The sequence below is a fragment of the Carboxylicivirga fragile genome, from assembly GCF_050589805.1.
GTDB lineage: Bacteria > Bacteroidota > Bacteroidia > Bacteroidales > Marinilabiliaceae > Carboxylicivirga > Carboxylicivirga fragile.
Map to the genome: position 1 here is coordinate 1 of NZ_JBNGOY010000019.1, position 57,671 is coordinate 57,671.

Here is a 57,671-nt window from a genome sequence, read left to right on the forward strand (position 1 = left end):
CTATCGCGGGAAGCGGCGACAAAGGTAAGAACTTTTATCCGTCCTTTCCAAATGTTTTTTCAGCTTTTTTTGAAGTTTATTTTTGAGTGCTAAAACCACCTCAAATCCTTTTCTTCAATCCAAAAAATCATTCCAAAATGTTACTCCTTTTCAGCAGCCCTTGCTGCCTCTGTGCCCCTTAATCAACCATGTATTTCTCTCAAAGCGGGTGCAAAATAACAGACTTATTTTTACACTTCCAAATGTTATGCGAAAGTTTTTTGAAGAAAGTTTTTACGAGGATTTTTAGTGACTGGATACGTGGGGGTTAGAGAAAGAAAAAAAGAGGCTCCAATTGCGAACCTCTTTTTGAATGATATGAATTATCGAATTACAAATTTGCTTTATAATCATCCCAAGCGTCTCCTTCAAAAGCTTTCCACAACTTATCTGTACGGAATTGCCAGCAAACCGACACATGAAACATTTGAGTTTTACCAAAACGTGAGTAATCATTAATTGGAGAATCTCCCTTTTTAAAGTCATTATTCAAAAAATCATCCAAATAATAGCGAAACTTTACGTTAAGACCGTGCGGAAATTGAACACCAGCAAAAACAGAAGGGACAAAACGTTTGGTTCTATTACTAAACCATTCGGTCGTTTTATACTTATCGCCATTTTGCCAATACTTAAACTTATAGTGAAACAATAACTCATATTCGGCTCCACCAAACATATAGAAACTTTTATCAAAGCTTCCTAACTTAAGTGCCAAGGGAATTCCAACCGAATACGATCGATGCTTTTCTTTTTCTATACCCATTGAACTATCCTCAGTAATAAAACCAATATTACGCAGAGCTAATCCGGAATATAAACCAAGTGAGTTGGTAAAATCCATATGAACATATTGCCCCAGGTGTAAAAACAATGTAAAACGAAGGTTACTCGAAACGGTCTCCAACTCTCCTCCATCCAATGGACGCTGCTGAACATCAGCCCATCCAAAAATTAATTCACCACTCGTTACACTATATACATCCGTTTGGGCATTAACAATTATTGATGATGCTAGAATTACAAAACATAGTACTATTAATCTCATAATAATATATTTAGGTTAGTTTAAAAATTGTGTTACTCTATTCTGAAATGCATATTACAAATAAAAAAGGTGTTTCGAAAACGAAACACCCTTCAATATCATTTTTTATTAAAAACCTTACTCTTCACCCTTAGGCTCCTCTGCTTCTACTTCTTCTTCCTCAACAGCATTCGGATCAAACAATCCTTGTTCAATCAATAGGTTATACCAAGTAAGTACCTTCTTGATATCAGACACATAAACGCGCTCTTTATCGTACAAAGGAAGAATTTCAGTAAAATACTTTTTCAATTCGTTTCCTGAACTTTTAGGATTAATAGCTTGACCACCATTCTCCTTTTCATAAATAGCCTTGAACACATCAAATAACTTAACATCCTCATCATCGGTATATATAGATATATCCTCAAGGGCACTAATACGGGAAGTAGCATATGCCGGCATTCTCTTACCATCAATCAAAGATTCTACAATAATTGAGTTTTTGGCTTGTGATACCATCTTAAACAATCCGCGTTGCCCAGAAATAGCTAATAATCCTTTCAACATAAATTTCTATTTAATATTTGCTGCAAAAATAAAACTAATCCGCTTTAGTCAAAATAAATCTTCAATCTTTAATAGGTAATTATTTAATTCCGCGCTCCTTTTTTATGATTTCGTAGGCTTCACCAACCTTTTTGAACTTCTCTTCCGCACTTTTCTTCACATCATCACCCAATTGTGCCACCTTATCGGGGTGATAACGAACAGCCATTCGGCGATAAGCTTTTTTTAATTCAGCATCTGAAGCATTTTCATCAATTTCAAGGATTTTATAAGCTGTGGATAAATCCGATCCTCCAAAAGTTGCTTTTATCGAATCAAAATCGCTTGGAGAAATGCCTAATCCTATTGCTACGTTTTGTATCAGAACCTGTTCAGCTTTTGAGAAATTACCATCGGATAAAGCAATTCCGTACAATAAATGAATTAGTTCTAATTTTGATGGATATTTAAGGTTACGCCTGATTTGCAGTACAACATCATTGATTGGAATATCTTGTTTAAGAATATTGCGCAACATAAGCAAGGCATCTGCTGCTTGCCTTTCACCAAATGTTCCAACCAAACTACGCTTTACGAAATCAAGCTCAGCTTTAACCACTTTTCCATCCGCTTTCATAACTGCAGCCATTAACACCAATAGAGAAGCCAGGAATCCATTTCGATTTTGAGCTGATCGTTGTTGATCGTCTTTATTTATAAAGGATGAATTTTCTTCACTCAGGTGCCCAAACACTAAACCCATAATCCCTCCAATTGGCCCGAGCAACCACCAGCCAAGGCCAGCACCCAATAACGATCCTAAAAAACCCATATTATAAACTTTTAATAATTTTACTTAATTGAACAATCAGCAGTTCATCATTATTGTTGCTGATTACAAAGTCTGCCAAGGTCTTCTTTTTATCATCCGACCACTGATTAGCAATCCTTGCGCGTATATCCATCTCACTACTTTCATCCCTTTTCATAACACGATCAATTCGAACATGTTCAGGCGCGGTTACCAAAATAGTTTTATCAAAATAATGATGGCTATCATTTTCAAATAAAATAGCAGCTTCTTGAATAAGTACATGCGCATCCACAAACTTCGTACACCAAGTTTCGAAATGGTTGCGAACGGCAGGATGTACAATTCTATTTAATTGATTAAGCAGATCAGAATTACCAAAAACCCTCTTAGCTATATACACTCTGTTTAGTTCGGTCTTTTTATAGGCATCTGAGCCTAGCAGCCTTATTATTTTCTCTTTCAATTCTTCATCAGTCCGCATCAAATACTTAGCCTCGTAGTCGGCATAAAAAACAGGTAGCCCCATCACCTCCAGCAATTTCGCAACAGTGGATTTACCACTGCCAATACCACCTGTTAAACCAACTCTAATCATTATTTACAACTTTTTTCAAGCAAGTACTCGATAAATACCGGAGAATAATCCAGATTACTAATACCATCGGGCGTTTTCAGCATTTTTAACTTCAAACGAGTTGGTAATTTATTTAAGTTGTAATCATTAAAGTCGATAACGACTTTAAAATCCTGAGAACCAAAAAGTTTATTTGACAAACCAACCCGATAAGACACTTTTATCTGCGAAGGGAACGACTTAAGATCAAGAGAATCTGGTAAGTTAAGCGATTGAACAGGAACCAATACACTTGTTTCGGTAAATGGTTCTACTGGAATATTTAATACAACGCGTTTAGGTGATATTTCAACCCAATCATACTCTTTTAATGCCACATTTCTTACAATCGTATCTTTGAGATCTTCAAAATCAAGCTGCTTTGAATCGATGAATTGTAAGGTATCTATTATATTCTGTGATCCAGAGATTAATACAGAATCAGGGTTAAGAGAAATGTCACCCGCCAACTGACATTGCTGTTCGAAGCTAATATTGGCCATTAATCTTACAGGCACTTTCTTAGATATTTTCTCTTCAAGCGGAATAAATAAAGTATCCGGACTTATATCTAATAAGGATAAACCATTTGCCAATCGGCCTTCAATGCGCGTCATGTATTGACTGGTACTCAAAACAACCCCCTGAGTTTCGTTCATCGTGATACGTGGCAAGTCAGTTAGGTCAATACTTTCGGTTAAAAATTGATCATTTAATTGATACTTGAGTATTGAAAAACCTCCTCCTTTAACTTTTAAAGTGAGGTCTCTGCGCAAATCAACCTTAATTAATTCGTTTTGGTTGTTATTTGTAAAGCGTACCGGATAATCCAATTCGGTGTTATAATCGTCTTTACTAAGAGCCAGTAGAATCCAGAAACAAGTAGACAAAAACAGGAATACCATAAAGATTAGCGCGTTTTTATCTTCGCGCAATTCATTGATATTCTGCTTTAGAATCTGTATATATTTGGCAAAAAATGCTTTAACTTTTTCCATAAAAAAAGGGTCATTGATACACAAATGTAATCAATGACCCAACTAAATAAAAATTACTTCTTAGCCGGAACATCTGTCATGTCCATAACAATGGCAGATTTATCCATTTTCACTTTAACACCATCGGCAATTTCAACCGAAATAAATTGCTCTTTTACTTCAGCAACTTTTCCATAGATACCACCAGTGGTTATAACTTTATCACCTTTTTTTAATGCCTCGCGGTACTTGCGTAATTCTTTCTGACGCTTCATCTGAGGACGAATCATAAAGAAATAAAATACAACAATCACCAAAATGAATGGTGCAAATGACATTATTGGGTTCGCACCTTCAGCTGCTTGTGGCGGAAGGCTTAAAAATACATTTAATAAACTCATACTATTCTTATTATTATTTCAATATTATCAATTAACATCTGCCCAAATTCGCAATTCTTTAAATCCAACCGAGTCGTTTGTTAAAACAGTTACTTGTTTCACCTGACGGCCTTGCCAGCCCTTTGTATCAAAAATTAATTCGACTACAGCCGAATCTCCCGCCAACACTGGTTGTTCAGGATACTTAACATCTGTGCATCCACAGCCCTTCTTCACATCAAGAATCCGAACCGGCTCAGTTCCTGTATTAACACATGAAAACTGATAACCAACTACATCACCATGTTTAATCGTTCCAAAGTTATGTACTTTCTCAGTAAAACTAAGAAACCCTTTAGTGCCTTTACCTTCATTTTTAGAACTCGAAGAAGAACAGCCAAGTAAAGTAACCAACAGAAAAATTGTTACTAACAGTTTCATTATACTAAACCTACGCTTTTGTTGGCTTTGCAATCACCTTTTCCTCGATCAAGTGCTCAACAACCTTATCCAATACACCATTTATGAATAAACCGCTTTTATTGGTTGAATAAAATTTAGCGATTTCAATGTACTCATTCAACGATACATTAATTGGAATATTCTTAAACTCGGTAATCTCTGTAATAGCAATCTGCATCAACACAATATCCATAAATGCCACCCTTTCAAAATCCCAGTTTTTAGTAAACTTACGGATTAATTCAACATGATCTTTACGGTTCACCAATGTCTTACGCATTAGGTTCTGCACAAAATCTTTATCCTCCTCATCTTTAAACTCCGGAAGTAACTTTTCAGCATCGCCATTTTCTGGATCGAATCCCTTAACAGTTTTCACAACCATCGAAATGATAAATTCAATTTCATCGTTCCAGTAAACACTCTCCTCTTCGAACTTAGTATATAAACCTTCGTAAGGCGCAATTACTTTCTCAATTAGCTTAGCTATGAATTTATTATCCGCCTCGTAGTCGCTGGTTTCTAATGCCATGTAATCGGCGTACATTTGCGATTCGATAACCACCTCAAAAATAGACTTAACCACCTCAGGATGATCTACCCATGGATTTCCATTTTTCTGATTATACGCAATCAGTTCAGTATTATCTGCTAACTGAATCAGAAAGGCATTATCGACAAAACGTGTATTTGGATTTAAATCTTCTTCTGAAGGACGATTCTTTTGCTTTCGAAACTCGATTCGTTTTTCTCCGAACGACTTTAATTCGAGCAATAATAGCATCAACGTATGATATAACTCGTGAGATTTGGTAATGCTATGAAACAACTCTTTCTCGGTTTGCTGAATGGACGACTCACCCTTTTGGTAATGTGCATAAGCCATTTGCATAACCTTTACCCTTAACAATCTTCTGCTTAACATCCTTAAAGAACTTTTTTTACTTTGTATTATGATGCAAAAGTAGCTTTTTTTTTAATTGCATCAAGCTATTTTTATTGGAAGAATGCGATTATTATTAATAAAAGTTAGTATTCAATACCTCCAATCTATCTTTTAGAATTACTTTAACAAAAGAGCCAAGGTTAATAGCATTAATATTTATATGTATAAACAGATTTGTAAATAAAATGTCTGCAAATCAAATCGCTAAACTTACTAAATCGCAGTTAAAATAGGAGATACAGTAATAAACCAAAACTCAAAGTATACTTGATTCACTAAAATAATAGTGTTTAATTATCTTAAAAAACAGAAAAATTTTGTAAAAAAAGATTGGTTAATACCGAAATAATTACCACTTTTGGAGCATACTATTGTTTCCTAAACACAACACAATGGAAGGATTTGAAAAACAAGATGGACAAGTAAAAAACGACAGAGAAGAGATTTTTTCAAAAGCAGTAAGAGCAGGAAAACGAACCTATTTTTTTGATGTTAAGGCAACTCGTAAAAATGATTACTACCTGACAATTACTGAAAGTAAAAAACGTTACGACCAGGATGGTAGGTATCACTTCGAAAAGCACAAGGTATTTTTATACAAAGAAGACTTTGATAAGTTTGTAGATGGCCTGCAGGAAACAGTTGACTTTATTAAGAAGAATCAACCATTTGAAGCCATTCAAGAAAAAGTAGAAGAATTGGTTACAGCTGATGCAATACCAGCCGCGGAATATACCAGTGTTGAATTTGAAGATTTGCACGAATAGGTAATCGCGTTAATAATATTACAAAAGGCTGTTTATCAACAGCCTTTTTTTATGTCATATTTTTCAACCTTATCTTCTATCCTAACTTCTTTAACCTTACTAGACTGTATCTTCAAATTACAGATCAAATTTTCAGCGCCAGCATTATAACAAGCCGCCTGAACCTTTTCCACAACACCCATTACTTCGGAGTAAGAACCTTCAATAACCGTTTCGAAGGGACAAACCCTATATTTCAATCCTGATTGTTCGATTATTTTAATTGCTTCATCCACGATTGGATAAACATGTTCAGCTTTGGTTAAGGGCAAGACCTGGATAGCAACGTTTACCTGACTATTTTTAAAATTCACGTTTAAATATTTTATGGATTTACCTTATCGTCTTTCATTTCTTGTCGCTCTACTTCAATTGCTTTTTCTATTTCATCCAACCTTAACTTTTTAACATTGGACACCATAAATGAGCTATCAAGAAAGTTACCCAGCTCATTACAGTTTTTTACAATCATTGTAAACAAATCCTTTAATCCTGCTTCTAAAGGAATTAAACCAGTTATGGTAGCCAAGTGTCCGTAAAATTCAATACTCTCTAATTCCGCATTATACTTTTTAAAGGCAAACACAAATTCACTTCGCACTAAATTCTCTTGCACTTCACTAAAATAACCACCTTCGCGAGCTCGAACCACAATAAAGTAACGTAATTTATTTCCTTTACCACCTAAACCTGTTGATATAAATAAGGGAGGTACATCGAGCAGCGAACTCTCAATTAACATTTTGCTTTCTTGAAAGGCTAATTTACCCCATTCTTCAAGCGACTCATCAGGCTGTTTATTATACTCCTCAATAGCTCTTAAGGCTTCTACCTTATTAACTGAGGCCAACTGGGTTAGTAATACTCTTTTTTGCTCCAGACCTAATTCATCACTAAATAAAAGACCTTTATCCTTGAGTACAACATTCTTCTTTAAATCCTTCTTCGCGACCTTACTTTCCTTAAAATATTGCATTTGCAATTGTAAGTCAATTTCATCTTCCAAGATTGAAACATTTCCTGAATGACGCTTCACCATCTTCCTCATGTTATCAAATGCATTCAGACTGTTCATAGAAAATCTATATTAATTTCAATAATGTTATAAATAAGTATTAATTTGCCTTTCTTTATTCAAATAGGGAAAAATCCCTATAAATAGCTATTGCAGCAAACCAATAACAAGATTATTTTTGTAAACGTAATTTTTTACAAGACGTTTCAACTTAGGGGCATTTTTTAATGAAATTATCTGAATTAGGCAACGACGCTACGGGCGTAATCGTTAAGGTAAAAGGACATGGCGCCTTTCGAAGACGTATTATTGAGATGGGATTTGTAAAAGGTAAGAAGGTGACGGTTATTAAGAACGCTCCCCTTAAAGACCCCATTGAATACCAAATTTTAGATTATAAAGTTTCCTTGCGTCGAAGTGAGGCGCAACTGGTTGAAGTTGTAACAGAAAAAGAAGCAATACAATCGGGACCCCAAGATTTTTTAGGAACATTCACTGATGACATCCTAAAACAATCAGCTTCAAAAAAGCTTAAAACGATCAACATTGCTCTTGTTGGCAATCCCAACTGTGGTAAAACTACTTTATTTAACTATGCCAGTGGCTCAAAAGAACATGTAGGTAATTATAGTGGCGTTACGGTTGATGCCAAGGCCGCAACTTTTAGCCACAACAATTACCAATTCAACATTATTGATTTACCCGGAACCTATAGTATATCGGCCTATTCGCCCGAGGAAACCTACGTAAGAGAACATATCCTTGAAGAAGCTCCTGATATAGTTGTTAACGTACTGGATAGTTCTAATCTTGAAAGAAACCTCTTTCTGACAACACAGTTGATTGATATGGATATCAAGGTTGTTGTTGCCCTCAACATGTACGATGAACTTGAGAAAAAAGGTAATAAGTTAGCACATAATCAACTTGGCAAAATGTTAGGCATTCCTTTTGTACCTACAATAGGCTCAAAAGGTAAAGGGGTTAACAAGCTATTTGACAAACTTATTGATGTATATGAGGATCGTGACAAAACGCTTCGACACATACATATTAATTATGGTTCCCTGCTAGAAACTGCCATTGATAAAATTGAAGATCACTTATCAAGTAATGGTGATTTGAAAAATCGCATGTCGCCAAGGTACATTGCCATTAAAGCACTTGAAAAAGATGCACAACTAATAGAATTCTTGAAAGACAAAGAGCAATACGCACCTTTGGTCAATGAGATAGATTCACAAATTAAAAAGATAGAGAAACAGAGCCACGAGGATACCGAAACACTAATTACAGACTCCAAATATGGATTTGTTGCTGGTGCACTATTGGAAACATTTAAAGAAAATCCTCGAACAAAAAAACGCAAAACAGAATTCCTCGATAATTTTATAACGCATAAATTCTGGGGCTTCCCTATCTTCATTTTCTTTATGTGGATAATGTTCCTCAGTACTTTTCGATTGGGCGAATACCCTATGAACTGGATTGACGCAGGCGTTGGTTTTCTTTCTGATTTTTTAAACAATGTAATGCCCAATGGTACATTTAAAGATCTGGTAGTAGATGGTGTAATTGGCGGTGTAGGTGGTGTAATTATATTCTTACCCAATATTCTGATTCTTTTCTTCTTCATCTCTTTTATGGAAGATACAGGCTACATGGCTCGTGCTGCCTTCATTATGGATAGAATTATGCATAAGATGGGTTTGCATGGCAAATCATTTATTCCATTGGTGATGGGCTTTGGCTGTAATGTACCCGCTATCATGGCAACCCGAACCATCGAGAACAAGAATAACCGCATACTTACCATGTTGATTAATCCGTTTATGTCGTGCAGTGCGCGATTACCGGTTTATATACTAATCATTGGAGCCGTTTTTCCAAATAATGCAAGTACCATATTATTTGCCATGTATGGCGGGGGTATATTAATTGCTGTTTTGATAGCACGTATTTTTAAACGTTTCCTTTTTAATCATGATGACGTTCCCTTTGTTATGGAACTCCCACCCTATCGTCTTCCTACCTTAAAAAATACCTTGCGCCACATGTGGAACAAAGGTTATCAGTATTTGAAAAAGATGGGTGGAATAATCTTGGTTGCTTCAATCATTATATGGTTCTTAGGTTATTTCCCTCGTAACGTAGAAATAGCTAATACTTACGATCAAAAAATTGAATCATTAGAGAGCAAATATAAAGAACAATCAGAATCCGTTAATGGCAACCCAGAAATACTAGTACAACTGAATAAGAAGGTTGATTCTCTAAGGTATGCTAAAAACAGTGAACTTCGAGAAAAGACATATATTGGCAAACTAGGTAAATCAATTCAGCCCGTAATAGCTCCCTTAGGATTTGATTGGAAAATGGGTGTAAGCTTAATAACCGGCATTGCTGCCAAAGAAATTGTAATAAGCACCATGGCAGTACTTTATCAAACCGAAGACGAAGAGGATGGCAAACAACTAATGACTCGCTTAAGAGAGGAAGAATATGCCAACGGTGATAAAGTTTTTAACCCCATATCTTCATTGGCCTTTCTTGTATTTATTCTAATCTATTTCCCTTGCGTTGCTGTGATAGCAGCTATTAAAAAGGAAAGTGGATCCTGGAAATGGGCTTTATTTACAATTGGCTACACCACCGGCTTAGCTTGGCTAATGGCATTTGCAGTGAACCAGATAGGCCAACTTTTGTTATAATTTTATGATACAGGATATACTTACATACCTAACCGTAGTCTGGGCCTTTTATCAGGTATTTATGTTCTTTTGGCGGCTATTTAAACCAAAGCACATGCAATCGGCCTGTGGTAGTGGTGGATGTACTTCATGCGAAGCAAAAACTGAATTGTTCGAAGACATTGGTAAAGGTAAATTTCCAACTCTGATACAAGACAAAATCAAAGTTCAATAGAACAAAAATGACTACCCTTTTGAGTAGTCATTTTTGCTTAAACAGTCCATATTTTCTATTTCTTTAAAAATTTACCATTGTATTGTTTTGTATCACTAACAATCTGATATAAATACATGCCTTGATCTAAACCCGATAAATCAACGCTATTCCCACTTATCATTTCGGTGAATACAACATTACCACTAAGACTTAGAACCGATAATTTACCATCAATCATCTCATCAAAAACAATATGACTAATAACAGGATTTGGATAAAATGACAAGCTACTAGTTCCAGATTCTATACCAGTACTTCCATTCCACACATCTCCTACCTTATCTCCAAACACATAATCAACAAGTTCGGGCATATCAATAAATGGATTTCTATTTTTCTGCCAATCGTAAATTACATTATTACGATTCATTTCATAATCATCAGGTTTATCATTTACATGCCAAGCCAATAAGTATGTGAGATCTCCCATTTCACCAACTGTTGTATTCTCAGGATTACCGCTCACAACAGCTAAACCATTATAACGACAGGCCATATACATTAAACTACGCGCCACATCACCGTGCCAACTTCCAACATTACCAGAGGGGCCACCGTATTCCTGTCCGTAATCCTTATTACTACGACTAGAGTTCACTGATGAATCAGCTGGACGTAAAGCATGCGCATCAGAATGACCGTGATCAAGATTACTTGCGCTTGTGCTCATGTATATATCCTTTCCATCCGAGGATGTTGGAGTACCATCTTTAAAACCGCCTCGCGACTGAGGATAAACATGTTCTCGATTCCATTTGCCAATAGGTGAACCAGAACTCTGTTGGTCGGCCTTTGCTCTACCGTGCTCAGAATACAACAGCCAAATTTCTTCTTCATTTTCAGGATTAACATCAGCCTCTTTCAAAATATCCCATACATCACCATAGGTTTGTGCACGAACGACTGAAGCATTGGCAACAATATCAGTAATGGCTGCCTTTAAAGCAAGCCCTGACTTTCCATTTAAACTTGAATAATAACCGTCGGTTGCAGTTGAACTAACCAGACCAAAAGTTGGATTAACTGGTGTGCCCCAAGTACCCTGATCATAATCATTATCCCATATTTTAATTAGGTAATTATTGTTGGTTGCCTGATAAGATTCCGTGTCCAGATTGGTGACATCCACCTTCATGTATTCTGTTCCTTCAACCAAATCATCATCAACGAGTGTTATATTCGTAGAAATCGAGGATGTACCTGCAATTATAGTAAGGCTATTTGCACCATTATAATCACCCACTAAAAAATTATCATTTACTAAAGTATAGTTTAAAACAAGGTCAGAATTAACATTTTCAGAAACAGTAAAAACCAAGCTAACTAGTTCATCTTCGCTATATGCTAATTTATCAGAACTAATGGTTAAAGTTGGAAGTAAAGATCCACCACCATCATTTTCAACACCTGGAGTAGGCTCTTTCGCCTCATAAGTACCATTCGCTAATCTCTGTAGGGAATGATTATCCTTATCCCCAGCAGCGGCTTCATCATATTGGATTGTTTCACCTAAACTAATAAGCAGTTCAGTATCATCAGCATCATCGGTTCCATAAACAAGCGCATCAATCAAATTTATTGTGGTAGGTACAGTTCCAATAGGAAAACTTGAAGCATTGTCCTGATAGATAGCAACGGCATCCGGTCCATTTTGCAAAAAACCATTTGATACAATATAATCAGGAGAAGGTGTTATACTGCTTGATCCAATTACAAATAGTCCATTAGCATCAGAAGTATACCCATCTAAATCGTAAGCTTTATAACTTAGGTCTCCGTTCCCATTGTATAAAACCACAACATAGCCATCAAGTACCATATTGGCACTAACTGTTTTTAATTCGATAAACTCTTGGGTATCTGTATTTGGGGTATCGGCATCAACTTCGTTAACAACAACATTTTGAGCCATCGACATGAGGCCGACGAATAGGGAAGTTAAAATTATTAAGTATCTCATTGCTGGTCTTTTAAAAATCAACACAAAATAGACCAATCAGTCGGAAGAGTTAGTTAAGTAGGTGTTAATTTTTGTTAATTTATTTTTAAACATGCACACCACAGTAGACTTTAAAACAAAATATCACAACCACTTAAATCGCCCCAATCACCGAACTGACATAATACTAGAGCGTTAATAAAGATGTATAACGCACACCAGATTATACTGTTAATGACATGTTTTCACCACAAACATTTTACCATAAAAAGACCGCAATCGAATCGATTGCGGTTTTTTATAATACACATGGTAAATTCATTGAGATATAATCACCCACTGATATCTACCCGTTTTTTTTACTCTACACTAACGTGACTAAAATAAAAACCTTTAACAAGTTGATTTGCTCCATTATAAGATCCTTTAGTGGCAATCATAGTCAGAGTATCGCCAACTTTAATCCCCTTATCTGTTATAAGGTTCTTTCTATAGTCACTATATGCACCATAACCTGGGTAACAACCATACGCATATATTTCACCGCTATCATCTTTCAAATAAAGATTACCGTACGTATCACTTGTAATCGACGTAATTTCACCAGTTACCATAAAATAAGTATTCGAATCGTCAGGTTTAGTTAGCACCTCTGCAATGGTAGCTGAAGTTACAGGGATAGAGCTTTCTAATACTGCCCCACCTACTTGCGGATTATCGTTATAAGCAGAACGTGTTCCAACAATTGTAATAATATCGCCGACTTTTAAAGCGTAATCTTGGAAATCTTCAATACCGTAAACAAAAACTTCACCAGAGAAATCCCTCAAGTATAAATTGCCATAGGTATCATTATCAATTTCGGCAATAACACCGGACAAACGATATTGGGTATTTCCGACTTCAGCAGCAAGGAATTCTGCAATACTAGCATCTACAATCGCTCCTGCCTGACTTATTGAGGTTTGCGATGTATATTCTTTTGTTCCATCAGTAGTGCTGAATGTAAGAGTAGTTTCACGGTCTCCACCTTCATTAGCAGCAGCTTTGAAAGTTACAACAGAACTTGTTCCAATGGTTTGGATCGATGAAATTGATAACCAGGACTTTGCATCTTCAGGAATTTCAACAGACAGTCCTTCGCCTTTGCAAGTAACATTAACAATACACTCTCCACCTTCAACAGGAAGTTCTGCAGGTTCAACCGACTCAACTTTTACCAATGATTTTCGGATTTCAATAACCATTACATTCACCATCTGAGGATTTCCTTTGTAAGATGATTTTGGCCCTTCAATCGTTACTTCGTCTCCAACTTCGAGTCCAAGACTCTCAAAATTCTTTGTTCCTCCTTTTGCATCAAGCGTACCATAAATATAGATTGAACCTGTTTCATCCTCCAAGTACCAGTTACCGTAAAGGGTATTCGTAATGTTAGTACAAACACCCGAAACACGGAAAGTTTTTCCATCAGGAGCTTCAAGCACCTCAGATACAGGAGCCTCAGATATCTGCGCAAGCCCTTGCATTACATTAATTCTCTGAGTTACACCTGCACAGTGCAATAGAACTTCCGCAGTGCGACCATCTAAAGCACCTTCGGCAGAAAAGGATATCTCTGTTTCGCCTGCACTACCAGAGGATGATGAGATTGTTAACCATTCAACATCGTCTTTCTCAGTAATTACTTTCTCTGCTGTCCAGCTATCCTGAGCTTTAACAATGATTGGTGTAGCACCTCCGTCTAGAGGAATCGAAACGAACGATGAAGACACCTGAATTTCATCAAGTAATGTCATCTTTTCTTCATCTTCACAGCTTGTCATTAGGGCAAGCATTGCGATGAATATTGGAAATAAATATCTTAGTTTCATAATGATCTATTCCTTTAAATTAGTTGAATATATATTTGATACCAATTAAAGCATACCAGCACTGCCCCAAAGAGTAGCTCGATGTCCAAGTTTTAGTATTAGCATGGATTGAAGAAGGTGTTGAGAATGTAGCCACACCATCAGCATCAACTCCTTCATATTTTAGAATACGTGCCTCCGAACCAATTTCTGGATTCAAATATTTCGCCACACCCCATTCGGAATTGAAAAGGTTCATCACATTTTTTACATCAAAGCTAAGTCTTAGTTTGTGCCCAACGTTTCCTGTTTTAAATGAAAAATCATGTTTGTAGCTAAAATCAACACGATGTACCCAAGGAGAATATACGCTATAGGCTTCAGCATACTTACCTTGTTGATTGCTTAAATAGTCATTATTATGAACATAGTCCATAAAACGTGTTTTATCATCTTCAGAAACAAAGCGGAATTCGTTGTTTGCTACTTCACCGTCTGTTGGGACGTAGATAGCATCGTAGTTGTAGCCATCATTATTAATATCATTTACCGACATGTATGAGTAGTTACGGCCACCTCGCCATCCTTCATAAATAAATCCATAGTGGTTACCACTCTTATCATGTGCTGTAATTGATGCTATAAGACGATCAGGAGTAGTGTATTGTGAATTGTGCAATTTAATATGATTTGGACCTTCTACGGTAGGAACATAAGTAAATGCAGATTCAGCATTAGAACCCGGCATACCGGTAAGATCTTTAGATACAGTATGCGTATAAGCAGCCATCACACTAATCCATTCTGCAGGTTTGGCATTTAAAGTAATATTGGCCGACCAGCCATAACCTTTACTTGTATTTTCTAAAACAAATGCTTTTGTGTTTGTACGGTAGCCATCAGGATAAATAGGACGGTTGTCAACACCGTTAAAACGAGCAAATCCACCTACGTTTGGAATACTCCAGTCGGACAGAGTAACTCCGTTTATTGTTTTATTGTAGATCCCTTCTATTGTTGCTGAAAAAGGGAAAGATGTTGGAAAAGCATAATCAACAGCAATTGAAGTTTTCCATACTTGTGGCATTTTAAATTTTGAATCTACAGCTGATATAGAAGAAGGAACGGTTCCGTCTTCAGGTGAAATAGTAGTGGGGTAACCTAATCCAGCCAATTTATTATATAGTGCTGAAATTGTTGGATTCCCGTTAGCATCTGTAACAAGACCACCAGCAAATTCATCCATCGTAAAACCATTATTAGCAGCATTTTGCTGATTAATCTGTGCCTGGTATTGCACCATACCGCCATTGGTAGGCATATTAGTAAAGAATACAAGTGGTAAATTACCCGCGAAAATACCAGTACCACCACGAACTTTCAAGCTTTTGTCTCCAAATGCATCCCATACAAAGCCAACTCGAGGAGAAAATATAAGGTTTGCATCAGGCCATTTTCCTGTATCAATACTACGGCCATTATAATCTAGATCTTTAATAGCTTGATTAGTTATCAAATCCGCATTGTTAAAAACAAGTGCATCAAGACGAAGTCCATAGGAGAGTTTGAATCTGTCATTAACACTCCAATCATCTTGAGCATATATTCCAAATTTATTACTTCTCACACGTGCTGCAGGATTAGTTTCACCATCGTAGCCATACGTTAAGTTTACAATTTCAGGAGTTCCACCGTTTAAGAATTCATCAAGACTTGTATATCGGTAGTAACCGGTACCGTTACGCATATAGGCATTATCTGCCATCTTATATTCGTAAGCAATACCCCCAAATATTTTATGATTCCCTAAATAATAGGTTACTTCATCTTTAATATTTATTACATCGTTGTGAACACCATTGTTCCAGGTAAATAACTCGTAACCAAAAGAAAGGTAGGCCTGGTCGTCCTTCAAAATATCAATAAATGGAAAAGGATCAGAATCTGTTCCACGAACATCATCAAGTTTTGAGTAGGTTGCCAAAAATTGGTTCGATATGTTATCTGATAATCGACTGTTTAAGTCAAATGAGAATGAATGAACAAGGTTATCCATTGAATACATCGAATTAGCATATGACATTGAAGCTTGCGACATACGTGCCTCAGACATACGAGTTCCTCCATCCATAGAGCTTGCATTAGGAGATCTCCAAGAAGAGTTCTTTGTATAGTTGTAACGTAATGCTAAACGATGTTTATTCGTAATATTCCAGTCAATTCGACCAAGTAGTTTAATGTTGCTTTCATCAGCAGGAAAATTGGTATAAGACCCTGTATTATAACCATATTCGCTACTAACAAAATCAGATACCTTTTGAAGGTCACTTTCTGTTGTTCGTGAAACAAAATTATCTGCATCAGCAACTCCATCGGTTGAAGCTCTCCATCGATTAGCAATGGTTGGTGTCTTAGCTTGTTCAGCATTAAAAAATACAAATAATTTGTTTTTGATAATTGGACCACCGAAAGTTAAACCATAAGTAGTATTACGATCTTTTTCGCGTGCACCTGCTATTTGTTGACCATTAACAGCATCTCCACGCATGTTTTCATTTCTATGAAATATATAAGCACTCCCTTTAAAAGTGTTAGTTCCCGACTTTGTAATAGCGTTTACACCACCACCAATAAAGTTAGTTTGACGCACATCATAAGGAGCAATAACAACTTGCAACTCATCAATTGCTTCAATGGAAATTGGATTACCTCCACCAGGAAGAGCATCGCTCAAACCAAAGTTATTGTTGAAATTAGCACCATCAACTGTAAAGTTAGCTGTACGACCATCTGCACCAGCAAAACTCATACCATCACCTCCATAAGGAGATAGGCGAGTTATATCTGTAACACTGCGACTAACTGACGGCAAGTTAACAATTTGGTCGTTTGAAATATTAGTTACAGCTCCGGTTTTTTCATTAGAAAATTTGGTACGAACTGCTGTTACCAGAATTTCATCTATTGATGTTGACTCATCTGAAAGAACAACATCCATTACATAGTTCTCTGCCAAACTTAGTGTAATATTGTTTTGAGTATAGTCACCATATCCAATAAACGAAACCGTTACTGTATAAGGACCACCTACACGCATACCGTTAAAATTAAATCGTCCCTCAAGGTTGGTTACTGTCCCATAAGTAGTTCCCGAAGGTGTATGTGTAGCAATTACCGTTGCACCTATTATGGTGCCTTCTGCATCAGTAACACGCCCTCCCATACTGGATGTTGTTACCTGTGCATTTGTTTGCAAAATGAAAAATGCCAAAAGCATAATCATAGATGCAAATAACCTAAATACTCTTTTCATGATAGATAGAATTAAATCAGTAAATATATTACAGTTTATAAGTATGTCTTTTTTAATATAAAAGTCTCAATTCGCATGCAAAACTCCGCATTCAGACCGACAGGTCGGTTTTATAAAGATTAAAATTGTGTTAATTTAATTTTAAATACTAAAAAGTTGAAGTGAAGTAATCAACATTTTTTTAATAGTTTTTAACAATTAGCTCTAAAAACGTTAATAAAGCAAAATTTACTTAATCTAATATTTCCCTTGTTTATTAGCTACTCCATCCCAATACATATCAAAAGCCTCATCAAATTCATCTTTAAAACTTTTTAAGGGCTTGGGTAGTGACAAGTAGTAATTAGCCATTGCACGCGTAAAAGCAAAATCAAAAAATGCAATCATATCGGTTTTATAAGCTTTAAGAACACCCATATTAACTTTCTGCATAATATTCTTGCGTGGCCCCTCAAGCGTATCCTCTACTCTACCAAAGTTTACTTTAACGTATGGACTTGATTCAAAAATATTGATATAGTAGAATTTCGAAGGATTTGATATGAACCATTTCACGATCTGACTAAACACACGTTTCGAATCTTCTTTCGGATTATCACTTGGTTTAGAGTCAACACACTTATCTTCTATCTCGAACATTAATTGTTTGTATATATCAATTATCAGCTGATCTTTACTTGATATATGATGATAAAGCGTTCCCTTTGCAATGCCAATTCGCTCAATTAATTCATTAACTGAAGCCGAGAACCCTTTCGCCACAAATAGCTCCATAGCACCTTCGTAAATCTGTATCTTTTTACTCATATATTATGTTCGTAAGTACAAGAATTTAATGCAAATGTACTTATTTTTTATATTTTTTAACATTAAGCACAAAAAAACTCCATTCAAATATGAATGGAGTTCAAGTCTTATCATCAAACAGCTATTAACCTAGCTCTTTCCAGGCCAAGGCGCTAGCGCCAACAATTGCGGCATCGCCAGCATCAAGCTCTGATTTCAGCACCTTAATTTTATTTTTAAATATTGGTAATAAATGATTTTCCATACTTTTAATAGTAGGCTCAAAAATTAAATCTCCAGCGGCCGTTGGACCTCCAAATAGGAAAATTGCCTCAGGACTCAAGTGATGAACCGTATCAGCAATACCTTGACCAAGATACTGACCAGTCAGTTCAAAGACTTCCAAAGCAACTTTATCTCCCTGTTTAGCTGCATCATAAATCATTTTAGAGTTTAAATCTTTAAATGATTTATCAGCCAACAAACTGTCTCCTGCGTTATACTTTGCTAATAACTCAAATGCAGTACGTTTCATACCTGGTGCCGAACAATACGCTTCGAGATGCCCAAGAGCACCACACCCACATAAACGACCACCAGGAATTAATGTAGTATGACCGCACTCTCCAGCGAAACCATCCGCTCCATACACCAAATCGCCATTCACAACAACTCCACTACCTACACCAGTACCTAAGGTATACATCACAAAGTTTTTCATTTCCTTGGCACCACCATAAATCATTTCACCAATGGCAGCTGCATTAGCATCATTTGTGAGAGCAACGGCTTCAATGTCTTCAAAATGTTTCTTAAGCAGATCAACTAAAGGCACAACCCCATTAAAAGACAAATTAGGAGCATACTCAATTGTTCCGTTATAATAATTTCCATTGGGTGCACCAATACCAATACCTAAAACTTCAATGTCTTCATTAATTAACTTAGCATTATCAATTAATTTACGAATAGCACCAGCCAAATCATTAATATAGCGATTAATATCACCATGATCAGGAGTCGAAATAGAATCTTTCGTTAACACATGTCCTAATTCATCTACAACACCGATAGCGGTATTAGTTCCGCCTATATCTACACCAACTGATACTTTTTTCATTTAATTAATTTTTAATTCGTTAATAACTATCTATTCAAAACAATCATGACTCTCTAATAAATTAGAAAGTCATGATTTTATTTTTTTAATATAAAAAGCTTAGCCCTTTTGGTGAACCTTAGAACCAACAAGTGCATAATACAAAATGTACAACTCACCAGCAATAACTAATGTCCAAGTCCATGCCCAATTTCCACCTAAGGCATCGGCCATCATACCTTGCACAAGTGGCAAGATAGCACCACCTAGTACACCAATCATCAAGACACCAGAAGCTTTAGATGTATATTTTCCTAAATCTGCTACAGCTAAAGAGAATATTCCACCCCACATGATAGAATGTAACATACCGATTACAACTAGGAACCAAGGATTACCAGTTACCATTGATATAATTACCAATACAGTTGCACCTCCAGAAGTGACTACTAACTGCGTTTTAGCTGAAATTTTACTTAAAGTACTACCAATTAAACGACCAACTAGCATACCTCCCCAATAAAGCATAGCCATGCGCGAAGCTGCCTCAGCAAAACTACCACCTAACCAGTCGGCATACATATTGATATTTGCTCCAATTGCCACTTCAACACCTACGTAGAAGAAAAGTCCAATCACTCCTAATTTAAGGTGAGAAAAAGACCAAACGCTCTTTTCAAGTTTTTCACCTGCTTCGTTCGTTGTTCCTTCAATATTAGGTAAGGTTAACTTACTTACAATAAATACAACAATAGCGATTGTAACAGCTAGTAAAACAAACGGCAATAACACTTGATTAATGTTTACATCTGCTATGGAAACACCACCAAAAACAATACCTGCAACAAAATATGGAGCAATGGTTGTACCAATTGAGTTGGAAGAACCTCCAATGGTAATTCGCTGAATTGCACTAGTTCCTTTTACATCACAAGCTGTTAAGTAAGGGTTGATTACAACCTGCATTACAGTCGCTGCCGAACCTACAACAAACGATCCCAAAAGAAAAACGAAAAATCCAACAGGAATTCCAGCAATTGCCGCCGCATTCTCCATTGATCCAATCCAAGCCGAACCTGCGCTAATCAATAAACCAAATACCATTAAAATCATGGCACGTATTAAGGTTTTCTTGTAACCATATTTATCAACCCACTTCGTTCCCGTTCCACCCATTACCGGATAAGCCAAAAACCAAGTAAAAGTTACTAAAATAGATAAAGTGTTTTTTATCCCTTGAATACTGTCTGCACCTAAAAAGGCCGACTCTAAAGGCTTTTGAAACTGCTGAAAAACAACCGTTAGAAATCCAACGATGAAAAATAAAAATACCATTGTTAAAAATGGCCCTAAATAACTCTTTTGCTGACTCATAATACTTTTAAATTAATACTTTTAAGTTTAGACTTATAAAATGCCTAATCTCTCAAAATTAGACAATACCTTATTCTTGCTTAATAATGTGTGCTTTTTTTCAATCCGAGCCGAAAATACCAAAATGATTTTAAACTCATCAATAAATAATGAATAAAACTTAAATTTGATAGCAATATAGGCGATTTTCTCTTCAATTAAGTAATTGCAAGGTTTGGAAATGATTAAATGTATTTCTTCTAAATAAGGAGCTAGTCCTACTACTCCGAATTTATTAATGTATTAAAAAAGGTCAACTCATTTGAGCCGACCTTTAAATATCTTAATTATCACAAAGCTTATTCTTCTACATCTATTGTTTTCTCATAGGCCTGATTATATGCATCAATGCCCTTAAATAGGATCTTGTATGGAGGTAGCAAAATTTCATCTAAACTATTTAAATCATAACTAAGGAATCCGTTATAAGTGGCACCCCAATAATCATCGTTATCTTTATGGTGAAATACAAGAGTATGTATCCCTTCTTCCTCGCTTTGCCCATCAGGATCGTAACTAACATTAAAATAATGGGGTTTGTTAGAAGCTCCAAAAGTCATATTCACATTTAAATACCTTCCGGAAATATAGACATCATTAAAGTGAACACCTGCATCGCCCAATGTATCACGATTAAGGTCATCAATCACAATAAGATCCTTAACTGTTATATCTTCAATTTCACTTATTGTAATTGTATAATCATAAGCCAATCCTTCCTCAGCCTTTACCGCATTCTTAAAAACAACCTTTACCCTCGTTCCTACTTCATACTCATAATCACCTGGTATTGAAACAGCTAATAACTTTTGGCCACTATCATTTATAATCAGATAATCATTGTCTAACATGGAAGTTACACCAATATTAATAATGGATTGCTCTGCTTGTTCATAACTAGTGTCCATGCACGACGATAAGGAGGCTATTAAAGCCACAAATACTCCAAAAAACAACTTCTTCATTTTTATAATAGTTTAATAGAAGATGAATATAATTTGGGTTGGTTGCTTTAAACAAATAAAAAAATTAAATTATTTTTTAATTCTCCAAATAGGTAACTTCAAGTTCGTATTTGGTAGAAAAATAACCACTAACTCCGCCGATACTTGATGGCAAAATTATAGTCGCCTTACTTCCTTCTCGCATGTGTTGAATGGCCTCATTTATTCCCAAGGCGACACCTGTTCCCTTCGCTGAATTACCATCATTTATAATATAAGTTGTATACACCGCTGGAGAAGGACTGTAGTAGTTCGAATCTAGTGCAACTTCAACAATTTCGCCACTTGTTTCATCGCGACCAATACTGTATACTTTGTAACGATAGCCAACTTGTTTAAACAAACCAACTGAATCAAGATCTGTAACCTTATTGTGAAATAGCATAAGTCCTGACTCACGTCTATGATCAACAGTATCGAAGGCAGATGCTGACATTACCTGCAAACGCGTCAAATCCCCATCTATCAATTCATTATAATAATCATCTAGCAATTTATTCTCAGCATCTATTTGTTCCTGTGGATTGTATGGATTATAATTATCCTCACAAGCCACTACAGTAAAAGCTAATAATGCTATTAAAAACAAGCTATATCTTAATGAATTACGAATCTTCATACGGTATCTTCCTTCTATTTTTTTTACAAGCATTTTTCATCATTGATGCAATGCTTGCTTGTATTTATTAAGTCAAGTTAAACGACCACAAAGAAAACCATTTTTCCGTAATCTTCAAACCAATTCCTTCTTTACTCACTCTTGTGTTCTGAACGATCAATTTTTATTAATTCAAGTTGATATAGTAAGATCGCTCTACCCGGTATTCTATCTCCATCGCCAGACAGACCATGTGCCATATTTGGTCGTAAAATAAAACTGGCTTCATCCCCCTCACTCATCAATAAAATTCCCTCTTCAATTCCTGTTTCAACACTTCCTTTGCCAACCTCAAAACTCCACATGCCATTCTTTTCAGAAGAATAACAAACAGCACTATCCATCAACATAATCTTGTAATTAAGATGCACCATGTCTTTCTCCCGAGCAGTCTCTCCTACTGAATCTGAATCTATCTTATACCATAATCCCGTTTTACTTTGTTGCATTTCAATGCCAATGGTATCGAGATAATCGCGAATTACTTTATTCTCAAGATCAACTAAATTTCTATTGTGTTCCAACAACATCTCACGGGTAATCACCTTTTTTTGCTTCTGTTTCTTCTGCTTACACGAAAAAGTAAAAGCCAAAGAAATACATGCAACAATCAGAAATACATTTCTAAAAACCATGTTCATCGCAAAACTCTTTTAAGGTTGTTTTAAAACGCTCAATAGTATCGCTTAAGGATAGTTTAGACTCTCCACCCGCAGCATTAAAATGACCACCACCGTTAAAATAAGTTTCGCTAAACCTGTTAGCAGGAAAACCATTACGCGAACGAAATGAGGCTTTTACCAAATTATTCTTTTCAGTAAACATAGCAGAAACCTGAACTCCTTCGATCCATAAAGCCTGATTAACAAACCCTTCCGTATCTCCCGGCTTAAAATTAAAACGTTTTAATTCATCCTGTCCTAATGCAATAAAGGCAGCTTTCTGTTTTGGCAAACGTTCCATTTTAGTGCCCAATGCGTAGCCCAGTAAACGCATACGATCAAAGGAATTGTTATGGAAAATCATGTGATGAATATGCTCCTTATCAATTCCCATACCCAGTAGCTTAGCAACTATTAAGTAGGTATCAGGCCGACTTGAATTATAGTTTAACGATCCGGTATCTGTCATGATACCAGCATAAATACATTCCGCCGCTTCTTTAGTTATTGAAGTTTCAAATCCTGACTCAATTAATACCTGAAAAAGCAGCTCACAAGTAGATGACGCTTCTGGTACACTTATTTGAACCGCTGCCGTTTCATTTTCAGGGTAAGGATGGTGATCAATCATTATTCGTGGCGTCGTGTCTTCTTTAAAAAACGCCTCCATACACTTAATCCTTGATAAGGCATTAAAATCAAGAAATATAACAAGGCCTGCTTCGCTTATTAATTGCTGTGCTTTCTTTACATTTTTATCGTAAATGAGCACATCATTTACACCATGCATCCAATTTAAAAAATCTGGAAACTCGTTGGGAGAAATAACAACAGCCTCCTTACCCATATTTTTTAAAGTATTACACAGTCCCAGTGAAGAACCTAAAGCGTCGCCATCAGGATTATTGTGTGGAACAATTACAAGCTTTTGAGTGTTGTTTACGTAGGATTTGAAAAAATCTATTTGAGATTGGTGTTTGATGTCCATCATTATTTTTAACTTAGAGTTGCAAAGATAAATAAATTGATAGGATAACATTAAACCCTTGAATAATTTAAATATTTACCATTTTACAAATAAATCTACTACAAATGGCAGGAATTAAAACACTTACAATGATTAAGCCAGGCGCCGTTAAAAACAGACACATTGGTGCTATTTTAAATATGATTGAAGAAGCGGGCTTTAGAATATCGGCTATCAAATCCGTTAAACTAACAACAGAAGATGCTGAGGAGTTTTACGCAGAACATAAAGAACGTCCATTCTTCGGCGATTTAGTTGACTTCATGTCATCGGGTCCAATTGTAGCAGCAATCCTATTAAAAGACGATGCTGTTGCTGATTTCAGAAAATTAATTGGCAGTACCGATCCTCAAGAAGCTGAAGAAGGCACAATCAGAAAAACCTTTGCGATTAGTAAATCTAAAAATGCCATCCACGGATCGGACAGTGATGAAAGCGCTGAACGTGAATCAACTTTCTTTTTCAGTAAGAAAGAATGGTTAGAAAAACACCCGTAGCTTAATTAAATACTCATAAAAATATTAAGAGGCTACTTCAATTTTGAAGCAGCCTCTTTTGTATGCATTTAAATTAGCTTTAAACTAGTTATCCAAATCCTTAAGCATTTCCTCAACTGCTTTTTCCAATTGTTCATCACGCCCTGTAATCATTACCTCATAAGTATTTTTCACTTTTACATCTGGCTCCAGTTGTTGATTCTCCAAATAATCTCCATTCATATCTTTGGCACCAACCTGTGGAATCCCAAACACCAATGTATTATCCTGTAAGGTTTCCCACCATACAGCAGTCATTGTACCAGGGACTGGCATTCCAACCAGTTTACCAATTTCCAAAGCATTATATGCGAATGGGAAGGCATGGGCATCAGAGTAATTACCTTCACTAATTAAAACCGATGAAGGTTTGTTCCATTTGGCAATAGGTTCTGATCCAAAAAACTTTCCTCCAGGATAATAATCCACATAGCGCTTACCACTTAAGAAAGTTACCAAATCATCGTGTAGCCATCCTCCGCCATTAAAACGCGTATCAACAATTAAAGCTTCTTTATCGTGATTACGCCCCAGTACCTCAGAATAAAATTCTCTGAAACTACTTGAGTTCATTCCTCTAACATGTACATAACCGATTCTACCATTAGATAAACGTTCGGTCTCTTCTCTGCGTTGTTTGATCCATCGCTCATACAACAATTGATTTGTTTGTCGTAAAGAAATTGGTTTAACAGTTTCAGTCCAGCGCTTTCCATTTGCAGGATTGTGCAAACTAAGTAAGGTAGCTTTACCTGACTTATGATTCATTAATTGAAACAGCTTGGTGTGTGTATCCACATCAACACCATCAATTTCTTCAACAACAACACCAGCTTTAATCGCAGATCCCTCTTTAAGCACTGGACTTTTATCCATTACTTCTGCTATTTTCAAGCCATTTCCAACATAATCGTTATCAAAAAATAAACCTAAATAAGCAGTTTGATCTCCACCAGAAGCCCTATCACGATAACGAGCGCCTGTATGTGAGCCATTCATTTCTCCAAGCAATTCACTTAACATTTCGGCATAATCGAAATTGTTATTAATATGCGGTAAAAATCGCTTATACTCTTTTTTGTAGAAATCCCAGTCAACTCCATGCAAGTCGCGTCGATACCACTTACGACTAACTTGACGCCATACATGCTCAAACATAGCTTCACGCTCAGCTTGCTTATTTAAATATAGTTCAGCACTGTAACTAACTGGTTTTGTTTTATTATCCTTAGTACTAATTTTAGTTATTTTTCCACCAGAGAAAACGAATAAATTATTAAAGGTTGAATCGGCTTGCATAAAACCACCTCGCCCTCCGAGAGAAGCTACTTTTTTGGTTTCCTTCTTCTTAAAATCGTGCAACCAAAGATCATGACCTTTTTCAAATCGTGACAAATAATACAACTTATCTCCTTCGGGCGATAATAAAGCTCCAGCCAAACTAGAAGAGTGAATGGTTAAACGTTCAAATCTGTCTTCAATATTTTTAAGATTAACATCAATTAAAGATTCCTTTTTAGCATCTTCCTTTTCTTCATCATCCTTTTTAGCATTTTTCTCAGCTGCCTCTTTTAACTCCAATTCTTCTTTACTCAGCTTAAACTGATCATAGCTCTTCTGATTTAAGAACATGGCGTACACATCATCGTGCGCTCCCCAACTTCCATGACTACGCAAACCGTGTTTATCGGTAAACCAAATAAGTGCATTACCACCCATCATCCATTGAGGTCGTGAATCACCATAACCACTTTTGGTTAAGTTAATTACTTCACCTGTTCCATCGGAAGACACCAAACCAACTTGGTTTATCACCCAGTGATGCGGACAGTATGATAAAGTAAACCACTTGCCATCAGGTGACCACTGATACCACTGATCGCCATCGCTATACGAGTAATTATACTTTTCATCTACGATTGATCGAACAGCTTTTGTTTCCAGGTTAACCACCTTAAGTGCAACCCGATTCTCTAAAAAAGCAACTTCTTTGCCATCAGGTGAATAATGTGGCTGAAAGGTTTCCGCCTCAATTTCCAAAATAGCTTTTTCTTTTATCACAGTAGAGTTAGCAAAATACAACTCATCTTCATCAACAATACTAGATGAATATAAATTCCAGCTACCATTTCTTTCTGATGCATAAACCAATGAACGACCATCAGGGCTAAAACTAACCGAACGCTCCTGCTCAGGCGTATTGGTTACTCGCTTGGTAGTTCCGTAATCAACCGATGTTACAAAAACCTCGCCTCTTGCAATAAAAGCAATTTCTTTACCATTGGGCGACAAATCCATTTCATTTGCCTCGCGGCTCAATTTCATGTATTGCAAATCATCGCTATTAAAATCAAGTTCAATAGTTATATCTACTTTTTTAGCTTCGCTTCCATCCTGTTGTGTATAGATTTCTCCATTATACCCATAACACATTAAGTCATTATCAGCAATGCTCAAAAACCGAACTGGATGCTTTTCAAAATTCGAAACAGCAGAAACCTCCTCAGGCTTATTCAAATTAAGTTTGCAGACATTAAAGGAGCCAAATTGCTCACTTAGGTAATAAACAGTGTTTTGATCAGCTGCCAAAACAGGCTGACGATCTTCACCTTTGAACTCGCTTAACTGAATATGCTTTTGGCTATTAATATCGTATTTCCACAAATCACGAGTTACCGCAGATGTGTGATGTTTTCGCCATTCATTTTCATAACCTTTTACATCCTGATACACCATAAAACTGCCATCCTTGCTAACTCTTGCTAATTCAGCAGGTGTAGTTAACATTTGCGACACATCCGATGTTTCAATGTCAACTTTATATAATTCGGGAAAACGACCATAGGGGAATTGAGCACTATTAACATCATCTAATATTTGAGCTGAAAATAAAATAGAACTTCCATCAGGTGTAAAACTACTTGGTTCTTCACGGTTAGAATGATAAGTCAATCGACGTGCTTTACCTCCTTCTGAAGGAATAATATACACATCAAAATTACCATGACGATTTGACGCAAATGCAATGTAATCACCATTAGGTGACCATACTGGCTTGTAATCGTAAGCAGCATGTATCGTTAAAGGAATTGCTTCACCACCCTGCGCATTTACCTTGTACAAATCGCCTTTATAAGTAAAAACTATTTCTTGTCCATCAGGCGAGATGGAAGGATAACGCATCCATAAAGGCTGTGCTATACTTTCAAAACTAAGACCACAAATAAGCAGTAATACTGCCAATTTAAAAAACTTCATATTAATTGGGTTTAAATTTAAACTACAATATCTAAGTCAATAAAAAGATGAAACTCTATCTAATTATTCTTTTTGAATGGGGTACAACTTTACAGGAACCAAGTATTAATCAAACGACTACTTGCGTAAAATTGTTCTTAGGAAATGTATAGCACGACTTATTAGGCCTAAATGTAATAAATTTCTAAATAAAATAGTCACAAAAAAAGCTCTGTCCAATTAAGAACAGAGCTTTATTTGTTTTTATGAGAATAGTTTATCCTACTATTTCAATCAATTCAACTTCGAAAATTAAAGTTGCAAATGGAGGAATAACCTGACCAGCTCCACGCTCACCATAACCTAATTCGTAAGGAATATAAAGAATCGCTTTACCACCTTCTTTCATCAATTGCAAACCTTCAGTCCATCCTGGGATAACTCCATTTAAAGGAAACTCAATAGGCTCTCCCCTATCCACAGAACTATCAAATTTAGTTCCATCCATTAAAGTACCTGTATAATGTACTTTTACTGTGTTAGTCGCTACTGGTGAATTACCGGTACCTTCTTCTAATACCTTATATTGTAAACCACTGGCAGTAACTTGTACACCTTCTTTTTTTGAATTTTCAGCTAAAAATTCAATACCTGGCTTTCTTTGCTCGTAAGAAAGAATATTATTGGCTTCTTCCATTGTTAATTGAGCAGTATCCTTTAAAGCTTCACGCAATCCTGCAGCAGCAGCATCTGCATCGATATTTTCAATATTCTTTAATTGACTAGCTATCATTACTCCATAGCTATAACTCAAGCTATCATTTTGTGTTTCTAATTTGGCAGCTTGGTTGCTTGCACCTGGTTGACAAGCTACAACTCCTAATACAATACCTACACCTAAAGCTAATTTTGAAATTAATTTAATCATGTCTTTGTTTAATTTTATTTGGCTCAAAGATATTTAAATTGTTGAATAAACAGTCTTCTACAACGAAGATTACAATCAAAATCAGATGCACAAAAAAAGGTGTCGAAATTACTTCCGACACCTTAGTCTATAAATAAAATCTAATCAATTCTTATAAAAACTCGTAGCGCACAAAGGCTTCAAAGGCTTCATACTCGGCCATTCCAAGTGCATTGTATAAATTAGCTGTTCCACGGTTTCGATCTTCTGCACGTTGCCAGAACTCACGATTATCACCACCTAAAAACATTGCTCCATCCTTCTGAGACTGGTGCTTGAAGATAGCATTACGTTTGCGAACCAACTCGTCCGGGCTAATAGGAACAGCCATCTCGATGTTATTAATTTCCCACTCATGCCATGCTCCACGATACAACCAAACCCAGCAGTCTTTCATCCAGGCTTCTTTCTTAAGCTGATCGATGGCTTTAAAAATAGCATCTAAACACACACGGTGTGTTCCATGCGGATCAGACAAATCGCCTGCTGCATATATTTGATGCGGTTTAACCTCTTTAATTAAATCGGCTATTATTTTAATATCTTCTTTACCAATAGGTTTCTTTTCTACACCACCAGTTTCGTAAAATGGCATATGTAAGAAATGCGCATTTTCATCTTTAACATTGGCATAACGACATCCGGCTTTCGCTTCTCCAACACGTATCAAACCTTTAATTCGTCTGATCTCAGGCAAATCAACCTGATCATGTTTCTTGTTTGCCAAGAACTTACGAATTTTATCGTGCTCTTCTTTCAAGACTTTATTATCGCCACCCAATCCTTGAACATAGTCGCCAATAAAATCGATATAACGCAATACATCATCGTCAGAAACAGCCAGGTTACCAGACACCTGATAAGCCACATGAACCTCATGCCCCTGGTCTACTAAACGTAGCATGGTTCCTCCCATTGAAATTACATCATCATCGGGATGTGGGCTAAATATAATAACACGCTTAGGAAACGGCTCCTTACGTTCAGGGCGATAGGTATCATCTGCATTTGGCTTACCTCCTGGCCAACCGGTTATGGTATGCTGTAACTCATTAAATATCTTGATATTTACCTGATACGATGAACCTTTCTCTGCCAAGATATCACCCATACCGTTATCGTTATAATCACGATCGGTTAGCTTTAAAATTGGCTTATTCACTTTTTGACAAAGCCAAACAACCGCTTTCTTAATCAAACGATCTGTCCACTCTACACTATCAATTAACCAAGGGGTTTTCACTCTAGTTAATTCATTGGAAGCTGCTTCATCTAATATTACTTTACAATTTTCATGATTCTGTAAAAACGATGCTGGCACCTCTTCTATTACATCACCTTCAATTGTTTTCTTAATAATATTGGCTTTTCCTTCACCCCAAGCTAATAAACGCACACGCTTGGCATTAAGAATGGTTTTAACCCCCATTGTAATGGCTTTGCGCGGTACCTTATCTTTACCAAAGAAATCAGAAGCTGCTTCAGTACGTGTTATATCATCCAATGATACAATACGTGTAAGCGAATTACCAGATGCACCCGGTTCGTTCAAACCAATATGCCCTGTACGTCCAATACCTAATATTTGAATGTCAATTCCACCTACCTTTTCAATCTTTTCTTCATAGGCACGACAGAAATCATATATCTTTTCTTGCTCTATAGTACTATCTAAATCATTAATATTTTCTTGAAGTAGATCAATGTGATTGAAAAATGTTTCACGAATATTTCTACTAAAACTTTGTAAAGCTTTAGGCGCGATAGGATAATACTCCATCACATTAAATACCACTACATTTTTGAAACTTAAACCTTCCTCTTTATGAAGGCGAATTAATTCTTCGTATACTTCGCTTGGCGCAGAACCAACAGCTAAACCAAGTACACATTTATTACCTTCTAATTCTTTAATTTTTATTATCGAAGCTATTTCAGAAGCAACAGCTTTAGACCCATCGGTTGACGATCCATAAATTTTTGTAGAAATGTTTTCGTGCTTTGTGATCAGGGCCCTTAAATAAGGATCATTGTGATACCCCTCGTTCTTAAATTTTCCCGCCGGCGAAATCTTCTGATTGAATTTTTCTATCATGACAATTCTAGTTAGTACAATTTTAGTTTTAAGAGAGCTACAAATTTATAATTTATAATGATTAAAAACAGTGAAAAACAAAGATAAAATAACTAAATAGTGTTAAAATATAAGCTTTCGAAAGCTTTCACTTAGCTTTTAATTCAAAACCATGCCTGTTTGTAGCATTATAAATTAACCACTATTAATAACAAGCAGTAACTTCAAAATGTTGATCTAGGTGTTTAATTTGGAATAATTGAATTGTAAATGATGTCCTGAATATTTGTGCGAACATTCATTTCTATGAGCTTCTTGTTATAAGCTCTTGGATGAATTCGGTTGGATAGAAAGATGTATATTAAATCGTATTGAGGATCAATCCAAAGAATGGTTCCCGTAAAACCCGTATGCCCGTATGAAGCAGGAGAAGCTAGGCGTGACACAGGACTAGACTTATCAGGATCATGTTCAGGCTTATCCACCCCTAAACCTCGTCGGTTGGTGTTATTCTGGCGTTTGGTAAAATGCTCAATGGTAGCAGGATTAAAATACTCTACCCCTCCATACTTTCCTTTATTTAAAAAAAGTTGCGACATTTTTGCCAAATCTCCTGCATTGGCAAATAAGCCAGCGTGAGCCGATACTCCGCCCATCATGGCAGCACTTTGATCGTGCACATAGCCGTGTAGCAACTCTTTTCGAAAGCCCAAATCCTTTTCACTGGGAACAATTTCGTTTAAGTCAAAACTACTTAATGGATTATAAACTAAGCTATTTGCACCTATCCTATTAGAATAGTTCGCTTCAAACTTATGATCAAGATTATGCTCCATTAAAGGCTCAATTGCTTTTTCAAGTAGATGATATCCTAAATCGCTGTATAGGTATTCCTTAGTCTCACGAAGTTCAGAAGCATATATATGAGCTAACATTGAATCTTTATAAAGTTCACTCATATACATATTAGTCGATAATTCAACCGTATGCGCAGAATCTGGTTTTCGACTGAATACATCAGGCCTATAGCGCGCATGTCTATTCTGATACAACCAGTTATCAAGCTTTATGTTATAGGTTGATGAATACCTTCTACTAAAAAGAGGTTTGTCCCTTAACGATTCCTTATTAATGGCATTCCGATGAAAAGGAATGTAACTTCTTAAACCGCTTTCATGTAGCAACAACTCTGATATGCTTATATCTTTTTTATCTGTAGTATCAATCTCCGGAATATATGTTTCCAGCCTTTCATCCAGGTTTAGTTTTCCTTGCTCAACCAACTGCATCACAACCGGAAAAGTCACTGCAATTTTGGTTAAGGAAGCAACATCGTACAAATGATTGTTTTCTACGTTTCGTTTATTAGAATAGGTATGAAAGCCATACGATTCCTGATATACAATACTTCCAGAGCGAGCAATTAATAATTGAGCTCCAGGAGTAGCCTTCTCTTTTATAGCTTCTCTTATTAATTCATTAATTTTCGAAATTGAGTCTTGGGGAATACCTGCATATTCAGGAAAGCTAAAACCGATGCGCGTTTTTTGAGTGCTGTGTCTTTTGAACCCTTGCTCCAGCAATTCCTTTCCATTAAGTCCAACTCCATTAACACTTAATCCACCATATAAGGCTTGAGCCATCAAATCCCAAGTATGATACATACCTTGCTCTGCAATAAGAACGACATCAAACATTTGCATCAAGGAGGAATTAAAGAATGAGGCTGACTGTGCACTTACCAAAAGTACTTTATAACATTTTTTAGGTACTTGGTTTAATCGTATTTCCTCTGTTATGCTAATTAAACTATCTGGCGAATCGCACAACATTATCAGCAAACTATCTGCAGATGTTATGTCACCGACCAATCGTGTTTTTGGTTTGTAAAACTTTGCTCTATTCAAAAAAATATCATTTTTCTGAGATCGATAATCGCGTATTACACCATCAACAGCATTAATTTTATCGCCAGGTAAATCATTTGTTTTCGAATACATCGACATCGAATGTTGATACACTTTATAACGCAATATCAATTGCTCCGAAATCAATTCTTTATCTGTTGACTTAATATGATGACGATTAAGCTGTCCTATCTTAGAATTACGTCTTTCAAGCGCTTCATCTAACAACGATTCTTCTATGAGTTTATCCTTAAAAGCACGAACTAATTGTTTATGATCCAATTCAAAGTCATCGGAATAGAAGAGAATATCCTGCTTCAATAACTCTTCGAAAGAAACACCTAGTTCAACTTTTTCAATTCCAAGAACATGTTCAAAATCAAAATCGGGCGCGGGAAAAATTGTTTTCGGACCGGTAATCTCATAATTTAATTCATGTTTAGAAGACAAAATTGATAATAAATCATCCGGAAATGTGTGCAGCTTAAATTTCGAATTATTTAAAAGTGTATCCTGGTATAAATACATGGTAGTTATCTTTTCTTCATCAGAAATAACTACACCATTGGCATTGTTCGTAACACTGTATTTTAAAGCAGCGTCAACAAAAGATGTCCTTATAGCACTATTATTAATAGAATTCAACAAGTCAGCAGGTGGAGATGGAATGGTTAAAGAATCAACACCAGCTTCACGGAAATCAATAAGGTATCGTAAATTATTAGTTCCGTTCTTCTCAACTGGCAAGCGCCTGTTTATAATAAACCCTGGTAAAACATACGTATTCGAAACATTCTCTGCTTTTACAACAAATAATTGAGCCAACTTCCACTCCAGACTATCCTCAACAATAACAGTTTCCTGCGAAACCATTCCAAAGCATACAATACAATGAAATACCATTGTTATTATAGCCACCTTCAATCTTCCCATATAATAATATAATCTCCTACTTTTCAACAATACGCACGAAATTATACAATCTATTGCCAGCATCAAAGAACTTTTAATATTATAAAACACAAAGGTATTTATTGAATAATGAAAGAATAAATAGCGTTTTTATAACTTTAATTAGTAGTTTTGTGTTTAAGTATAGTCATGTTTTTAGATTCATTTTTGGATAATTCTAAAACAAACTATATTTTAGAATGATTAAAGTGGGTACTAATCCGATCTTATAATAACATGAGTGGAACTGATTCGTTAAATAATTCACTGGTTCAGAACTGGGAAGACAAAGTAATTTTAGTTGTTGAAGATGTTGATACAAATAAAATATTCTTTGATGCAGCTTTACGTAAAACAAATGCTAAAATTTTATGGGCTAAAGATGGCAAAGAAGCCATTACACTATTTCAGGCCAATAGAATTGATTTAGTATTAATGGATCTTCAGTTACCAATAATGGATGGCTACACTGCCACTCGTGAAATCAAAAAGATTGATGCTGAAATTCCTATTATTGCGCAAACAGCTCACGTGATGTCGGGAGAGCGTGAAAAATGCTTAGAAGCGGGGTGCGATGATTATTTACCCAAACCGATTCGATTACAAATATTGATGGATACATTATCTAAATATCTTAACAAATAAAAAAAAGCTGCCTTAGGGCAGCTTTTTTTATGCTATAATATTTTCACTTCTGTTCGTCTGTTCTTAGCTCTTCCCTCTTCAGTATCATTAGAATCAATTGCCTGACTCTGTCCGTAACCTTTGTAACTTAATTGTTCCTTGGCAATACCGCCTGCAATCAAATAATCGTAAACCTGCTTAGCTCTTCGTTTAGCCAACTGCTTATTGTACTCAACACTACCAACATTATCGGTATGGCCACCAATTTCAACTTTTATGCTTTCATTCAATTGTAACAACTTTATTACCTGATCCAACTCTACATTTGAACTCTCTGCTAACAGATAAGAATCTGTTTCGAAAAATACGTTTCGAAGAATTATGCGCTCTCCTGCTTTGATCTTACTCAAATAAACATCTAATACCTGAGGGTTATCAACCGAGGCTTCGTCGGCAACATTAAAATAACTCGAATAAAACAAATAACCTTCTTTCTCAACACTCAAACCATATTGCTTACCACTTGCCAAGCAAAATAAAAATTCACCTGAAAAGTCGGTTGATTCGGCATTTACTACAGTTTGTGCCTCATCTATATCGTTGACCTTTAAATAGGCATTTAATTGTTCCTTTGTATCCTTATCAAACACACGGCCCTTCACGTAAGCAGCAGGAATTGGACGTATCTCTTGCGGCATTTCAAACTTGTAGATATCCTTACCCGTATTTTTTTCACTTAAACCATCTGAAGAAAAGAAGGCCATATCACCTTTTGCATTAATTACCAAACCGATCTCATCATTTGAAGTATTTAAAGGGTAACCCAAATTTTGAGGTTCTTGCCAGTCTCCATTGGCCTTCAATCGTGTTAGAAATAAATCCATCTTTCCCATTCCTGGCCAAGTATCCGACGAAAAGTAAAGTGTTTGATTATCGTGATGAATAAATGGCGAGTTTTCATTTCCAGAAGTATTCACATTGCTGCCCAAATTCTCAGGCTCGCCGAAAAAAGGGGAACCATCACGTTTATAACCGATCAGTCTTGATTTCCAAATATCTTTTTGTCCTATACCCCCGGGACGACTACTAACAAAAAACAAAGTTCGACCATCGGCTGAAAAACAAGGTTGTGACTCCCAAAAAGGTGAATTAACAGGTCCGCCAATATTTACCGGTTTACTCCAGCCATCAATGGTTCTTTTTGAGAAATAAATATCGCAACTACCTTTGGTATCATTTCGACCACAGGCGGTGAAGAACATCCAATTCCCATCCGCACTAAGTGTTTGGGCACCCTCATTCAGATCGGTATTAATTGAAACCACTTCAACCCGATCTGTCCAATCTGCATTTAAATAATACGAAGTGTAAAAATCTTCACGAAAATTAACAACATTCTTCTGAAGGTCTTTTTCTATAAATGCTTGCTCATTACGTGGAACCAGCACCGTATAGATTAGATGCTCACCGTCAGCACTTATACTAGGCCAATACTCATCGTAATTACTATTAATTTTATCACCCATATTAATAGGCTCGAACGGAACAGGATTCTTTATTGCTTTATCAGCAAAATTTGCTTTTACAATATAAGCATCAGCTTTAGCCTTCGATCGTTTCGAACGTGTTTTAGCCTTGTAACGGTTCAACCAATCTATCGCAACCGCATACTCACCTGTATTAAATTTGGCAACTCCCATGTTATAAAAAGCTGAAACAAAATAAGTGCTATCAATTGCTATAGCCCGCTCAATACAAGCTATCTCCTTTTCGTATTCCGCCTTTCTAAAATAAATATCTGCTTTTAACAAATAGGCATCTATAAAATTCTTATCCTTTTTAATTGCATCGTCCAATAAACCAAGAGCTTCATCCACCTTGTCTTTTGTGTACATCTCGGTAGCAGAAGTATAAATGGCAACTGCTTTTTTAGATTTCGTATGAAGGCTCCATTTATCTTTTTTTTGCGCTTTAGATGGAATACAAACCACCATCAATAATATTAGAGTGGATAAAACATTTGCCAATGAAAATTTCAATCTCATTATATACATTTAAAATTATTATCGTAGCATCTGAGTACTTGCTTTACAATTACGTACTATGATCGTGATAAAAATACAATATAATCAAATACATCTATTTAAAACAGACTAGCTAAATAAGCAAAGCAAAATTAGCGCTTTATCCAGAACAATTTATCTACTTAGTAATTTATGATGTAAACAATTATCAAACAAGGAGCAAATAATGCTTTATAGCACCTCAATTAATGCTTCGTCTTTTAGCAAGATTACTATTTTTGCAATTCTAAAAAATGCGGATAAACGATGGAGTTGGTAGATAAAGATTGTAAAAGGTGTAAAAAGTGTGAGCGAATATGTCCGACAAACACGCTTAATATAGATAGTAAAAATACCCATGGTGATTATTGTATTGAATGCTATCATTGTTTGGCCGTGTGCCCCAACAAAACTGAAAACGATGAGCATGTATTAGGTTCCAATTTCCAATATAGCATACAGCCTTACGACTTTGAGCAACTTATGCAACAACGGCGCTCTAATCGCGATTTTAGTTCAAAACCAATTTCAAATGAGCTACTGAGTGAATTTATTAATAACATGCGCTTTAGCCCAACTGCAAGTAATGCTCAAAAATTAGAGTTTACCGTAATTACAAACAAAGCCTTACTTCAATTAATAAACGATAGTACAATCAGTACTTTAAGTAAAACTTTCAAAAAAAGCGTCAGCCCCATTACAAAACCATTGATAAGCACATTTCTAGGGAGGAAAGCTTATACCGGACTTGAGAAACTAAAAGGAAAATTCCTTAAGAAAGCTGCTTTTGATCCGAACATGATTTGTTATAACGCGCCCGCTTTAATTCTTATTCACTCTAAAAAAACACCAGGAGGCATGCCACTTCAAGATGCCAATATTTGGTTAGGAATGGCTACACTTTACGCTGAACTATTGGAATTAGCAAGCTGTATTAATGGTTACATTGTTAATGCTGTTCAACGAAACAAAACTTTGAAAAAACAAATGCAGATACCCGATGATCATCAGTTACATGCTGCTTTGTTAATCGGTCGTTCAAAAAAGAAATTTAATAACAGAGTTGATCGAAAAACACCGCAGGTTAATTTCATCTGATATTTAGAAACGGGCTATATACCTGGTACTACTTCTATACCTTCAAGATCGCTCAATATTTTGAAAGCATCGGATTGTTTTGATCCGCAAAAGAGTTTTTCTGCTTTAAAGCCAGCACAAACCAATGGCCGCTCAGGATGCGTGAAAATTGCACAGCAATAATCATCCTGCAAATGTATACACCTCTCTCCTGCAACTTTGCCATTTGGCAAACCCGGTATAGCCGATGAAATACTTGGCACAATACAACAAGCCCCACAATTCTCTCTACATTCCATTCAATTGTTCTAATTCTATGCTTTGATAATTTTCAGGGCACAAAAATAAACTATTTATTAAAACATTGCTTTAATTTGCATCAGCTATAAAAAGAAACATATGAAATTCACTCTTCCACTAGTACATGGCCGACTCATTAAACGCTATAAACGTTTCTTGGCCAATGTATTACTGGATGATGGAACAATAGTAACGGCCCATTGCACCAATAGTGGATCGATGAAAAGTTGCATCGAGGAAAATGCGGAAGTCTACCTCTCTCCAGCAACTGACCCAAAGCGCAAAACAAAGTACACCTGGGAAATGATTTTAATTGAAGGATCTTGGGTTGGCGTTCACACAACTCATCCAAATCAAATAGTCTATGAAGCAATCGTCAATAATGAAATTCCACAATTAAAGCACTACAACAAGGTACAGAGGGAAGTTAAAGTAAAGGATAGTCGACTGGATATTGTAGCTATGAATGAGGATGAGACTTGTTTTATTGAAGTAAAGAATGCCAGCATGAAACAGGGCAACAGCGTTCTGTTTCCTGATGCTGTAACATCTCGTGGCAAAAAGCATCTGCATACACTTATTTCACTGAAAGAAGAAGGGTACAGAGCAGTTATGGTATATTTAATTCAGCGTGTAGATGTCGATACATTTGGTGTAGCTTCAGATATTGATCCTGATTATAGCTCAACCCTGAAACAAGCGCATGAAGCTGGCGTTGAAATCATTCCTCTACAGGCAAGAGTTACACCAAGTGAGATAAGTATAGTTCGTGAATTACCATATAGTTTATAGCATACACAGCTTTTCTGGCACATTACCTTTATCTTTTACTTCTGCTTACTTATAACGACTCTAAATTAAGTATTAGCAGCCAGCATTCTGCTTTCAAATATCTATCATATAATATATCTTTTCTATATTTAAAGCAATTAATTTAAACCAACCCTCATATGAAGAAGAGAAATTCCCTTTTAGTAGTATTACTATTGGTATGCGTCAGCACATTTGCATACAAAGCACCCATTAAATTTGGAAAAGTCACTCTGGAAGAATTAGAGATGACATCGTACGAACCTGACACATCGGCTAGTGCTGTAGTTTTATGTAAATATGGTTATTTTAACGGAAGCGATTTAAAATTTAAACGAGTAGAGCGCATTAAAGTCTTAAAGAAGTCGGGCACCGGTTATGCTGAATTTGTTCTTCCTGGAAGAGTCAGCGATACATTTAGAGGGCGTACCTACAATCTTGTTGATGGCGAAATAGAAGTCGATAAGCTTAAAAAAGAATCCATTTATAAAGAGCGTGTTACTGATAATCTATATCGCTACAGAGTTGCGTTACCTAATGTTAAAGTAGGAAGTGTATTCGAGTTAGAGTTTGTATCAATGGGATTACCAACAGAATGGACATTTCAAAGATCAATACCTGTTAAGTTATGTGAACTGATATTAGAAGAATCTACGTACATCGATTTTCGAAAAAGAATGGTTGGTTATGAACCACTAGCTATTTCGGATGGCAAAAGATTTGTTGCCAAAGATATGCCGGCTTTTAAATCAGAAGCTTTTTTAAACTCAAGAGACAATTACATAACTAAATTTGAATTTGATTTACAAAGTGTTAGTTACCCAGGACACTACAAATCGTATACAACTACCTGGGAAGCTGTTAATGATCGCCTAATGGATCATGAATATTTTGGTGGCACCTTAAAAAGTAGTGCTGGATACATTTCGGATATAGTAAAAGAAATAGAAGCCAAAGACCTCTCTCCACTAGAAAGAACAAAGGCAGCTTATGAAGCTGTAAAAGTTGTTAATTGGAACAACGAAGATTGGATCTTCACGAGCAGAAACAACTTAAGTAAACAATTCAAAGAGAAAGTAGGAAATAGCACTGATATTAATTTTATGTTATTGCACCTATTGAAGAAATTGGATATAAAAGCCCACCCTGTTGTGATAAGTACCAGAAGCAATGGGATGCTTAGTCCATTTTACCCAAGCTATGAAAAACTTGATTATACTTTAGTTTGTGCCACAATAGAAGACAAAGAATACCTGTTAGATGCCACGGAAAAAGAGCTCCCCTTTGAAATGTTACCACTACGTTGCCTAAATCAACATGGCAGGGTAGTTACTGATAAAGAAGGCAAATGGGTAGATATAACTCCAAAATTTAAAGAGCGTGAAACAATCTTTTTTGAATTGAACATCTCGGAAAAATTAGATTTAGAGGGAAAAGTAAGTTACAGTCGTAGTGGTTATGCTGCGTATGATTTCAGACGCGATTACAAAGAATATGCTGGCGAAGAAGACTATTTGACATCATTGGAATCAAAATACGATGGCTTACTTATTAAGGATTATTCAATTGAAAACATTGATGCTATAGATAAACCAATTAAAGACACGTATAATATCGAACTTAAAAACCGAATAGAGCGGATAAATGATATGATTCTAATAAATCCATTCTTACTGGAAACAATTTCAAGCAATCCATTCAAACTTGAAGAAAGAAAATACCCTGTCGATTTTGCTTTTTGCAGAAACAAGTATTTAATATCTAACATTACTATTCCAGATGGCTATGTTGTTTCAGAACTTCCCAAACCTATAAAAATTATAACACCTGATAAATCAGCATCCGTCTTAGTTCAGCACCAACAACAAGCAAACAAACTGGTAACGCTTTACAAATTCAATATTAACAAAACACTTTTCTTACCACAAGAATATGAGTACTTAAAGACTATTTATGAGCAAATAGTTAAAAAACATGCCGAACCGATAATCTTAAAACCAAATACTGATGCTGCAAGTTTATAAAAAAACAATCATTTTATTGGGTATGCTTTTTTGCATGTTATCTATAATTTATGCTATAGATGTTACTGATTACGATGTTTCTAAAATCCCCTCTGAATTAAAATTAAATTCGAATGCTATTGTTCGTTGTAACGAAGTTGTATTTGAAGTTGTTTCAGATAATAAAGCTATCGCTACTACTAAATATGCCGTAACAATTTTGAAAGAAGGAGCAATTGATTTATCAATCCTAAATATCAACTACGACAAACTGTTCGACATCAAAGATATTAGCGGAATCATTTATGATTCTAATGGAAAAAAAGTCAGAAAAATTAAAAAAGACGAAATCCAAGATCATAGTGCTATTAGTGGCTCTACCCTCTTCTCAGACAACAGAATAAAATACATTGATCCAGAATACTATACTTATCCATTTACGATAGAGTATATTTATTCTCAATCATATAATACATTGTTTTTTATGCCTAGGTGGTTTGGTTTTGAGGGTTACAATGTTTCAATTGAACACTCGAGTTTAAAAGCTATAGTACCTTCCAACTATAAAATTCGTTATTGGGAATCCAATATTAAACCATGCATAGTTAAAGCTGATTCAGATACAAATACATATAGTTGGTCCATCAAAAACGTTAAAGCTAAACAATATGAAGTTTTATCTCCAAATATCTCGATGACACAGCCAACTGTGTATTTAGCAGCAACAAATTTTGAATTAGACGGAGTTAAGGGGTCTATGGAAACTTGGAATGACCTTGGAAGGTTTATGAGCCAACTTTTAGAAGGACGTGATGTTCTTCCGGAAGAAACTATAAAGGAAATAGAATCATTGGTAAGTGGCACTGATAATATCATAGATAAAATAAGAATTGTTTACGAATATACTCAATCTAAGAATAGGTATATAAGTGTACAAGAGGGTGTAGGTGGTTGGCAACCATTCACGGCGAAAACCGTGGATAGGTTATCATATGGTGATTGCAAAGCACTTTCCAACTACACAAGAGCCCTTCTAAAAGCTATCGGTGTTAAATCACACTATACTAGAATTTATGCAGGAAATCAACTACCATCAACACCTGATAATTTCCCAATGAACAACTTTAACCATGTAATACTATGTGTTCCTATTGAAAACGACACCATCTGGCTAGAATGTACTAGTCAAAATTCGCCCATAGATTATATGAGTGATTTTACTGATGATAGGTATGCCTTGTTAATTAAGGATGGGAGTGGTGAATTTGTGAAAACTCCAGCATACACCGCTACTGAAAATCAACAAGCTACACACAGCACGGTTACACTATTAGCCGACAATTCTTTAAATATTAATGCAAGGGTCAAATATTCAGGTGCAACTTATGGCGATGAATACTACCTATTACACAAAGATGAAAAAGATAGAAGAAAAAAAATCATCAGCGATATTAGTATTCCAAACTTCAAATTAACTAATTACCAGCTCAATGACAACCCCAGTAGAAAGCCATACTTGACGAAGAGTCTACAGTTAACAGCAACAAACTATTGTAGTACAATGGGGGGCATGACAATTTTGAAGCTAAACCTATTTAATTCTTTTAATTCTGTACCAAGATATGCGCGAAACAGAAAAAACCCGGTATACGTGCAACGTAACTATAGCGAATGTGATACTATCAGCTATGTAATTCCATCTAACCTGGCCATTGAATCTTTGCCTAAAAAACAGGAACTTAATACTAAGTATGGCAGTTATTTATCCCATACCGAAAACAAGGATGGTAAAATTGTTTACTATCGCTACTTTCAAATTAATAAGGGAACCTATCCTAAAGAAGAATTCAATGACTTCAGAGAATTTTTAGAAGAAATTTCAATTGCTGATAACGCTAAAACAATATTAAAACAAAAAGAAATCTAAAACACATCGAAGGCTAAGGACCGATTCATCTTTAGCCTTCTATTTTTATCACTCTTTCTTAATATTTCAAAAAAGCCAAAGAGCTATAATATAAACGGGGGTAATCTCGATAAGTCCTTCACAAATATCTCGTTTTAAAAAATTTTGCAATTAACATTTAGCTTATCTGAGTATTTGTTTAAATTCGCAGTTTAGTAAAAGCTATTTTACGACGTAGTAAGAACAACATGCAAGATAAAGTAATCATTATAACAGGGGCATCTTCAGGCATTGGCTTGGCCTGTGCTCGTGAATTTGCACAAAGAGGTGCCAAAGTAACTTTAGCTGCTCGCAGTGCCAATAAACTTGATGAAATTAAAAACGAATTAAGCGCAAAAGGATTAAATGTAATCTGTATTAAAACAGATGTCAGTATTGAAAAGGATTGTGAGCATTTGATTAATGAAACGCTTAAAGCATTTGGAAAAATTGACATATTGATTAATAATGCAGGCATATCGATGCGAGCGCTCTTTAACGATGTTGATTTAAAAGTGATCAAGCAATTAATGGATGTTAACTTTTGGGGCATGGTATATTGTACTAAATATGCTTTGCCACATATCCTTAACCAAAAGGGATCTGTTGTTGGTATTTCATCCATTGGTGGTTATGTTGGGTTGCCTGCTAGAACAGGCTATTGTGCTTCGAAATTTGCAATCCATGGTTTCTTGGAAGCTTTAAGAATTGAGAATTTAAAAACTGGATTGCATGTATTAATAGCAGCTCCTGGTTTTACTGCTTCTAACGTCCGAAAATCTGCTTTAACAGCTGATGGAAGCAATCAAGGTGAAACACCTCGAAAAGAAGAGAAGATGATGAAAGCTGAAGAGGTAGCAATTCATTTGGCGAAAGCTATAGACAAACGTAAGTCTACGTTAATCTTAACTTTTCTGGAAGGTAAATTTACCGTTTTCTTAAAGAAATTTGCACCAGGATTATTGCGTAAACTTTCGTACAATCACATGGCAAAAGAACCTAATTCCCCATTCAAATAATCGCGAACAATGTTGAAAGGCGAAAGCACAATAAGAGTCAGATACGGCGAAACCGATCAGATGGGGGTAGTTAATAATGCCAACTACCCCAGTTATTACGAAATAGGCCGAACTGAATTGTTACGCGAATATGGTATTTCGTATAAACAAATTGAAGAAAAAGGTTGTATGCTGCCTTTGGTTGATCTGTATGTAAAATACCATAAGCCGGCCTTTTATGACGATGTATTAACTATTTCTACATCGATAAAAGAAATGCCATCTTCTAAAATTAGATTTGATTATCGTATTTATAACCAAGAAGGTACATTAATTAACGAGGGCTACACCAATTTAGCATTTCTTAATTCTGGTACGCGAAGACCTGTGCGTATACCTGATTTCTTGAAAGAACTGCTGTCACCACATTTTTAACCAACAACTACATCCAAATATATTCATTGGCAATCCAGATTGAGAAAGCCACACATACCAGAATTACAATTGTACTACCTGCAATCTTATTTAGCCAAAATAAACGACGAAGATTAATTCGTGAACGGAGTAGATTAATTAATGAACTAAGTGTAAACCACCAAGCACTGGCTCCAATAAAAACACCAGCGATTAACATGAAGCGCTCAAAACTACTTTGTTCAACTTCAACCACTCTAAACCCTGCAAAGAATGCAAGAAACAAGAAAACAGCTAATGGGTTAGTAATGGTTAAAATAAATGTTGAAAAGAAATCCTGAATCAAGCTGGTACTTCGCTTTTTTTGCCGTCGAAGTTGTATAGCTGGGTTAGTAAAAAAAATCTTCAATCCTAAACCTATCAGAATACTTGCTCCAATTATTTGTATCCAGAGCATTTGAGTTTCGATGAAGCCAACAATAAATGACAAGCTAAACCCTGCTATAATGGCATAAATGGTATCAGATACAGCTGCACCAAGTCCTGAAACAAAGCCTGATAAACGTCCTTTATTTAAAGTACGTTGCACACACAATACTCCTATTGGTCCCAAAGGAATGGATGCAGAAACACCAATTATAATACCATCAACTATATAGCTCCAATTCATTAAAACTGTTTAAGCTTGTGATTTATTCTTTTCCGTTACCAATCAATTTGTAATTATGTGATAAGTTAGGCAAAAAGTTCCGCAAAATTATAAAAACCTTTTCACAAACTAGCCCCAAATACATCTTAAATATGAATGAATTCAAATTTAATTTAAAGACTTGAATCCCTCTATTTTAATACCTAACTTAAGTTTGTTAACACAAAGTTAACATACGCTTAATCTTAATTCAACCTTATACTAATGTTGACTAAGTATGTTTGCGACGCGAAAAAGAATACTTAAATACAACTTTTGATGGAAAATATCTATTTAATTTTGGTAGTGGTGCTATTTGCACTTGCCATTTCTGATTTAATCGTAGGTGTTAGTAATGACGCCGTTAACTTCCTAAACTCAGCCATAGGTGCAAAAGCAGCACCTTACAAAATCATTATGATAGTGGCTGCATTGGGTATTTTATTTGGTGCCACATTCTCGAGCGGAATGATGGAAGTTGCCCGAAAAGGTATATTTAATCCACAGTTTTTCTACTTTAATGAAATCATGATCATCTTCCTTGCGGTAATGATTACCGATGTTATTCTGCTGGATTTATTCAACACTTTCGGAATGCCAACCTCAACCACTGTATCAATAGTATTTGAGATACTTGGTGCGGCTGTTGCAGTTTCACTAATCAAAGTGAGCAACGATCCAAGCATGGCCTTAAGCGAATACATTAATACAGCTAAAGCCTTAGCAATTATATCCGGCATCCTACTCTCGGTCGTCATCTCCTTTTCAGTTGGAGCCATCGTACAATATATAACACGCTTGTTGTTCTCGTTTGATTACAACAAACGCTTAAACTATTTTGGAGCAATTTGGGGTGGTATAGCTATTACAGCCATCACCTATTTTATATTAGTAAAAGGTGCAAAAGGTGCTTCTTTTATGGATGCATCCACTAAGGATTGGATTAAGAACAATGGCCTTACCATTATTGCAATCTGTTTTGCTGCATGGACTATTTTATTGCAGCTACTTAAGCTTATTTTCAAACTAGATATATTAAAGGTAATTGTACTTGCCGGTACATTTGCATTGGCTATGGCCTTTGCAGGTAACGACCTAGTAAACTTCATTGGGGTTCCTCTAGCTGGTTTTGAATCATTTAAAATATTTATTTCGTCAGGCACTGCTGCAGAAGCCGTCAGCATGGAAGCCTTGGCTGGTAAAGTTGGAACTCCAACATACATGCTAATAATAGCAGGTGGCATCATGGTAATCACCTTATGGACATCGAAGAAAGCTAAAGCCGTTGTAAAAACATCACTTGATTTAAGTCGTCAACAAGAAGGTGACGAGCGCTTTGGTTCGTCAATGATTGCACGATCAATTGTAAGAACAGCGATTAATGCCTCTAATTCGGTGCGTTCGATAGTACCAGCACGAATAAGTAATACGATTGACAAACAGTTTGATTCACGCAATTACGAAGCACGCAGAAATGAATTAGGTAAAGATGCGCCTACTTTTGATATGTTAAGAGCTTCGGTAAACCTTGTTGTAGCGAGTATCTTAATTTCGATTGCTACCAACATGAAACTACCTCTTTCAACCACTTATGTGACCTTCATGGTAGCAATGGGTAGTTCTCTTGCCGATCGTGCATGGGGACGTGAAAGTGCAGTATACCGCATCACAGGAGTGTTATCTGTAATTGGAGGATGGTTCTTTACAGCCTTATCTGCATTTACAGCAGCTTTCATTATGGCACTGTTGATTAGCTGGTTTGGCTTATGGATTATTGCAATCTTAGTTATGCTTGCGGTTTACGTTGTATTCCGTTCACATATTCTTCATAAAAAAACAACAGCAAACGAAACTGAGGTTGAAGATTTTGAAATTGAAGAAGTAAACGGTGAGATTTTAGCTGAAAAAGTACTTGAAAAATGTAAATACAGCGTAACTGACCTACTTAAGAAAACATCACAGCTTTATACACAAGCCATTCATGACTTCGAAGCAGAAGATCGTAGAAGTCTGAAAGAAATAAATAAATCAGTTGCTTCATTAAATAAGAAAACCAAGAAACTCAAAACAAACGTATACCCAACAGTCATGAAATTGCAAGAGCAATCCATTGACTCAAGTCTATACTACGTTCAGGTTATCGATTATTTGCGTGAAACAGCACACTGTTTATCATTTATCACAGAACCAGCCTTTGAACATCTTGATAATAACCATAAGATATTTAAGCCGGAGCAATTCGAAGATTTAAATAATCTTAAAGTGTCGGTTCAGGATTTCATGGCAAAAACGGTTAAACTGATTAATCAGGGTCAATTCGATGAGTTGGGTACCTTAATGGAACAACAGCAAGAAATCATTGAAACCATCCGTGAATACCGTAAAAAGCAATTGAAACGTATTAAAAATGAGAAAGCAGGAACTAAGGTTAGTTTATTATACTTGAATATTCTGCACGAAACTCAGAACTTATTATTACACCTTATCAACTTAACAAAAGCGCAACGCGACTTTGTTGATTATCAAGAAAAATAGATCAAAAAGCGGAAGAAGTATTTCACAGCTTCTTCCGTTTCTCTAATTTTTTAAATCAAAAATAATGTAAATGCCTGATTTATAGATCAGGCATTTTTATTTTCAAAAAGTGTAGCTCTAAAACTACAGGAAATATAGAATCTATTTATATCTTCTAATCCTATCTATCAACACTTTCCTGGATATTTCAAGAAGGTATATGCATTGATTTAACACTTTAGTTCCTACTCGATGATTGAGAATTACCAATAACACTTGATTCTGCATCATCACGATGCAATTGATACAAATACTGCCTCAACCGTTTTTAGATTCCAAAGCGCTATAAACGCCTTTTATGAAACTGCATTTTTGGTTGAGACAAAAAAGGAAGATGGAATTTGATTAAACCCAATCTATGCATTTGCAATAAAAAATTAAGCCCAAATGAATAGCGATAAAGTATCTCATCCATCCCGAAACATCGGGATCAAAATGGTGATTTTCTATCACGATAATTATCGTGACAGGCTTAATCCTTGCTAAATGCAGATAGTTCGTCATTACATTACTCCTACTGCATAACCCGGATTAAACAATGACATGCCCTGCTTTCTCTTTTTGTAGCTATTTGGCTCTTTACCCACTTATAATAGCATTTGAACTATGAATGTGGTCTTATTATTTTTGGTATAATGCCGATCGGTATAAGACCGCTACATTCGTTATAAACACAAATAATGATTCACTCTCTTGACAATAGGTATGGCTCACTTTATATTCCGAAAAATTTGGAAAAAAGAAATAAAAAAAGCCTAAGTCTCGCATGAAACTTAGGCTTTTGAATATTTTTAAATCCTTGTATTAGAACTGAAATTCCATCTGAAATCTGGTAATGATTTCATTCTGTCCGCCAATTATCTCTCGATAAGTTACATCTCCCTGAAACTTAAAGTTATGACCAAGAACGTATTTACTTACCCCTATGGTTTGGTCAATAATTTCAGAATTATAGGCTGTTTGGTTTGGCTTAGTATATGAATAACGACTTGATATTTCCCAGTTATTCATGAAAATATATCCGCTTTGAATGTTAGCACCATATCCAGTGTAATATACATCCACTACATCACCATCATCATCATAAATAAACTCATCATCGTCCGTTACCCATCGTCCACCAGCCTCAAGCATCAATGAGAAACCACGATATTTAAGAAGAAAATCGCCCCCAATATTTAACAAATCAGCCTCGCCTCCAATAACGCTACCAACCTGTCCCCTATCTTTATAAGCAGATTTATTAAAGTTTGCATATCCTGCAAAAGCAATCTTAGCAGTTTCTTCTCTCGCCAAATCAGCAGATCTATAAAGACCTTTGGATTTAAACTCACCCAATGGAAGCACCTCCAGTTTTCCAGTTAAGCTAACCCCTGGCGCATAATCATTATTTCTTATACCATCGCCTGAAGTAATCGCCCAACGATCATATACAATTGCTTTACCAATGTTAAATTTATGGTGCAATTGAACACCCACATCTCTATCTAAAGTATAATTTCTATTAAAAATTGATCGATCAACCATTTGCATATTACCAGAAGATACAACACGTTCTCGGTTACCAGGCAGTTTACCTTGACCAAACCATAGCTCCACGTTATTTATCTTATATTTAAATATGGCATCACGTACATAACCACCTACTACATCGTATTCAATTTTATAAACCAGGTTTTTATTAAGAAAGTAGCCATCAAATTTTATACGAGCGCGCTTCACCCATGCCTTATCCTCAAAATAAGCATCATTCGATGCGTCGCTTAGTCCATTCACAAAATCCCATCTGGTTTGGATTCGTGTGGTAAATTTTAGATAAAAAAGATCATCGTCGGTCTTAAATTGAATGCCTTTTCCAACTGCTGCAGATACATCTGTAAGATTTTGCGCCTCAATGCCACCAATACATATTAATGCCATTAATGCAACTAATTGTAAACTTCGTTTCATGTTGTTCTTGTGTTATTCCCCTTTTACTAGAAAAGCTGCATTTCCACCCTTGCCGCTTGCTAATATTAAACTATGATTAATTTTTCTTTAAATTCGGTACAAACGTATACTTGAATTATTACTGTATGGTTAAGTCAATGTTAAATTACTATTAACTACTAATGAATGTACAATGTTACATTTTTTTTACTAATTCTATCAAATATTGTTATTCGCGAGCACATACTACTATTTATCAGCCACATAAGCGCCTAACAAAGAAATCAGCACTTCTATTGTTAATCACAAATCATTTGAATAGATCGATCTGCATAAGTTTCAGCTTACTTCTTATGGTTTAAGTGAAGTAAAATAGTTGCTTTCCTATGAAAGAAACTGAGTGAGAAATCTAAAAAAATCATCACCAATGTATTTACTTTTTGCTGTTAAAAGAATAACTAATTCCAAGTTCCACAATCTGACCATCATAATCATAAACATTGCCTTGGCACAGTAAAATCTGTTCTCCTTCATAAGTTACTAGCTTGGTCGGTAGCTAAAAGCAATTATTTACTAGGGCATGTAGAAACTTTAGCAAAGTAAGGCAATAGAATATTATATTTCTATAACCCAACTTCGAGTAGATACAACTTAGGCTTTCGTATAGTTAAAGATTGTTACTAATGTAACAATTTACCCCTTTCGCATTAAACCTGATATAAAACATGAAAATCCCAATAAATGGGGATAGGTTCTATTAAAGAAATTTTTCATTTTTGTATCGTGAAAAAAGAGTACCAGACATACCAAAATAGATTAAAGCAAATAGGTGCCATACTTATTGTTGCTTTTGCTATACAATTGGTGAATAATGCCCTCTTCTTTCACAGTCATTTATCAGAGTCAGGAAAGGCGTATAGTCATGCTCACCCAAAGAGTAATGCGAATCACACCCACAGCGATTTTGATTACAATTTTTATGCACAACTACAATTACTTTCCTCACAAGATCTAGGGCAGTTATTAAAGGATTGCATTTATTTTCAAATAAAGAAAAGCTCTGAACAAGTTTCCTCAAACTTTCAAGAGATTACTATCAATATTTCAGATGGTAGAGCACCTCCCGTGTTTGTGATTGCTTAAGACATTTCTTGCATTTATATATTTCACACAATATATAAATACACACTAAACCTTATTATTTTATACACTTTCTTATTATTTACAATGAGATTATATTTTATTTTACCTATCCTGTTGGTATTTATTACCATGCCTTTCAATCAAAGTATTAAAGCTCAAGCTGCTCCACCAGAGCCTATGTGCAGCCTTAAAGGACTTGTAATGGCCGAAGGCGAACCTTTGCCATTTGCCACAGTATCTATTAACAATACCACCTTAGGATCGGCAACCGATCTGGAAGGAAGCTTCGAATTTGAATACATTCCCGAAGGTGAATTCACTGTTAAAGCCCAGGCAATGGGTTATAAACCTGTTGAAAAAATAGTCACCTTCAAAAATGGCAAATTACAAAACATTAATTTCACGCTTGAAACAGATGTACTTGGCCTTGAACAAGTAGTGGTAACCGCCGACAGAAACGAGCGCAAAAGAACTGAAGCCTCTGTAATAGTTAATACACTTACGCCAAGGTTGCTTGAAAACTCGCAATCTGTATCTGTAGGTGAAGGACTTAACTTTGTACCTGGACTGCGTTTGGAAAACAATTGTCAGAACTGTGGATTTACCCAAGTTCGAATGAATGGTATGGATGGCGCACATTCTCAAGTACTGATTAATAACCGGGCTATTTTCAGCAATCTAGCAGGTGTTTACGGCTTGGAATTAATTCCGGCAAGTATGATCGAACGCATTGAAGTGGTTCGTGGTGGCGGTTCTGCACTTTATGGAAGTAATGCTGTAGCCGGCACCATCAACCTTATTACAAAAGATCCAATGTCGAATGCCTACGATATTAGTACACAATACAGTTCGGTAGGTGCAGGCACAGATGGAAAAACAGCGGGTGATTATACATTAAACATGAATACTACTATTGTTAGTGAGGATAAAAAAACGGGCTTAGCACTTTTTGGTTTTTACCGCGATAAAGATCCCTATGATGCCAACGACGATGGGTTTTCTGAAATTGCTAAAATTGAAAACTTAACCTTCGGTGGACGCCTTAATCATCGTATTGATTACCGCAATAAAATTACGCTAGATTTTATTCGTGTTAATGAAGAGCGTCGAGGTGGCAATATGTTCGAATCACCAAACCACCAGGCTGATATTTCGGAGGCCGTAGATCATAAAATAACAACAGCAGCTGTAACTTACGAACGCTTTATTGGCACAGGTAGTTTATGGTCAGTATATGGTTCTACTCAAAATGTTGACAGAGCATCGTATTACGGAGCCGAACAAAGTTTAAAGGATTACGGACAAACCGATGGTTTAACCTATAATCTTGGAACACAATACAAATCTGATTTTGGCGATAATTCAATTGTTACTGGAATAGAGTTAGTAAACGATGTATTGGAAGATCAGAAATTAGGTTATCCTGATTACGAAAAACCTATTTATGGAGAAGATGGTACAAGGATTGAAGGTTTTGAACATGTGCCTAACACAACCATTACCGATCAGAAAAAATCAGTATACGGTGTATTTGCTCAGTATGATCGTCAAATTGGTAAAGTGAAAGCTTCGCTTGGTGCCCGTTTCGATCGTTATGAAATTACAGATTTAGATCATAAAGAAGGAAACAACTCTGGAAATGTATTAAGCCCTCGTGTAAATGTACTTTGGGATGTAATGCCTGCCTTACAATGGCGTGTTAGCTATTCGCAAGGATATAGAGCACCACAGGTGTTTGACGAAGATTTACACATTGAAACATCTGGTTCGAGAAAAGTTATTCACGCAAATGCACCTGATCTGAAACAAGAAACCAGCCATAGTTACATGACTTCTTTTGATTTTAATAAAAAGGCAGGTGCTTGGAATTTAGGATTCTTGGCTGAAGGATTTTATACTAAACTAGATGATGCCTTCGCTTCTACTCCCGAATTTGATGAAGAAACTCAGGTAACAACCTATATTCGTTCTAATGCCAACAATGGTGCGACGGTACAAGGTGTAAATCTTGAAGCAACAGCTTCGCCCAACAATAAGATCTACCTTAAAGCTGGTTACACCAATCAGCGTAGTACTTATGGCGATGCTCAGGAACTTGGCGAAAAGGATTTTCTAAGAACTCCTAACGACTATGGTTTCTTTTCAATCGACTACGATGTTGTTCCAAAACTTTGTTTAATAGCTACAGGTACATATACGGGTAAAATGAAAATTGCTTACTATGGCGAAAACTTCAAGCCCGAGGATAATATTATTGAAGACGAAGAAGGTGTAAGAGGTGCCGTTCGTACTACTCCTACTTTTTTCGATCTGGGTTTAAAAGCCGAATATGAGTTTAAACTAGCAGGTTTGCCATTTAAAGCCTTTGGTGGAGTAAAAAACATTTTTAACTCTTACCAAAGTGATTTTGATGAAGGAATCAATCGTGATCCAGCTTATATGTACGGGCCAACCAACCCACGCACAGTATATTTTGGTCTGAAGTTGAGTAACATATTCTAAAAAATAATAATAAAGCGTGTTTGATTGTTTATTTACATCAAACACGCTTTTTCTTTTATCCCTTTCTAATTTTAATCAATCTGTATAAAATCATCCTGACTTTGTGAATATTCATCCAAGTCAACACCTAAAAAAATAGATGCACCAGTAATAGTACTAAAAATATCCACCTTTTTCTGAAAGAAAGGATCTTGTTTAATAATCAGTGAAAGTGCTGTAGAATGAGGATCATCCGCAAGAATTGCCCACTGCAGTGAAGTCATCTTCAAAAACTCTTTTAGTTCTAACACATAAGTATCAAGCTGAGTACTATTAATTATTATTCTAGATTGTCGTATATCCGAGAACGTTTTACTTATGGTTTTAAACTCAGATTCCTGCATCTGACGAGTTACAATTTTCTCCAAATCCTCCAGCGAAATATCTCCATAAAATATTTCATATAGAATCTCGTTGCGCTCGTCAATTTTAAATTTTGCAATCATAATAAGTCCATTTACCTATAAGTCAACTAATCTCTTTCTGATAAAAACAGAGTTCTATTACCCTAACAGAAAAAATAAAGGACGGTTCATAATTTGTCTTTAAAAGCTAACTCTGCTTTCTTATAACCCAATTGAATCACTTCCGCTGCCTTATCAAACTCAAGCGTTCCGCAAGCGTTACGTGCTATTACAATTTCCACATCCGGTGGATAAGCAGCAATCTTCTGCCGCGCGATAGTGCTTTGCATGGCATCAAAAGCGCGATCAGCAACATCGTACATGCCCCAGTTTTGATTTTTCTCTTCATTTGACGTTTTTTGTTTTGTTGAGAAAAAACGCATCAAACTTTGTTGAAACGATGGCACCTCCACTTCTTTCCGAGCCGATAAATTTTTAAGCATTTCTTTATCATTACTAAACTCGCCTCCTAAATTTACAGCAATGGTTAAATCTGTTTCATCTTTAAAAGTTGGAGCAATAGGTACAGGATTTAGAACTCCTCCATCAACCAATTTTGTTCCTTTATAATCAACAGGTGTAAAAAACAAAGGCAAGGAAACAGAAGCACGAATGGCATCAAACAAGGAACCAGAGTTTATCCATACTTCTTTCTCAGTAACAATATCGGCTGCCACAGCAGTATAAGGAATGGCCAAATCCTCAATTTGAACATCACCTAAAAGTTTAATCAAGGTCTGTATGATTTTATCTCCTTTAAAAAAGCCACCACTCCCCCACGATATATCTAATAAATCTGCTATATCCAATTTTGATATGCCGCGCATCCATTCTTCTAATTCGTCCATTTTACCAGCTGCGTATACACCTCCAATGAGCGAGCCAATAGAACATCCAGCTATTGATTTTATCGCGTAGCCATGTTCTTCTAACCAACGAATTACACCAATGTGTGCCAAACCTCTTGCTCCTCCACTACCAAGTACTAACGAAACAGTCTTCATAATATAGTCTTTCTTCAAATGATTTATTTATCGGAGTTAATCAAACCTAATCGTATTTTCAATTGATTCAATTTTTCAAGATCAACTTGTCGATTAAATGAATAAGTCTGATAGTTGGATGCGGCTTCATCAAAACATCCCTGAGCGAAACTCAAGTTTTGAACGGCTTCATCATCTTTTTTCATACCCAAACAAAGCTCCCCCGCTACTAAAAAGTAACGGCCTAAAGTATCCCAATAATCCGCAGATAAAGTCTTCTCTTCAAAGGCATCCTTTAATCCTTCAAAGTCCATTTCCAGAAACTCTGTATATGAAACACCCAATACCTTATCGCAACCATCCGTAAGCATATCATAGGCTATATCCAATTTATCTTCTTTTAATAAACCAAGCAAAGCAGCAATCATTTTAGCAATCTGCTCAATTATCCGAAGTATAAAATCACGTTGATACATAGTAAATATTTATAAATCATATTTGTCCTATTTTAGACTGTAAAATAATACTTTTAGTTAGGAGATAAAACAAATGATATGACGAATGTTAGTAAAGAGTTTAGCTTAAAGCTGTATTTTGCGTTTTGAAAACCACATATTCATTCTTTAGTGTTGAATGATATAAAAAAATACGAGCGAATTAAAATTATAAACTCATGAAACGAAATCACTTCTACGCATTAATAATAAGCTTACTAATGCCATTGACTGCTATTGGGCAGAGTGTATTTGATCAAGTGAACGATCCTTTCTTTGGAGAATCATGTACCAGTATAATGGTTAGTAAAGGAGCATCTACAGATGGCTCCGTTATTACTAGTCACACTTGCGATGGTCGCTACCGTACCTGGTTAAACCTCGAAAAGGGTGAAACCTTTGAAAACGATACAACCACTCCTATTTACAAAGGTTTGCTAAAGACTGAAAACCGTTGGGATCAGCGAAAAGTTAAAGTAGTTGGTAACATACCTCAGGCAAAACAAACCTACACGTTCTTAAATGTAGCCTATCCATGTTTGAATGAAAAGCAACTGGCCATGGGCGAAACTACCATTGTTGGCCCTAAGGAATTGGTGAATGAAGATGGCTTATTTTTAATTGAAGAATTAGAACGCATAGCACTACAACGTTGCACCACTGCTCGCGATGCCATTAAATTAATCGGCGAATTAATTAAAGAGCATGGTTATGGCGATTGGGGCGAATGCATTACCATTGCTGATAAAAAAGAAGTTTGGCAATTGGAGATATTTGGCGAAGGTCCTGATAACATTGGAGGCGTATGGGCTGCGCAACGCATCCCGGAAGGACATGTAGGCGTATCGGCTAACATTTCGCGTATTGGCGAATTAAACCTCAAAGACAAGGATCACTTTATGGCTTCTGATAATGTTTTTAAAGTAGCCAAAAAATTAGAGCGTTGGGATGGCAAGGAGCCATTCAAATTCTGGAAAGCCTATGGTAAGGTTGAGAAGCCATTTAAAATTCGTGAATTCTTTATTTTAAATGCTTTGGCACCTTCCTTAGAGTTGGATTTTGAAGCTGACGAACTGCCTTTCTCGGTTAAGCCAGATAAAAAAGTATCGGCTCAGGATGTGATGGCTTTATATCGCGAAACCTATGAAGGAACGAAGTATGACATGACTCAGAACATTAAGATGGTGAAGAAAAAGTACGATAAAGACCGTAAAGTTATCGGTCAGGATACCATCATATCACCAATAGCACAACCATGGCCATCAGGTAACCTGCGTAACACTTTGAATTATATAGATAGTACTACTGTAGAATTTCAACGTACGGTTGCTGTATCATGGTGTTCATACTCATTTATTACTCAATTGCGCGATTGGTTACCTGACGAAGTGGGTGGTGTGGCTTGGTTCTCGTTTGACAATCCTGGGCAATCTCCACGCATTCCGATTTATGCCGGCTCAACTGAATTACCTGAAAGCTTTAACTTTTGTGGTCAGAAGCGCTATCGCGAAGATGCTGCTATCTGGAACTATCGTAAGGCCAATAAATTGGCAACTATTGCTTGGCAGCAGACACGTGAAAAGCACATGTATGAGGTAGCCTATTTCGAAGAAAAAGGTTTTACAGACAGTGAATCTTTAGAGCTTGCCATCAAGAAACTAATTGATGAAGGTAAAAAGGAAGAAGCTCAAAAAATGTTGAACCATTACACCAAAGATTTTACTGGTGCTACAATGCTACGTTGGAAAGAATTAGAAGAAGCCTACTGGACCAAATTTGGTTTAGGTTTCTAAAAACATAACTCGAATTAATAGTTAAGGCGTTTGGTGGAAGCATCAAGCGCCTTTTTGCTTACTATCAGGTATTCAAATTCACAAACTTAGTATAATACCGGATTCATTCACCACCATAAGGTTTGAAATAAACAGGACAAGCAACGCAACTCTATCTCCAATCAAAAACTAATAAATAACAAAATACATTTCAAAAACCTTTCTTCATACTCATTTCAAAATTAACACCTTGCGGAATTAATAATTATACATTGCTAACTGTGAATTCTTTTTGCTTTCTTTGTATGTATTTTCTACCTATATTTGTAACCATTGCACAAGGTTTATTAATGTGGTTATGAATAAATATCTATCTCTTTCAGAAACATCAGAACTTGTCGGAAAATCTAAAGCAACCCTCAGAAGATGGGATAAAGAAGGGATTCTTAAGGCCGTTAGAGAACCCGTTTCAAATTATCGTGTCTATAAGAAGAAGGATGTTGAAACTTTATTGGGTAAGCTCTTTGAAGATGTTGAAGAAGAAACCATCTCAAACTTTGTTGAACCAAATCAAGATTATTCAGTACTTGAGTTGTTTGCGGGAGCAGGAGGTCTTGCTGTTGGTTTAGAAAAATCTGGTTTAAAGTGTGTTGCTTTAAATGAAATAGATAAATGGGCTTGCAATACTTTACGACAGAACAGACCAAATTGGAACGTTTTAGAAGGTGACATTAAAGATTTTAACTTTTCGGAATATAAGAATAAAGTTGATGTAGTAACTGGCGGATTTCCTTGTCAAGCGTTTAGTTATGCTGGAAAAAAACTGGGGCTTAAAGATGCTAGAGGAACATTGTTCTATGAGTTTGCAAGAGTTGTTCAAGAAGTATC

47 protein-coding genes (1 of these 47 running past the window's edge) are annotated in these 57,671 nt (G+C 36.0%); 16 read left to right on the top strand and 31 right to left on the bottom strand.

The window, feature by feature from the left end; translation table 11 throughout:
- Positions 1-370 precede the first annotated feature (370 nt).
- The 8 genes from ACRD7B_RS10005 to nusB form a co-directional block, all read right to left on the bottom strand.
- Positions 371-1,087 (bottom strand): hypothetical protein, encoded by a 717-nt coding sequence (locus ACRD7B_RS10005; protein ID WP_430824402.1) that lies wholly within the window; start codon positions 1,085-1,087, stop codon positions 371-373.
- Between the two features lie 117 nt (positions 1,088-1,204).
- Positions 1,205-1,636, bottom strand: a complete 432-nt coding sequence (locus ACRD7B_RS10010) for a DUF5606 family protein (protein ID WP_430824403.1) — start codon at positions 1,634-1,636, stop codon at positions 1,205-1,207.
- A gap of 79 nt (positions 1,637-1,715) precedes the next feature.
- On the bottom strand, positions 1,716-2,447 hold the full coding sequence (locus ACRD7B_RS10015) for a TerB family tellurite resistance protein (RefSeq protein ID WP_430824404.1): 732 nt from the start codon (positions 2,445-2,447) through the stop codon (positions 1,716-1,718).
- 1 nt (position 2,448) lies between these two features.
- Positions 2,449-3,024 carry a dephospho-CoA kinase gene (gene coaE, locus ACRD7B_RS10020; RefSeq protein ID WP_430824405.1) on the bottom strand — a complete coding sequence of 192 codons (576 nt, stop codon included), beginning with the start codon at positions 3,022-3,024 and terminating at the stop codon, positions 2,449-2,451.
- Positions 3,024-4,040, bottom strand: a complete 1,017-nt coding sequence (locus ACRD7B_RS10025; protein ID WP_430824406.1) for a CdaR family protein — start codon at positions 4,038-4,040, stop codon at positions 3,024-3,026. The genes coaE and ACRD7B_RS10025 overlap by 1 nt, the downstream gene beginning before the upstream one ends.
- 53 nt (positions 4,041-4,093) lie before the next feature.
- Positions 4,094-4,420, bottom strand: coding sequence for a preprotein translocase subunit YajC (gene yajC, locus ACRD7B_RS10030; protein WP_430824407.1), 327 nt, complete (start codon positions 4,418-4,420; stop codon positions 4,094-4,096).
- 27 nt (positions 4,421-4,447) lie between these two features.
- Positions 4,448-4,840, bottom strand: coding sequence for a DUF1573 domain-containing protein (locus ACRD7B_RS10035; RefSeq protein WP_430824408.1), 393 nt, complete (start codon positions 4,838-4,840; stop codon positions 4,448-4,450).
- Positions 4,841-4,850: 10 nt separating this feature from the next.
- Complete coding sequence (nusB, locus tag ACRD7B_RS10040; protein WP_430824409.1) at positions 4,851-5,747, bottom strand: transcription antitermination factor NusB; 897 nt, start codon at positions 5,745-5,747, stop codon at positions 4,851-4,853.
- 452 nt (positions 5,748-6,199) lie between these two features.
- Between nusB and ACRD7B_RS10045 the strand changes: the two genes are divergently transcribed.
- Entirely contained in the window at positions 6,200-6,574 is a 375-nt protein-coding gene (locus ACRD7B_RS10045) for a DUF3276 family protein (RefSeq protein WP_430824410.1), read from the top strand.
- Between the two features lie 35 nt (positions 6,575-6,609).
- Here ACRD7B_RS10045 and ACRD7B_RS10050 read toward each other — a convergent pair whose 3' ends face one another.
- Complete coding sequence (locus ACRD7B_RS10050; RefSeq protein ID WP_430824411.1) at positions 6,610-6,927, bottom strand: MTH1187 family thiamine-binding protein; 318 nt, start codon at positions 6,925-6,927, stop codon at positions 6,610-6,612.
- Positions 6,928-6,938: 11 nt separating this feature from the next.
- The gene (locus ACRD7B_RS10055; RefSeq protein WP_430824412.1) at positions 6,939-7,688 is read right to left on the bottom strand and encodes a hypothetical protein; all 750 of its coding nucleotides are present in this window, start codon (positions 7,686-7,688) and stop codon (positions 6,939-6,941) included.
- 167 nt (positions 7,689-7,855) lie between these two features.
- Here ACRD7B_RS10055 and feoB point away from each other — a divergent pair, with 167 nt between their 5' ends.
- A complete protein-coding gene (gene feoB, locus ACRD7B_RS10060) occupies positions 7,856-10,339 on the top strand; it encodes a ferrous iron transport protein B (protein ID WP_430824413.1) in 2,484 nt (827 codons plus the stop codon).
- Between the two features lie 4 nt (positions 10,340-10,343).
- Positions 10,344-10,553 carry a FeoB-associated Cys-rich membrane protein gene (locus ACRD7B_RS10065; RefSeq protein WP_430824414.1) on the top strand — a complete coding sequence of 70 codons (210 nt, stop codon included), beginning with the start codon at positions 10,344-10,346 and terminating at the stop codon, positions 10,551-10,553.
- A gap of 55 nt (positions 10,554-10,608) precedes the next feature.
- On the opposite strand, the gene ACRD7B_RS10070 is transcribed toward ACRD7B_RS10065, so the two are convergent.
- The 10 genes from ACRD7B_RS10070 to ACRD7B_RS10115 all read right to left on the bottom strand — a co-directional run bounded on the left by ACRD7B_RS10070 (position 10,609) and on the right by ACRD7B_RS10115 (position 24,313).
- Positions 10,609-12,555 (bottom strand): endonuclease, encoded by a 1,947-nt coding sequence (locus ACRD7B_RS10070; protein ID WP_430824415.1) that lies wholly within the window; start codon positions 12,553-12,555, stop codon positions 10,609-10,611.
- A 338-nt stretch (positions 12,556-12,893) separates the two neighbouring features.
- The gene (locus ACRD7B_RS10075) at positions 12,894-14,408 is read right to left on the bottom strand and encodes a BACON domain-containing protein (RefSeq protein ID WP_430824416.1); all 1,515 of its coding nucleotides are present in this window, start codon (positions 14,406-14,408) and stop codon (positions 12,894-12,896) included.
- 19 nt (positions 14,409-14,427) lie between these two features.
- Entirely contained in the window at positions 14,428-17,700 is a 3,273-nt protein-coding gene (locus tag ACRD7B_RS10080; protein ID WP_430824417.1) for a TonB-dependent receptor, read from the bottom strand.
- 237 nt (positions 17,701-17,937) lie between these two features.
- Positions 17,938-18,507 (bottom strand): TetR/AcrR family transcriptional regulator, encoded by a 570-nt coding sequence (locus tag ACRD7B_RS10085; protein ID WP_430824419.1) that lies wholly within the window; start codon positions 18,505-18,507, stop codon positions 17,938-17,940.
- A gap of 124 nt (positions 18,508-18,631) precedes the next feature.
- Positions 18,632-19,606: an ROK family protein gene (locus ACRD7B_RS10090; RefSeq protein ID WP_430824420.1), complete on the bottom strand. Its 975-nt coding sequence runs from the start codon at positions 19,604-19,606 to the stop codon at positions 18,632-18,634.
- 99 nt (positions 19,607-19,705) lie between these two features.
- Complete coding sequence (locus ACRD7B_RS10095; protein ID WP_430824421.1) at positions 19,706-20,959, bottom strand: MFS transporter; 1,254 nt, start codon at positions 20,957-20,959, stop codon at positions 19,706-19,708.
- A gap of 338 nt (positions 20,960-21,297) precedes the next feature.
- Positions 21,298-21,963 (bottom strand): NigD1/NigD2 family lipoprotein, encoded by a 666-nt coding sequence (locus ACRD7B_RS10100; RefSeq protein ID WP_430824422.1) that lies wholly within the window; start codon positions 21,961-21,963, stop codon positions 21,298-21,300.
- Positions 21,964-22,039: 76 nt separating this feature from the next.
- Entirely contained in the window at positions 22,040-22,654 is a 615-nt protein-coding gene (locus tag ACRD7B_RS10105; RefSeq protein WP_430824423.1) for an FKBP-type peptidyl-prolyl cis-trans isomerase, read from the bottom strand.
- Between the two features lie 98 nt (positions 22,655-22,752).
- On the bottom strand, positions 22,753-23,301 hold the full coding sequence (locus ACRD7B_RS10110; protein WP_430824424.1) for an FKBP-type peptidyl-prolyl cis-trans isomerase: 549 nt from the start codon (positions 23,299-23,301) through the stop codon (positions 22,753-22,755).
- Positions 23,285-24,313, bottom strand: a complete 1,029-nt coding sequence (locus tag ACRD7B_RS10115) for a DHH family phosphoesterase (protein WP_430824425.1) — start codon at positions 24,311-24,313, stop codon at positions 23,285-23,287. Before ACRD7B_RS10115 ends, ACRD7B_RS10110 begins: the two co-directional genes overlap by 17 nt.
- 101 nt (positions 24,314-24,414) lie before the next feature.
- On the opposite strand from ACRD7B_RS10115, the gene ndk reads away from it, so the two are divergent.
- Positions 24,415-24,846 (top strand): nucleoside-diphosphate kinase, encoded by a 432-nt coding sequence (gene ndk / locus ACRD7B_RS10120; RefSeq protein ID WP_430824426.1) that lies wholly within the window; start codon positions 24,415-24,417, stop codon positions 24,844-24,846.
- A gap of 84 nt (positions 24,847-24,930) precedes the next feature.
- Here ndk and ACRD7B_RS10125 read toward each other — a convergent pair whose 3' ends face one another.
- The 4 genes from ACRD7B_RS10125 to ACRD7B_RS10140 all read right to left on the bottom strand — a co-directional run bounded on the left by ACRD7B_RS10125 (position 24,931) and on the right by ACRD7B_RS10140 (position 34,003).
- Positions 24,931-28,143, bottom strand: a complete 3,213-nt coding sequence (locus tag ACRD7B_RS10125) for a S41 family peptidase (protein ID WP_430824427.1) — start codon at positions 28,141-28,143, stop codon at positions 24,931-24,933.
- Positions 28,144-28,399: 256 nt separating this feature from the next.
- Positions 28,400-29,050, bottom strand: a complete 651-nt coding sequence (gene bamJ, locus ACRD7B_RS10130) for a BamJ family beta-barrel-assembly machinery protein (protein ID WP_430824428.1) — start codon at positions 29,048-29,050, stop codon at positions 28,400-28,402.
- 151 nt (positions 29,051-29,201) lie between these two features.
- Positions 29,202-31,184: a glucosamine-6-phosphate deaminase gene (locus tag ACRD7B_RS10135; RefSeq protein ID WP_430824429.1), complete on the bottom strand. Its 1,983-nt coding sequence runs from the start codon at positions 31,182-31,184 to the stop codon at positions 29,202-29,204.
- 224 nt (positions 31,185-31,408) lie between these two features.
- Complete coding sequence (locus tag ACRD7B_RS10140) at positions 31,409-34,003, bottom strand: serine hydrolase domain-containing protein (protein ID WP_430824430.1); 2,595 nt, start codon at positions 34,001-34,003, stop codon at positions 31,409-31,411.
- A 255-nt stretch (positions 34,004-34,258) separates the two neighbouring features.
- Here ACRD7B_RS10140 and ACRD7B_RS10145 point away from each other — a divergent pair, with 255 nt between their 5' ends.
- Positions 34,259-34,666, top strand: a complete 408-nt coding sequence (locus ACRD7B_RS10145; protein ID WP_430824431.1) for a response regulator — start codon at positions 34,259-34,261, stop codon at positions 34,664-34,666.
- Positions 34,667-34,698: 32 nt separating this feature from the next.
- Here the strand turns inward: ACRD7B_RS10145 and ACRD7B_RS10150 are convergent, their stop codons facing one another.
- Positions 34,699-36,690, bottom strand: a complete 1,992-nt coding sequence (locus ACRD7B_RS10150) for an OmpA family protein (protein ID WP_430824432.1) — start codon at positions 36,688-36,690, stop codon at positions 34,699-34,701.
- A 285-nt stretch (positions 36,691-36,975) separates the two neighbouring features.
- Between ACRD7B_RS10150 and ACRD7B_RS10155 the strand changes: the two genes are divergently transcribed.
- On the top strand, positions 36,976-37,806 hold the full coding sequence (locus ACRD7B_RS10155) for a nitroreductase family protein (protein ID WP_430824433.1): 831 nt from the start codon (positions 36,976-36,978) through the stop codon (positions 37,804-37,806).
- 14 nt (positions 37,807-37,820) lie between these two features.
- On the opposite strand, the gene ACRD7B_RS10160 is transcribed toward ACRD7B_RS10155, so the two are convergent.
- Positions 37,821-38,084 carry a YkgJ family cysteine cluster protein gene (locus ACRD7B_RS10160; protein ID WP_430824434.1) on the bottom strand — a complete coding sequence of 88 codons (264 nt, stop codon included), beginning with the start codon at positions 38,082-38,084 and terminating at the stop codon, positions 37,821-37,823.
- Positions 38,085-38,184: 100 nt separating this feature from the next.
- Between ACRD7B_RS10160 and sfsA the strand changes: the two genes are divergently transcribed.
- The 5 genes from sfsA to ACRD7B_RS10185 all read left to right on the top strand — a co-directional run bounded on the left by sfsA (position 38,185) and on the right by ACRD7B_RS10185 (position 44,276).
- The gene (sfsA, locus tag ACRD7B_RS10165) at positions 38,185-38,877 is read left to right on the top strand and encodes a DNA/RNA nuclease SfsA (RefSeq protein ID WP_430824435.1); all 693 of its coding nucleotides are present in this window, start codon (positions 38,185-38,187) and stop codon (positions 38,875-38,877) included.
- A gap of 158 nt (positions 38,878-39,035) precedes the next feature.
- On the top strand, positions 39,036-40,919 hold the full coding sequence (locus ACRD7B_RS10170; protein WP_430824436.1) for a DUF3858 domain-containing protein: 1,884 nt from the start codon (positions 39,036-39,038) through the stop codon (positions 40,917-40,919).
- A complete protein-coding gene (locus ACRD7B_RS10175; protein WP_430824437.1) occupies positions 40,903-42,825 on the top strand; it encodes a DUF3858 domain-containing protein in 1,923 nt (640 codons plus the stop codon). Before ACRD7B_RS10170 ends, ACRD7B_RS10175 begins: the two co-directional genes overlap by 17 nt.
- A gap of 227 nt (positions 42,826-43,052) precedes the next feature.
- Entirely contained in the window at positions 43,053-43,862 is an 810-nt protein-coding gene (locus ACRD7B_RS10180; protein WP_430824438.1) for an SDR family oxidoreductase, read from the top strand.
- Positions 43,863-43,871: 9 nt separating this feature from the next.
- Positions 43,872-44,276: an acyl-CoA thioesterase gene (locus ACRD7B_RS10185; protein ID WP_430824439.1), complete on the top strand. Its 405-nt coding sequence runs from the start codon at positions 43,872-43,874 to the stop codon at positions 44,274-44,276.
- 7 nt (positions 44,277-44,283) lie between these two features.
- On the opposite strand, the gene ACRD7B_RS10190 is transcribed toward ACRD7B_RS10185, so the two are convergent.
- Positions 44,284-44,925, bottom strand: a complete 642-nt coding sequence (locus tag ACRD7B_RS10190) for a LysE family translocator (protein ID WP_430824440.1) — start codon at positions 44,923-44,925, stop codon at positions 44,284-44,286.
- A gap of 297 nt (positions 44,926-45,222) precedes the next feature.
- Here ACRD7B_RS10190 and ACRD7B_RS10195 point away from each other — a divergent pair, with 297 nt between their 5' ends.
- On the top strand, positions 45,223-47,478 hold the full coding sequence (locus ACRD7B_RS10195; RefSeq protein ID WP_430824441.1) for an inorganic phosphate transporter: 2,256 nt from the start codon (positions 45,223-45,225) through the stop codon (positions 47,476-47,478).
- Between the two features lie 843 nt (positions 47,479-48,321).
- Here ACRD7B_RS10195 and ACRD7B_RS10200 read toward each other — a convergent pair.
- On the bottom strand, positions 48,322-49,467 hold the full coding sequence (locus tag ACRD7B_RS10200; RefSeq protein ID WP_430824442.1) for a hypothetical protein: 1,146 nt from the start codon (positions 49,465-49,467) through the stop codon (positions 48,322-48,324).
- Between the two features lie 762 nt (positions 49,468-50,229).
- On the opposite strand from ACRD7B_RS10200, the gene ACRD7B_RS10205 reads away from it, so the two are divergent.
- Positions 50,230-50,589: a DUF8478 family putative metalloprotein gene (locus ACRD7B_RS10205; protein WP_430824443.1), complete on the top strand. Its 360-nt coding sequence runs from the start codon at positions 50,230-50,232 to the stop codon at positions 50,587-50,589.
- Between the two features lie 84 nt (positions 50,590-50,673).
- The gene (locus tag ACRD7B_RS10210; RefSeq protein WP_430824444.1) at positions 50,674-53,091 is read left to right on the top strand and encodes a TonB-dependent receptor; all 2,418 of its coding nucleotides are present in this window, start codon (positions 50,674-50,676) and stop codon (positions 53,089-53,091) included.
- Between the two features lie 71 nt (positions 53,092-53,162).
- Here ACRD7B_RS10210 and ACRD7B_RS10215 read toward each other — a convergent pair whose 3' ends face one another.
- The 3 genes from ACRD7B_RS10215 to ACRD7B_RS10225 form a co-directional block, all read right to left on the bottom strand.
- A complete protein-coding gene (locus tag ACRD7B_RS10215) occupies positions 53,163-53,576 on the bottom strand; it encodes a hypothetical protein (RefSeq protein ID WP_430824445.1) in 414 nt (137 codons plus the stop codon).
- Positions 53,577-53,662: 86 nt separating this feature from the next.
- A complete protein-coding gene (locus tag ACRD7B_RS10220) occupies positions 53,663-54,538 on the bottom strand; it encodes a patatin-like phospholipase family protein (protein ID WP_430824446.1) in 876 nt (291 codons plus the stop codon).
- A gap of 23 nt (positions 54,539-54,561) precedes the next feature.
- Positions 54,562-54,993 (bottom strand): hypothetical protein, encoded by a 432-nt coding sequence (locus ACRD7B_RS10225; protein WP_430824447.1) that lies wholly within the window; start codon positions 54,991-54,993, stop codon positions 54,562-54,564.
- Between the two features lie 197 nt (positions 54,994-55,190).
- Between ACRD7B_RS10225 and ACRD7B_RS10230 the strand changes: the two genes are divergently transcribed.
- Both ACRD7B_RS10230 and dcm read left to right on the top strand, forming a co-directional pair.
- Positions 55,191-56,804, top strand: coding sequence for a dipeptidase (locus ACRD7B_RS10230; protein WP_430824448.1), 1,614 nt, complete (start codon positions 55,191-55,193; stop codon positions 56,802-56,804).
- Between the two features lie 337 nt (positions 56,805-57,141).
- Positions 57,142-57,671, top strand: the 5' portion of a protein-coding gene (gene dcm / locus ACRD7B_RS10235; RefSeq protein WP_430824449.1) for a DNA (cytosine-5-)-methyltransferase. It continues 709 nt past the right edge of the window; 530 of the gene's 1,239 nt are visible here — the first part of the coding sequence; the start codon lies at positions 57,142-57,144; its stop codon lies beyond the right edge, outside the window.

What these genes read in the sequence shown, in the direction of transcription:
- ACRD7B_RS10005 (WP_430824402.1), bottom strand. Translation starts at nt 1,087, where the DNA reads ATGAGATTAATAGTACTATGTTTTGTAATTCTAGCATCATCAATAATT.
- ACRD7B_RS10010 (WP_430824403.1), bottom strand. Translation starts at nt 1,636, where the DNA reads ATGTTGAAAGGATTATTAGCTATTTCTGGGCAACGCGGATTGTTTAAG.
- ACRD7B_RS10015 (WP_430824404.1), bottom strand. Translation starts at nt 2,447, where the DNA reads ATGGGTTTTTTAGGATCGTTATTGGGTGCTGGCCTTGGCTGGTGGTTG.
- coaE (WP_430824405.1), bottom strand. Translation starts at nt 3,024, where the DNA reads ATGATTAGAGTTGGTTTAACAGGTGGTATTGGCAGTGGTAAATCCACT.
- ACRD7B_RS10025 (WP_430824406.1), bottom strand. Translation starts at nt 4,040, where the DNA reads ATGGAAAAAGTTAAAGCATTTTTTGCCAAATATATACAGATTCTAAAG.
- yajC (WP_430824407.1), bottom strand. Translation starts at nt 4,420, where the DNA reads ATGAGTTTATTAAATGTATTTTTAAGCCTTCCGCCACAAGCAGCTGAA.
- ACRD7B_RS10035 (WP_430824408.1), bottom strand. Translation starts at nt 4,840, where the DNA reads ATGAAACTGTTAGTAACAATTTTTCTGTTGGTTACTTTACTTGGCTGT.
- nusB (WP_430824409.1), bottom strand. Translation starts at nt 5,747, where the DNA reads ATGGCTTATGCACATTACCAAAAGGGTGAGTCGTCCATTCAGCAAACC.
- ACRD7B_RS10045 (WP_430824410.1), top strand. Translation starts at nt 6,200, where the DNA reads ATGGAAGGATTTGAAAAACAAGATGGACAAGTAAAAAACGACAGAGAA.
- ACRD7B_RS10055 (WP_430824412.1), bottom strand. Translation starts at nt 7,688, where the DNA reads ATGAACAGTCTGAATGCATTTGATAACATGAGGAAGATGGTGAAGCGT.
- feoB (WP_430824413.1), top strand. Translation starts at nt 7,856, where the DNA reads ATGAAATTATCTGAATTAGGCAACGACGCTACGGGCGTAATCGTTAAG.
- ACRD7B_RS10065 (WP_430824414.1), top strand. Translation starts at nt 10,344, where the DNA reads ATGATACAGGATATACTTACATACCTAACCGTAGTCTGGGCCTTTTAT.
- ACRD7B_RS10070 (WP_430824415.1), bottom strand. Translation starts at nt 12,555, where the DNA reads ATGAGATACTTAATAATTTTAACTTCCCTATTCGTCGGCCTCATGTCG.
- ACRD7B_RS10075 (WP_430824416.1), bottom strand. Translation starts at nt 14,408, where the DNA reads ATGAAACTAAGATATTTATTTCCAATATTCATCGCAATGCTTGCCCTA.
- ACRD7B_RS10080 (WP_430824417.1), bottom strand. Translation starts at nt 17,700, where the DNA reads ATGAAAAGAGTATTTAGGTTATTTGCATCTATGATTATGCTTTTGGCA.
- ACRD7B_RS10085 (WP_430824419.1), bottom strand. Translation starts at nt 18,507, where the DNA reads ATGAGTAAAAAGATACAGATTTACGAAGGTGCTATGGAGCTATTTGTG.
- ACRD7B_RS10090 (WP_430824420.1), bottom strand. Translation starts at nt 19,606, where the DNA reads ATGAAAAAAGTATCAGTTGGTGTAGATATAGGCGGAACTAATACCGCT.
- ACRD7B_RS10095 (WP_430824421.1), bottom strand. Translation starts at nt 20,959, where the DNA reads ATGAGTCAGCAAAAGAGTTATTTAGGGCCATTTTTAACAATGGTATTT.
- ACRD7B_RS10100 (WP_430824422.1), bottom strand. Translation starts at nt 21,963, where the DNA reads ATGAAGAAGTTGTTTTTTGGAGTATTTGTGGCTTTAATAGCCTCCTTA.
- ACRD7B_RS10105 (WP_430824423.1), bottom strand. Translation starts at nt 22,654, where the DNA reads ATGCTTGTAAAAAAAATAGAAGGAAGATACCGTATGAAGATTCGTAAT.
- ACRD7B_RS10110 (WP_430824424.1), bottom strand. Translation starts at nt 23,301, where the DNA reads ATGAACATGGTTTTTAGAAATGTATTTCTGATTGTTGCATGTATTTCT.
- ACRD7B_RS10115 (WP_430824425.1), bottom strand. Translation starts at nt 24,313, where the DNA reads ATGATGGACATCAAACACCAATCTCAAATAGATTTTTTCAAATCCTAC.
- ndk (WP_430824426.1), top strand. Translation starts at nt 24,415, where the DNA reads ATGGCAGGAATTAAAACACTTACAATGATTAAGCCAGGCGCCGTTAAA.
- ACRD7B_RS10125 (WP_430824427.1), bottom strand. Translation starts at nt 28,143, where the DNA reads ATGAAGTTTTTTAAATTGGCAGTATTACTGCTTATTTGTGGTCTTAGT.
- bamJ (WP_430824428.1), bottom strand. Translation starts at nt 29,050, where the DNA reads ATGATTAAATTAATTTCAAAATTAGCTTTAGGTGTAGGTATTGTATTA.
- ACRD7B_RS10135 (WP_430824429.1), bottom strand. Translation starts at nt 31,184, where the DNA reads ATGATAGAAAAATTCAATCAGAAGATTTCGCCGGCGGGAAAATTTAAG.
- ACRD7B_RS10140 (WP_430824430.1), bottom strand. Translation starts at nt 34,003, where the DNA reads ATGGGAAGATTGAAGGTGGCTATAATAACAATGGTATTTCATTGTATT.
- ACRD7B_RS10145 (WP_430824431.1), top strand. Translation starts at nt 34,259, where the DNA reads ATGAGTGGAACTGATTCGTTAAATAATTCACTGGTTCAGAACTGGGAA.
- ACRD7B_RS10150 (WP_430824432.1), bottom strand. Translation starts at nt 36,690, where the DNA reads ATGAGATTGAAATTTTCATTGGCAAATGTTTTATCCACTCTAATATTA.
- ACRD7B_RS10155 (WP_430824433.1), top strand. Translation starts at nt 36,976, where the DNA reads ATGGAGTTGGTAGATAAAGATTGTAAAAGGTGTAAAAAGTGTGAGCGA.
- ACRD7B_RS10160 (WP_430824434.1), bottom strand. Translation starts at nt 38,084, where the DNA reads ATGGAATGTAGAGAGAATTGTGGGGCTTGTTGTATTGTGCCAAGTATT.
- sfsA (WP_430824435.1), top strand. Translation starts at nt 38,185, where the DNA reads ATGAAATTCACTCTTCCACTAGTACATGGCCGACTCATTAAACGCTAT.
- ACRD7B_RS10170 (WP_430824436.1), top strand. Translation starts at nt 39,036, where the DNA reads ATGAAGAAGAGAAATTCCCTTTTAGTAGTATTACTATTGGTATGCGTC.
- ACRD7B_RS10175 (WP_430824437.1), top strand. Translation starts at nt 40,903, where the DNA reads ATGCTGCAAGTTTATAAAAAAACAATCATTTTATTGGGTATGCTTTTT.
- ACRD7B_RS10180 (WP_430824438.1), top strand. Translation starts at nt 43,053, where the DNA reads ATGCAAGATAAAGTAATCATTATAACAGGGGCATCTTCAGGCATTGGC.
- ACRD7B_RS10185 (WP_430824439.1), top strand. Translation starts at nt 43,872, where the DNA reads ATGTTGAAAGGCGAAAGCACAATAAGAGTCAGATACGGCGAAACCGAT.
- ACRD7B_RS10190 (WP_430824440.1), bottom strand. Translation starts at nt 44,925, where the DNA reads ATGAATTGGAGCTATATAGTTGATGGTATTATAATTGGTGTTTCTGCA.
- ACRD7B_RS10195 (WP_430824441.1), top strand. Translation starts at nt 45,223, where the DNA reads ATGGAAAATATCTATTTAATTTTGGTAGTGGTGCTATTTGCACTTGCC.
- ACRD7B_RS10200 (WP_430824442.1), bottom strand. Translation starts at nt 49,467, where the DNA reads ATGAAACGAAGTTTACAATTAGTTGCATTAATGGCATTAATATGTATT.
- ACRD7B_RS10210 (WP_430824444.1), top strand. Translation starts at nt 50,674, where the DNA reads ATGAGATTATATTTTATTTTACCTATCCTGTTGGTATTTATTACCATG.
- ACRD7B_RS10215 (WP_430824445.1), bottom strand. Translation starts at nt 53,576, where the DNA reads ATGATTGCAAAATTTAAAATTGACGAGCGCAACGAGATTCTATATGAA.
- ACRD7B_RS10220 (WP_430824446.1), bottom strand. Translation starts at nt 54,538, where the DNA reads ATGAAGACTGTTTCGTTAGTACTTGGTAGTGGAGGAGCAAGAGGTTTG.
- ACRD7B_RS10225 (WP_430824447.1), bottom strand. Translation starts at nt 54,993, where the DNA reads ATGTATCAACGTGATTTTATACTTCGGATAATTGAGCAGATTGCTAAA.
- ACRD7B_RS10230 (WP_430824448.1), top strand. Translation starts at nt 55,191, where the DNA reads ATGAAACGAAATCACTTCTACGCATTAATAATAAGCTTACTAATGCCA.